The sequence below is a fragment of the Allobosea sp. FG18 genome (assembly GCF_057809495.1).
On record NZ_JBMDKB010000026.1, the window covers coordinates 1 to 56,213 of the forward strand.

The 56,213-nt window shown below is 66.7% G+C and carries 52 protein-coding genes (1 of these 52 running past the window's edge); 26 read left to right on the forward strand and 26 right to left on the reverse strand.

From position 1 onward, the window contains the following. From ACODTJ_RS24170 to ACODTJ_RS24215, 10 genes are all read right to left on the reverse strand, one after another. The coding region (locus ACODTJ_RS24170; protein WP_488850385.1) for a DNA translocase FtsK at positions 1-1,047 on the reverse strand (1,047 nt) is incomplete at its 3' end. Positions 1,048-1,421: 374 nt separating this feature from the next. Then, positions 1,422-1,595 carry a cbb3-type cytochrome oxidase assembly protein CcoS gene (gene ccoS, locus ACODTJ_RS24175; protein WP_454658650.1) on the reverse strand — a complete coding sequence of 58 codons (174 nt, stop codon included), beginning with the start codon at positions 1,593-1,595 and terminating at the stop codon, positions 1,422-1,424. Continuing rightward, positions 1,592-3,790 carry a heavy metal translocating P-type ATPase gene (locus ACODTJ_RS24180; protein WP_488850387.1) on the reverse strand — a complete coding sequence of 733 codons (2,199 nt, stop codon included), beginning with the start codon at positions 3,788-3,790 and terminating at the stop codon, positions 1,592-1,594. The genes ccoS and ACODTJ_RS24180 overlap by 4 nt, the downstream gene beginning before the upstream one ends. 1 nt (position 3,791) lies before the next feature. Beyond that, positions 3,792-4,313, reverse strand: a complete 522-nt coding sequence (locus ACODTJ_RS24185; protein WP_488850389.1) for a FixH family protein — start codon at positions 4,311-4,313, stop codon at positions 3,792-3,794. A gap of 20 nt (positions 4,314-4,333) precedes the next feature. Beyond that, a complete protein-coding gene (gene ccoG, locus ACODTJ_RS24190; protein ID WP_454658653.1) occupies positions 4,334-5,788 on the reverse strand; it encodes a cytochrome c oxidase accessory protein CcoG in 1,455 nt (484 codons plus the stop codon). A gap of 1 nt (position 5,789) precedes the next feature. Further along, positions 5,790-6,677: a cytochrome-c oxidase, cbb3-type subunit III gene (gene ccoP, locus ACODTJ_RS24195; protein WP_454658654.1), complete on the reverse strand. Its 888-nt coding sequence runs from the start codon at positions 6,675-6,677 to the stop codon at positions 5,790-5,792. A gap of 2 nt (positions 6,678-6,679) precedes the next feature. Continuing rightward, on the reverse strand, positions 6,680-6,835 hold the full coding sequence (locus ACODTJ_RS24200) for a cbb3-type cytochrome oxidase subunit 3 (protein WP_055728507.1): 156 nt from the start codon (positions 6,833-6,835) through the stop codon (positions 6,680-6,682). Between the two features lie 11 nt (positions 6,836-6,846). Further along, positions 6,847-7,611, reverse strand: a complete 765-nt coding sequence (gene ccoO, locus ACODTJ_RS24205; RefSeq protein ID WP_454658655.1) for a cytochrome-c oxidase, cbb3-type subunit II — start codon at positions 7,609-7,611, stop codon at positions 6,847-6,849. A 12-nt stretch (positions 7,612-7,623) separates the two neighbouring features. Further along, complete coding sequence (ccoN, locus tag ACODTJ_RS24210) at positions 7,624-9,246, reverse strand: cytochrome-c oxidase, cbb3-type subunit I (RefSeq protein ID WP_454659064.1); 1,623 nt, start codon at positions 9,244-9,246, stop codon at positions 7,624-7,626. Between the two features lie 173 nt (positions 9,247-9,419). Next, positions 9,420-10,076, reverse strand: a complete 657-nt coding sequence (locus ACODTJ_RS24215; RefSeq protein ID WP_454658656.1) for a helix-turn-helix domain-containing protein — start codon at positions 10,074-10,076, stop codon at positions 9,420-9,422. A 215-nt stretch (positions 10,077-10,291) separates the two neighbouring features. Between ACODTJ_RS24215 and ACODTJ_RS24220 the strand changes: the two genes are divergently transcribed. Then, positions 10,292-10,765 (forward strand): hypothetical protein, encoded by a 474-nt coding sequence (locus tag ACODTJ_RS24220; protein WP_454658657.1) that lies wholly within the window; start codon positions 10,292-10,294, stop codon positions 10,763-10,765. A 28-nt stretch (positions 10,766-10,793) separates the two neighbouring features. On the opposite strand, the gene ACODTJ_RS24225 is transcribed toward ACODTJ_RS24220, so the two are convergent. The 6 genes from ACODTJ_RS24225 to ACODTJ_RS24250 all read right to left on the reverse strand — a co-directional run bounded on the left by ACODTJ_RS24225 (position 10,794) and on the right by ACODTJ_RS24250 (position 16,907). Next, a complete protein-coding gene (locus ACODTJ_RS24225) occupies positions 10,794-11,513 on the reverse strand; it encodes a ribonuclease activity regulator RraA (RefSeq protein WP_454658658.1) in 720 nt (239 codons plus the stop codon). Between the two features lie 132 nt (positions 11,514-11,645). Further along, on the reverse strand, positions 11,646-12,563 hold the full coding sequence (locus ACODTJ_RS24230) for a dihydrodipicolinate synthase family protein (RefSeq protein ID WP_454658659.1): 918 nt from the start codon (positions 12,561-12,563) through the stop codon (positions 11,646-11,648). 33 nt (positions 12,564-12,596) lie between these two features. Next, on the reverse strand, positions 12,597-14,108 hold the full coding sequence (locus tag ACODTJ_RS24235) for a tripartite tricarboxylate transporter permease (RefSeq protein ID WP_454658660.1): 1,512 nt from the start codon (positions 14,106-14,108) through the stop codon (positions 12,597-12,599). A gap of 18 nt (positions 14,109-14,126) precedes the next feature. Beyond that, positions 14,127-14,615 carry a tripartite tricarboxylate transporter TctB family protein gene (locus ACODTJ_RS24240; protein WP_454658661.1) on the reverse strand — a complete coding sequence of 163 codons (489 nt, stop codon included), beginning with the start codon at positions 14,613-14,615 and terminating at the stop codon, positions 14,127-14,129. A 192-nt stretch (positions 14,616-14,807) separates the two neighbouring features. Further along, a complete protein-coding gene (locus ACODTJ_RS24245; RefSeq protein ID WP_454658662.1) occupies positions 14,808-15,803 on the reverse strand; it encodes a Bug family tripartite tricarboxylate transporter substrate binding protein in 996 nt (331 codons plus the stop codon). Positions 15,804-15,872: 69 nt separating this feature from the next. Beyond that, entirely contained in the window at positions 15,873-16,907 is a 1,035-nt protein-coding gene (locus ACODTJ_RS24250) for a 4-hydroxythreonine-4-phosphate dehydrogenase PdxA (protein WP_454658663.1), read from the reverse strand. Between the two features lie 151 nt (positions 16,908-17,058). Here ACODTJ_RS24250 and ACODTJ_RS24255 point away from each other — a divergent pair, with 151 nt between their 5' ends. From ACODTJ_RS24255 to ACODTJ_RS24295, 9 genes are all read left to right on the forward strand, one after another. Beyond that, entirely contained in the window at positions 17,059-18,465 is a 1,407-nt protein-coding gene (locus ACODTJ_RS24255; RefSeq protein ID WP_454658664.1) for an SAF domain-containing protein, read from the forward strand. Between the two features lie 52 nt (positions 18,466-18,517). Beyond that, positions 18,518-19,183: a GntR family transcriptional regulator gene (locus ACODTJ_RS24260; protein ID WP_454658665.1), complete on the forward strand. Its 666-nt coding sequence runs from the start codon at positions 18,518-18,520 to the stop codon at positions 19,181-19,183. Between the two features lie 283 nt (positions 19,184-19,466). Then, positions 19,467-21,059, forward strand: a complete 1,593-nt coding sequence (locus ACODTJ_RS24265) for an ABC transporter substrate-binding protein (RefSeq protein ID WP_454658666.1) — start codon at positions 19,467-19,469, stop codon at positions 21,057-21,059. A 153-nt stretch (positions 21,060-21,212) separates the two neighbouring features. Beyond that, positions 21,213-22,829, forward strand: coding sequence for an ABC transporter substrate-binding protein (locus ACODTJ_RS24270; protein WP_488850397.1), 1,617 nt, complete (start codon positions 21,213-21,215; stop codon positions 22,827-22,829). Between the two features lie 97 nt (positions 22,830-22,926). Continuing rightward, positions 22,927-23,751, forward strand: coding sequence for a M55 family metallopeptidase (locus tag ACODTJ_RS24275; RefSeq protein WP_454658668.1), 825 nt, complete (start codon positions 22,927-22,929; stop codon positions 23,749-23,751). A 63-nt stretch (positions 23,752-23,814) separates the two neighbouring features. Continuing rightward, positions 23,815-24,825, forward strand: coding sequence for an ABC transporter permease subunit (locus tag ACODTJ_RS24280; RefSeq protein ID WP_454658669.1), 1,011 nt, complete (start codon positions 23,815-23,817; stop codon positions 24,823-24,825). 40 nt (positions 24,826-24,865) lie between these two features. Beyond that, positions 24,866-25,774 (forward strand): ABC transporter permease subunit, encoded by a 909-nt coding sequence (locus tag ACODTJ_RS24285; RefSeq protein WP_454658670.1) that lies wholly within the window; start codon positions 24,866-24,868, stop codon positions 25,772-25,774. A 4-nt stretch (positions 25,775-25,778) separates the two neighbouring features. Further along, complete coding sequence (locus ACODTJ_RS24290; RefSeq protein WP_454658671.1) at positions 25,779-26,801, forward strand: ABC transporter ATP-binding protein; 1,023 nt, start codon at positions 25,779-25,781, stop codon at positions 26,799-26,801. Beyond that, complete coding sequence (locus tag ACODTJ_RS24295) at positions 26,798-27,778, forward strand: peptide ABC transporter ATP-binding protein (RefSeq protein ID WP_454658672.1); 981 nt, start codon at positions 26,798-26,800, stop codon at positions 27,776-27,778. Before ACODTJ_RS24290 ends, ACODTJ_RS24295 begins: the two co-directional genes overlap by 4 nt. A 63-nt stretch (positions 27,779-27,841) precedes the next feature. On the opposite strand, the gene ACODTJ_RS24300 is transcribed toward ACODTJ_RS24295, so the two are convergent. Continuing rightward, complete coding sequence (locus tag ACODTJ_RS24300; protein WP_454658673.1) at positions 27,842-28,594, reverse strand: glycerophosphodiester phosphodiesterase family protein; 753 nt, start codon at positions 28,592-28,594, stop codon at positions 27,842-27,844. 121 nt (positions 28,595-28,715) lie between these two features. On the opposite strand from ACODTJ_RS24300, the gene ACODTJ_RS24305 reads away from it, so the two are divergent. Genes ACODTJ_RS24305 through ACODTJ_RS24335 form a run of 7 tightly spaced genes read left to right on the forward strand, consistent with a single transcriptional unit; the run spans position 28,716 to position 35,608 of the window. Beyond that, entirely contained in the window at positions 28,716-29,555 is an 840-nt protein-coding gene (locus ACODTJ_RS24305; protein ID WP_454658674.1) for a MurR/RpiR family transcriptional regulator, read from the forward strand. Positions 29,556-29,614: 59 nt separating this feature from the next. Beyond that, positions 29,615-31,222 (forward strand): ABC transporter substrate-binding protein, encoded by a 1,608-nt coding sequence (locus tag ACODTJ_RS24310; RefSeq protein ID WP_488850401.1) that lies wholly within the window; start codon positions 29,615-29,617, stop codon positions 31,220-31,222. Then, positions 31,219-32,082 (forward strand): ATP-binding cassette domain-containing protein, encoded by an 864-nt coding sequence (locus ACODTJ_RS24315; protein WP_488850403.1) that lies wholly within the window; start codon positions 31,219-31,221, stop codon positions 32,080-32,082. Before ACODTJ_RS24310 ends, ACODTJ_RS24315 begins: the two co-directional genes overlap by 4 nt. Then, positions 32,079-33,071, forward strand: a complete 993-nt coding sequence (locus ACODTJ_RS24320; protein WP_454658677.1) for an ABC transporter ATP-binding protein — start codon at positions 32,079-32,081, stop codon at positions 33,069-33,071. The genes ACODTJ_RS24315 and ACODTJ_RS24320 overlap by 4 nt, the downstream gene beginning before the upstream one ends. Further along, positions 33,068-33,793: a glycerophosphodiester phosphodiesterase gene (locus tag ACODTJ_RS24325; RefSeq protein WP_454658678.1), complete on the forward strand. Its 726-nt coding sequence runs from the start codon at positions 33,068-33,070 to the stop codon at positions 33,791-33,793. The genes ACODTJ_RS24320 and ACODTJ_RS24325 overlap by 4 nt, the downstream gene beginning before the upstream one ends. Next, a complete protein-coding gene (locus ACODTJ_RS24330) occupies positions 33,793-34,725 on the forward strand; it encodes an ABC transporter permease (RefSeq protein ID WP_454658679.1) in 933 nt (310 codons plus the stop codon). The genes ACODTJ_RS24325 and ACODTJ_RS24330 overlap by 1 nt, the downstream gene beginning before the upstream one ends. Before the next feature lies 1 nt (position 34,726). Then, positions 34,727-35,608, forward strand: a complete 882-nt coding sequence (locus ACODTJ_RS24335) for an ABC transporter permease (protein WP_454658680.1) — start codon at positions 34,727-34,729, stop codon at positions 35,606-35,608. 10 nt (positions 35,609-35,618) lie between these two features. On the opposite strand, the gene ACODTJ_RS24340 is transcribed toward ACODTJ_RS24335, so the two are convergent. Then, positions 35,619-36,371 carry an AraC family ligand binding domain-containing protein gene (locus ACODTJ_RS24340; RefSeq protein ID WP_454658681.1) on the reverse strand — a complete coding sequence of 251 codons (753 nt, stop codon included), beginning with the start codon at positions 36,369-36,371 and terminating at the stop codon, positions 35,619-35,621. A 93-nt stretch (positions 36,372-36,464) separates the two neighbouring features. Between ACODTJ_RS24340 and ACODTJ_RS24345 the strand changes: the two genes are divergently transcribed. Further along, positions 36,465-37,664, forward strand: coding sequence for an MFS transporter (locus tag ACODTJ_RS24345; protein ID WP_454658682.1), 1,200 nt, complete (start codon positions 36,465-36,467; stop codon positions 37,662-37,664). Positions 37,665-37,693: 29 nt separating this feature from the next. Here ACODTJ_RS24345 and ACODTJ_RS24350 read toward each other — a convergent pair whose 3' ends face one another. Then, on the reverse strand, positions 37,694-38,860 hold the full coding sequence (locus tag ACODTJ_RS24350; RefSeq protein WP_454658683.1) for an AGE family epimerase/isomerase: 1,167 nt from the start codon (positions 38,858-38,860) through the stop codon (positions 37,694-37,696). 125 nt (positions 38,861-38,985) lie between these two features. Next, entirely contained in the window at positions 38,986-39,447 is a 462-nt protein-coding gene (locus ACODTJ_RS24355) for an Lrp/AsnC family transcriptional regulator (protein WP_454658684.1), read from the reverse strand. Positions 39,448-39,575: 128 nt separating this feature from the next. Between ACODTJ_RS24355 and ACODTJ_RS24360 the strand changes: the two genes are divergently transcribed. From ACODTJ_RS24360 to ACODTJ_RS24395, 8 genes are all read left to right on the forward strand, one after another. Further along, complete coding sequence (locus ACODTJ_RS24360) at positions 39,576-40,733, forward strand: trans-sulfuration enzyme family protein (RefSeq protein ID WP_454658685.1); 1,158 nt, start codon at positions 39,576-39,578, stop codon at positions 40,731-40,733. 10 nt (positions 40,734-40,743) lie between these two features. Then, positions 40,744-41,631 (forward strand): DMT family transporter, encoded by an 888-nt coding sequence (locus tag ACODTJ_RS24365; RefSeq protein WP_454658686.1) that lies wholly within the window; start codon positions 40,744-40,746, stop codon positions 41,629-41,631. Between the two features lie 252 nt (positions 41,632-41,883). Further along, positions 41,884-43,056 (forward strand): ABC transporter substrate-binding protein, encoded by a 1,173-nt coding sequence (locus ACODTJ_RS24370; protein ID WP_454658687.1) that lies wholly within the window; start codon positions 41,884-41,886, stop codon positions 43,054-43,056. A 185-nt stretch (positions 43,057-43,241) separates the two neighbouring features. Beyond that, positions 43,242-44,168, forward strand: coding sequence for a branched-chain amino acid ABC transporter permease (locus ACODTJ_RS24375; RefSeq protein ID WP_454658688.1), 927 nt, complete (start codon positions 43,242-43,244; stop codon positions 44,166-44,168). A gap of 2 nt (positions 44,169-44,170) precedes the next feature. Beyond that, positions 44,171-45,166, forward strand: coding sequence for a branched-chain amino acid ABC transporter permease (locus ACODTJ_RS24380; protein WP_454658689.1), 996 nt, complete (start codon positions 44,171-44,173; stop codon positions 45,164-45,166). Next, positions 45,159-45,908: an ABC transporter ATP-binding protein gene (locus tag ACODTJ_RS24385; protein WP_454658690.1), complete on the forward strand. Its 750-nt coding sequence runs from the start codon at positions 45,159-45,161 to the stop codon at positions 45,906-45,908. The genes ACODTJ_RS24380 and ACODTJ_RS24385 overlap by 8 nt, the downstream gene beginning before the upstream one ends. 165 nt (positions 45,909-46,073) lie before the next feature. Beyond that, on the forward strand, positions 46,074-46,772 hold the full coding sequence (locus ACODTJ_RS24390) for an ABC transporter ATP-binding protein (protein ID WP_454658691.1): 699 nt from the start codon (positions 46,074-46,076) through the stop codon (positions 46,770-46,772). A 56-nt stretch (positions 46,773-46,828) separates the two neighbouring features. Beyond that, positions 46,829-47,287, forward strand: coding sequence for a cupin domain-containing protein (locus ACODTJ_RS24395; protein WP_454658692.1), 459 nt, complete (start codon positions 46,829-46,831; stop codon positions 47,285-47,287). A 206-nt stretch (positions 47,288-47,493) separates the two neighbouring features. Here ACODTJ_RS24395 and ACODTJ_RS24400 read toward each other — a convergent pair whose 3' ends face one another. The 6 genes from ACODTJ_RS24400 to ACODTJ_RS24425 form a co-directional block, all read right to left on the reverse strand. After that, a complete protein-coding gene (locus ACODTJ_RS24400) occupies positions 47,494-48,738 on the reverse strand; it encodes a flavin-dependent oxidoreductase (protein ID WP_454658693.1) in 1,245 nt (414 codons plus the stop codon). Between the two features lie 444 nt (positions 48,739-49,182). Next, the gene (locus ACODTJ_RS24405; protein WP_454658694.1) at positions 49,183-50,307 is read right to left on the reverse strand and encodes an acetate/propionate family kinase; all 1,125 of its coding nucleotides are present in this window, start codon (positions 50,305-50,307) and stop codon (positions 49,183-49,185) included. Continuing rightward, a complete protein-coding gene (locus tag ACODTJ_RS24410; protein ID WP_454658695.1) occupies positions 50,304-51,251 on the reverse strand; it encodes a bifunctional enoyl-CoA hydratase/phosphate acetyltransferase in 948 nt (315 codons plus the stop codon). Before ACODTJ_RS24410 ends, ACODTJ_RS24405 begins: the two co-directional genes overlap by 4 nt. 224 nt (positions 51,252-51,475) lie before the next feature. Further along, positions 51,476-52,609 (reverse strand): ABC transporter permease, encoded by a 1,134-nt coding sequence (locus ACODTJ_RS24415; RefSeq protein WP_454658696.1) that lies wholly within the window; start codon positions 52,607-52,609, stop codon positions 51,476-51,478. Position 52,610: 1 nt separating this feature from the next. Beyond that, positions 52,611-55,343, reverse strand: a complete 2,733-nt coding sequence (gene rbbA / locus ACODTJ_RS24420; protein ID WP_488850411.1) for a ribosome-associated ATPase/putative transporter RbbA — start codon at positions 55,341-55,343, stop codon at positions 52,611-52,613. Beyond that, a protein-coding gene (locus tag ACODTJ_RS24425) for an HlyD family secretion protein (protein WP_454658698.1) crosses the window boundary here: on the reverse strand, positions 55,340-56,213 show its 3' portion. It continues 131 nt past the right edge of the window; the window shows 874 of its 1,005 coding nt (coding positions 132-1,005); the start codon falls outside the window, past its right edge — the gene reads right to left on this strand; its stop codon occupies positions 55,340-55,342. Before ACODTJ_RS24425 ends, rbbA begins: the two co-directional genes overlap by 4 nt.

Consider the following 56,213-nt stretch of genomic DNA (forward strand, 5'->3'; position numbering starts at 1 on the left):
CGACACAGCACTCATCGAACGTGCGATGTCGTCCGCGAGAGAGATCACCCGGGAGCTCTTGATGCCGGGAGCGGGCTCCAGTTCGTACAAGGTGACGACCGGGCCCGGACAGGCCTGGACGATCTCGCCGCGGATGTTGAAATCCTCCAGCACGCCTTCGAGCAGGCCGGCATTCTGCTGGAGCATCTCGACCGGCATGGTCTCGGCCTGCGCCTGCGGCGGCTCGGCCAGGAACTCGATCGGCGGGAGCTGGAAGCCAGCATCCTGCACCACCGGCAGCTCCACGAGACGCAGCTTTGCCCTGAACGGGGTGACCTTGGCCGATTCGACTGCTACCGGCTCGGGACGAACGGTTTCAGGCTTGGCGGGCTCGGGCTGAACCGGCTTGGACAAAACAGGCTTCGGCTCGACGGCAGGCCGCATGCTGCGGGCCAGTCGAACGCCCGGCTTTGTCGCCATCACGGGCTCGTCCGCGATCGGGGCCTCGTCCTCAACCACAGGCGCTTCGGCCGCCGCCTGCCAGGACGGCGTCGCGGTCTGGAAGCTCACCTGATAGCTCTGCCCCCAGCCGAAGCCGGACCACGCAGGCGCCATGATCGGAGCGACGACCGCGAGCGGCGCGGCTTCGCGCATGGCGGCGGGCGGCTTTTCGTCGAAGGCCATGACCGAAGCATGAACCATCGCGTCCGTCGCCATCATCGCGGGAGCGGCGGCATCGAATGCGAAATCGGCGTCGTCGCGCTCGGCCTCGGGCACGCATTCCCAGAAGGCGTGATCCGAAATGAAATCGAGCGGCGTCGCGACATCCTGCTCCGGGAAGGCGTGGACCTCCGGAGAGGCCTCGAAATCCATCTCGGCAGGCTGCATCTCATCGACGAAGGCATTCTCGCCCGCGTCGAAAGTCAATTCGACATCGGCCGGCTCGTCCATGACGGGTTCGGGCGTCGGCTCGGTGCCGGGAGCGCCCCAGACCTGCCGGATCAGATGATCCGGCGTGCGCCAGAAACGGACGCGGCTCTCGCCCGACGCAGGAGCATTCGGGGACATGCTGATGTCGAATCGCTGCCCGAGAACCGGGGAGGCGGAGAGCTCTCGCTCGGCCTGCGCCAGCTTGCGCTGAGCGTCGGCAGCGCGCGAGGGACGGACATAGGTCGGCCAGAGATTGGATGACGCTGTTTCAGTCCGAAACGGCTCAGCGGCAGAGGCGTGGGGTGTTGCGGTCTGCTGTGGTTGAGCGAGGCGATTATCCTCGGAAACAACGGCGTTCGCGCGGCGGAGGCGATCCAGTTTTTGCATGGGCTTAGGCGAACACTACGCTTCGTTAACCTGAGACCCAGTGCTAGCCCGGCAGGGTTAAGAGACCGTTCCGGCGGTCTCCTTTTCGGTGTCCGAAGGTGGCGCGCCTAGCCCCTCCGCGGCCGTCAACGCGCCTGTGTTTCCGGGGACGGCGCTGCAGCGTCATCGTCCTGCAGTACGCGCCAGGCCGCGCCTTCCAGATCGGCGAACTGGCCTGATCGCATGCACCAGAAGAAGGCACCCAGGCCCAGCAGGCCGAGCCCGAGCGCGAGAGGAAACAGGATGACGATGATGTTCATGCCTCTGCCTCCGGCAATGCCTTGCGGCCGCGCGCGCGCAGGGCGTTGAGGGTCACGACCAGCGACGAGCCCGACATGGCGACGGCAGCGACCAGCGGCGTCGCCAGCCCGGCGATCGCGATCGGCACCGCGACCGCGTTGTAGAGCACGGCGAACCACAGGTTCTGCAGCATCAGCCCGCGCGCCTTGCGGGCAATTTCGAGCGCTGCGGAGACCGGCGCCAAGCTGTCGCCGAGGAAGACGATATCGGCGGCAGCCTGCGCCAGATGCGTGGCACTGACCGGCGATACCGAGACATGCGCGCCAGCGAGCGCCGGCGCATCGTTGAGCCCGTCGCCGACCATCAGAACCTTGCGACCCTTGGCCGCCATGGCGTCGAGCAGGTTCAGCTTGTCGGCCGGGAGCAGGCCCGCCTGCACATGCGCGATGCCGAGCGCGGCCGCGATCGGCGCCACCGCTTCCGGCCGGTCGCCGGAGAGGATCGCGATTTCGAGCCCCGCCGCGCGCAGGGCATCGATCGTCGCGCGCGCATCCGGACGCAGGCTCTGCCCGAGCGCCAGCACGGTACGATAGGAGCCGTGACGATAAGCGATCAGCGAGGCGCCGGGATGCTGCTCCTTGACCGAGACGGCCTCGGCTGCGGCATCGCAGAAGGCGAGGCTGCCGAGCCTCTGCTCGCCATCGCCCTCGCCGACCGACAGGCCCTGTCCGCGCTCCTCGCGAACATCCATTCGGGGAGAGGTGGCGCCGAGAGCGCGCGCCAAAGCCTGCGCCAGCGGATGGGTGCTGGCCATGGCAAGCGCGCCGATCTCCGCCCGGCGCTCGGCCGGCAGTGCTTCGGGGTTGAGGATATCGGGCTCCGGCAGGGTCAGCGTCCCCGTCTTGTCGAAGACGGCGATATCGGCCTCGGCGAGGCGCTCCAGCGCATCGCCCTCCTTGAGCATGATCTTGCGCCTGAACAGGGCGGAAGCGGCGACGACCTGCACGGCGGGGATCGCGAGGCCGAGCGCGCAAGGGCAGGTGATGATCAGCACGGTGGCGGCGATCAGCAGCGCCTCGGGCCAGGGCATGCCCCAGGCAAGCCAGCCGAGGAAGGTCGCGGCCGCCAGGGTATGGACCACGGGCGCGTAGAGCCGCGCTGCGCGGTCCGACAAGTGGACATAGCGTGAGCGGCTGCCGACGGCCTGGCTCATCAGCCGGTCGATCTCGTCGAGCAGCGTGCCCTGGCCTGCGGCCTCGACGCGGATGGTCAGGGCGCCGGTGAGGTTCAGCGTGCCGGCATGGACGCGCTCGCCCTGACCGATCGCAGCCGGCGCGGTCTCGCCGGTAACGAGGCTCTGGTCCAGTTCGGAACGGCCGGTCTCGACGATCCCGTCGACCGAGACGCGCTCGCCCGGGCGGACGAGGACACGGTCGCCGGGCTGGATCGCGGCGATCGGCGTGATCGTCCAGCTGCCATAGTCAGCGAGCCTCGTCGCGGTCTCGGCCTTGAGCGCGGCGAGATTGCCAGCGAGGTCGCGGGTGCGGCGGCGCATGAGCTGGTCGAGATAGCGCCCGATCAGCAGGAAGAAGAGCAGCATCACCACGCCGTCGAAATAGGCGTGACGGCCATGGGTCCAGGTTTCGGCGACCGACATGACGAGCGCCAGCACGACGCCGATGGTGATCGGCACGTCCATGTTGACGGCGCCGGCCCGGAGCGCCCGCAGCGCGCTCTCGAAGAAGGGCCGGCCGGCATAGGCGGCCGTCGGCAGGGCGATCAGCGCCGAGAGCCAGTGGAAGAAGTCGCGCGTCGTCGGGTCGATGTCGCCGCTATTGCCGGCCCAGACCGCGACCGAAAGCAGCATGACGTTCATCGAGGCGAAGCCGGCGACGCCGAGGCGACGCATCAGGCTGCGTTCCTCGGCGACAGCGCCGTCCTCCTGCCGCTCGGCCACGAAGGGATAGGCCTTGAAGCCGAGCGCGCCGAGCTTGTCGACGACAGCTTCCGGCCGCAAAAGCGCCTCGCGCCATTCGACCGAGACGCGCTTCAGCGCGAGGTTGACGCGGGCGCCGAGGATGGCGGGCTCGCGACCGAGCCCGCTCTCGATCGCCTGCATGCAGCCGGCGCAGCGGATGCCGTCGACCGCCAGCTCCATGCTGGCGATGCCGCCGTCGCGGTGGCGCACGAAGACGGAGAGATCCTGCGCCGCCATCTCATTTCTCCGGCAGGGTGATGCGGCTGCGCGAGACGAAGACGACCTCATCGCCACGCTTCGCCTGCAGTTCGAATATCCAGGAGCCGGCTTCGATCTGATCGAAACTCGCCTCGTAGCGGCCGGGCTGGCGCTCGTTCAGTGTGACGTCGTGATCGCGCGCCGAGGTAGCAGGGTGGCGCAGCCGCGCCGTGGCCGTGAAGCCGGAGAGCGGCTGGCCGAGGCTGTCCGCCATGGTCACGCCGAGCGTGGCACCACCGCCTTGGCGGGCGAGCGTGGCCGCCGCCTTCCAGCCGCGGGCATCGCGCGCATGCTGGCGGGCGATCTCCTCGTTGAAATGCTGGCTGGTCTCGTAGGTGCTCTTGGTCTCGACGCCCGGCATGGTGCGCAGCGCCAGCGTCAGGATCGTCGCATTGACCGAGATGATGACGCCGAAGAACAGCACCAGCATCGCGGCGACCATCCAGCCGGTCAATTCGAAGGGGCGGCGCGGGCGCGGGGCGGCAGGGGTGTCGCAGGACATCAGGAAAACTCCGCAGCAGCTCATGGTTTGGCTCCGGGCGCCATGAAGTGGTCGGCCGCGCGCACGGTCTCCCCGGCGAAGAGATCGGAGGCGGTGATGGTGATCGCCTGCGACGCTTCCAGCGGCACGCCGGCCGGCACGGTGACGAGCACGCGCACCTCGCGGGAGGAATCGGGATCGACGGTCACGACCGGCCTGACATCGGCGGTGGGCGCTACGCCGACGGCCTCGATGCGGATGCCCGGCAGGCCATCGACAATCAGCGCGAAGGGGCGAACCTCGGGACGCTTGTTGAGCAGGCGGACCGCATAGGCGTTGCGGATCGAGCCGTCGCTCAAGGTCACGAAGAGCGGTGCGCGCTCGTGCAGCACCGAGATATCGGCGGTGCGGCGCGTCGCGAGCTGCCAGAGCATGGCGCCGCCGACCACGACGATGAGTGCCGCATAGATCGCCGTGCGCGCCCGGAACGGGCGGTAGATCGCCTTTAGGCCGGCCATCCGCCGTTTGACGTTGGTCTCGGTGTCATAGGCGATCAATCGCTTCGGACGGTCGACCTTGGCCATCACGGTGTCGCAGGCGTCGATGCAGAGCCCGCACTGGATGCAGTCGAGCTGGGCGCCGTCGCGGATATCGATGCCGACCGGGCAGACGGCGACGCATTGGTGGCAGTCGATGCAGTCACCGGCCGGCGCGCCCTGTGCCTTGAGCTTCAGAGCATGCTTGACCGAGACGCGCGGCTCGCCGCGGTCGTAGCGATAGGTGACGTTGAGCGCCTCGTCGTCGGTCAGCGCCGCCTGGATGCGCGGCCAGGGGCACATGAACTTGCAGACCTGCTCGCGCATGATGCCGGCGAGCGAATAGGTCGTGAAGGTCAGGATCGCGATCCAGACATAGGCCGAGAGCGGCGCGGTGAATGTCGCGAGCTCCCGCACCAGCGTCGGCGCATCGGCGAAGTAGAGCACCCAGGCGCCGCCGGTCCACCAGGCGATGACGATCCAGACCGCGTGCTTGGCCACCTTGCGCCAGAGCTTGTCGAAGCTCCAGGGCGCGTCATCCAGGCGCATGCGTTCGCGCCGGTCGCCCTCGAAGACACGCTCGACGGCGAGGAAGAGGTCGGTCCAGACCGTCTGCGGGCAGAGATAGCCGCACCAGACCCGACCGGCGAGCGCGTTCATCAGGAAGAGCGCGAAGGCGGCCAGGATCAGCAGGCCGGTGAAGTAATAGACCTCCTGCGGCCAGATCTCGATGAAGAAGAAATAGAACCGGCCATTGGCGATGTCGGCCAGAACGGCCTGGTTCGGCAAGTGCGGGCCGCGGTCCCAGCGCAGGAACGGCAGCAGGTAGTAGATGCCGAGGCACAGGAAGAGGATGAGCCACTTCGCGCGCCGGTACGGGCCCGACACGCTCTGCGGATAGACCTTCCGCGACGCCGCGAAGAGCGGCAGGTCGTCGGAATCGGTCCCGGCCGTGCTCACGCTACTGCCCTCCCCCCAGCGAGTGGACGTAGACGGTCAGCGCCTTGATCGTCGTCGCGTCGAGGCGACCGCCCCAGGCCGGCATCACGCCGTTGCGGCTGTTGGAGATGGTCTCGGTCAGCGAGGCCATGTCCATGCCGTAAAGGCTGATCGCATCGACAAGATTCGGCGCGCCCATCTCCACGTTGCCCTTGCCGGCCTCGCCATGACAGGAGGCGCAGTTGTCGGCGAAGAGCTTACGCCCGAGCGCGAGATTGGCCTTGGGCTCGGTCGGAAGACCCGCGAGCTCGCGGACATGGTTGGCGACCGCATTGATCTCGTCGCGCTTGAGCAGGCCGTCGCGGCCGAAGGCCGGCATCTGGCTGACCCGCGTCTCGTCATTGCCGGCGGCGCGGATGCCGTGGAGGATGGTCTGCTGGATCGCCTCGAGCGAGCCGCCCCAGAGCCAGTCGTCGTCATTGAGGTTCGGATAGCCCTTGGCTCCGGCCCCGCCGACGCCATGACAGGCGGCGCAATTGTCGCCGAAGGCAGCCTTGCCCTGCGCCATCGCGATCTGGAACAAGGTCGGATCGGCCTTGATCTGGGCAGGTGTCGCGTCCGCCATACCCGCGGCCTGGACCGCGCGCTGTGCCTTCAGCTGCGCCATGTCCGCGCTGATGTCGGCGCGACTGGCATAGCCGATCACGCCCTTTGTGGTGTCGGTCAGGAGCGGCCAGGCGGGATAGACGACCCAGTAGCCGATCGACCAGAGGATGCTGGCGTAGAAGATGCCGAGCCACCAGCGCGGCAGCGGCGTGTTGAGCTCGCGGATGCCGTCCCATTCATGGCCGGTCGTGGCGATGCCGGTATGCGGGTCGATATGCGGGGCGTCGTGGTTCTTCTGGTCCATGATCAGTCCTCGCGCAGCGGATTGAGCGCGGCTTGCTCGAAGCGGGCGCGGTTCTTCGGCCAGAATGCGTAGACGCAGACGCCGAGGAAGACGGCGACGAAGTAGAGAAGGCCGACGGACTGGGCGAAGCCGGCAAGCCAGTGATAGGTCGTTTGCATGGCAGCCTCGCTCAGCGGATGTTGGCCTTGTCGTCGTAGAGCTTGAAGTCGACGAGCGTGCCGAGCGCCTGGAGATAGGCGATCATGGCGTCGGCCTCGGTGATGCGCTGCGGGTCGCCGTCGAAATCGCGCGACTGCGCCTTGGGGTAGCGCTTCTCCAGATCGGACTGACCGGGATGGTCCGGCGTCGCCTGCGCCTTCAGGTCGCTTTCGGCTCTGGCGATCATCTCGTCGCCGTAGGGCACGCCACCGGCGCGGTTGGCGCGCAATTCGTCGGCGATGTCGCTGTATTTCAGCTCGGTCTTCGCCAGGAAGGGATAGCCCGGCATGATCGATTGCGGCACGACCGCGCGCGGCTCGGCCAGATGCGCCCGCTGCCACTCGTCGGAATACTTGCCGCCGACGCGGGCGAGGTCCGGCCCGGTACGCTTGGAGCCCCACTGGAAGGGCTTGTCGTACATGCTCTCAGCTGCGAGCGAGTAATGCCCGTAGCGCTCGACTTCGTCGCGCAGCGGCCGGATCATCTGGCTGTGGCAGTTATAGCAACCCTCGCGGACATAGATCGCGCGGCCGGCGAGTTCGAGCGGCGTGTAGGGCCGCATGCCCTGCACGGTCTCGATCGTGTTCTTCAGGTAGAACAGCGGCGCGATCTCCACGAGGCCGCCGACCGAGATCACCAGCAGCACGCCGATGACCAGGATGATCGAGTTGGTCTCGAAGATCTTGTGCTTGGCCCAGAGCGACTTGCGCGCGGGCTTGTGTTCGATGCTCGTCATTCCGGAAACTCCTCAGACGGCCATGGCCAGCGGCGCCGGTGCATCGTCGGCACGCGGCATCTCGGCCGCGCTCTCGGAGCGCACGGTCATCCAGAGGTTGAAGGCCATGATCAGCGCGCCGATCAGGAACAGGGCGCCGCCCAGTGCGCGGATCACGTAGAAGGGATGCATCGCCGCGACGGTCTCGATGAAGGAATATTCGAGGAAGCCGAGCGAGGTGTAGGCGCGCCACATCAGACCCTGGAGGATGCCGGAGACCCACATCGCGCAGATGTAGAAGACGATGCCGAGCGTCGAGATCCAGAAGTGCCAGCTCACCAGCTTGAGCGAGTAGAGCCCCTTGCGGTTCCAGAGCCAGGGCACGAGGCAGTAGATCGCGCCGAAGGAGATATAGGCGACCCAGCCGAGCGCGCCGGAATGGACATGGCCGATGGTCCAGTCGGTGTAGTGCGACAGGCCGTTGACCGCCTTGATCGACATCAGCGGACCTTCGAAGGTCGACATGCCGTAGAAGGCGAGCGAGACGACCATCATCCGCAGGACCGGATCAGTGCGCAGCCGGTCCCAGGCGCCGGACAGGGTCATGATGCCGTTGATCATGCCGCCCCAAGAGGGCATCCACAGCATGATCGAGAAGGTCATGCCCAGCGTCTGCGCCCAGTCGGGCAAAGCGGTGTAGTGGAGATGGTGGGGGCCGGCCCAGATATAGATGAAGATCAGCGCCCAGAAATGGATGATCGAGAGCCGGTAGCTGTAGATCGGCCGCTCCGCGCGCTTGGGCACGAAGTAGTACATGATCGCAAGGAAGCCGGCGGTGAGGAAGAAGCCGACCGCGTTATGGCCGTACCACCACTGGAACATCGCGTCCTGCACGCCCGACCAGAGGCCGTAGGAGCGCGGCGACAGGAGCGAGACCGGCACGGCGACGTTGTTGCCGATATGCAGGACCGCGATGGTCAGGATGAAGCCGAGATAGAACCAGTTCGCCACATAGATATGCGGCTCCCGGCGCTTCATCACCGTACCCAGGAAGACCAGGAGATAGACGACCCAGACGATGGTCAGCCAGAGATCGGCATACCATTCCGGCTCGGCGTATTCCTTGCCCTGGGTGATGCCCAGCAGGTAGCCGGTGCCGGCGATGACAATGAAGAAATTGTAGCCGAGCACGACGAACCAGGGCGACAGGACGCCCGCGAGCCGCGCGCGACAGGTGCGCTGCACGACGTAGAAGGACGTGCCGATCAGCACGTTGCCGCCGAAGGCGAAGATCACCGCCGAGGTATGCAGCGGCCGCATCCGGCCGAAATTGATCCAGGGCAGATCGAAGTTCAGCGCCGGGAAGGCGAGCTGCGAGGCGATGAGCAGGCCGACCGTGAAGCCTGCGATGCCCCAGACCATTGCAGCCACGGTCGCGAATTTGACCGGGCCGAAATTGTAGTTGGGCTTGCCGTCGATCTCCTGCGGCTCGGCCGGCGCGGTTCCGTCGAAGCACCGATTGGCGATCAGGACGATGCTGGCGACGGAGGCCACGACACCGAGCATGGCGTGGAAGGCGTAGCCGGAGCTCTCGGTCAGCGCCGCGATCACGATCAGCGGCAGCACGCAGGCCGCCGCGATCAGCATCCCGATCATTTCGCCGACAGTTGCCTGCCTGACAGGGCTTGCCGTTGCCGTCACATCCGACTCCCGCTTCGTCTCCGGCGCATGAGCGCGCCCTTCGCGGAAGGCTTAGCGAGAGGGAGAAGGCAGGGCGTTGATTCAGGTCAAGGGCGGCGCCGCGCGGGGTGCGGCGCGGCAGCGCAGGCTCAGGCCGCGACGGCGCTCATCCGCTCGGCATTCATCACGCGCACGCCGCCGGGAACGATCAGGATCGTCTTGTCCTTGGCGAGACGGGTGAAGGTGCGGCTGACGGTCTCGATGGTCAGGCCGAGGAAATCGGCGATATCCTGCCGGGTCATCGGCAAGGGCACCGTGACCGAGGGCTTGCCGAGCCGGGCCCAGCGCTGCTGCATGCCGAGCAGGAAGCAGATCAGCTTCTCCTCGGCCGTCCGCCGACCCAGCAGCATCATCTGCTCATGGGCGAGCGTCAGCTCGTGAGTGGCGAACTCGTGCAGACGCTTCAGCAGATGCGGCTTGGCATCGACCAGCGCCGTATAGGCGCCGCGCGAGAAGGCGCAGACCGCGACCTCGCCGATGGCATCGGCCGAGAAGCCGTAGGCATCGCGCATGGCAAGCCCAAGGAAATCGCCCGGCAACGCGAAGCCCACCACCTGACGACGGCCATCGGACAAGAGCTTGTAGAGACGCACGACGCCAGCCGTGACATTGTAGACCGAATGCGCCTCGCGCCCTTGCGTGAACAGCGTCTCGCCCGAGGCGAAACGTGTGGGATGCGCGAGCGATTCCAGCAGCGCCAGTTCGTCATCCGTCAGAGACGCGCAGACGCTGACCAGACGCACCATGCAGCTACGGCAGCCGCCATCGCTACAGGTTGAGGCACTGCAGCCCGTGGGGTGACAGTTCACGATCGCACCTTCCAAGTCATCGGCGGACCATACCGCATGGATTCAAGCCAACAAAGCGCGCTTCCAGTCGCAGGCAGCTGATTTGATCCAGATCAATGCGCCTTCACTAGCCGCGCAATCACGGTGCGTCTTCCCAATTCCGGAGAGTGTTCGTGACTGGCGATGATATCTTCGAGGTCGCGCGCATCGCGCCGGCCGGCGCCGACACGGTCTTCAACCTCGTCGCCATGCTGCATCCGGAGGTGACGCCGGAGGGCTGGGCCGAATTCGTGCGCGACAATTCACAGGACGGCGCCAGGCCACGCGGCGTCTTCGCGCTGCGCGATGCGCGCGCCATGCCGCATGCCGTCTTCACCTTCCGCGTCGCGCAGACGATCTCCGGAAGCGCAGCATTGGAGATATCGGAGCTCGCGATGCTCCGGCTGCCGGGCACCTATCTGGTGAATGCGCTGCTGCGCTTCGCCAACCAGCTTGCGGTCGAGCTCGACCTGCCCCGGATCGCGATCTCGCTGGAGCGCTCCGCCGCCTGGCCGCAGGACCATGACGCGCTCCAGCGTTCGGGCTTCCAGGTCGACCGGATGATGGTGCTGGGCCGGGCACAACTGGCGCCGACGCCCCCCAATTGACCTACCTCAAACCGGACACCGGTCCGGATCAGCGGCCGTTGGCCTTCCGCCAGGCCGCGAAATCGACCTTGGTCTGCTCCTCCGTCGCCGGGTAGAGGCCGAGGATCGAGCGGCCCTTCAGCACTTCCTCGGTGACGAAATCCTCGAAGGCGGTCATCTCGACGGCCTCAGTCGCAACCTCGTCGGCGAGATGGGCGGGGATGACGATGACGCCCTCGGCATCGCCGACCACGACATCGCCCGGAAACACCGCGACATCGCCGCAACCGATCGGCACGTTGATGTCGATCGCCTGGTGCAGGGTCAGGTTGGTCGGGGAAGACGGCCGGTTGTGATAGGTCGGGAAAGGCAATCCCGCGATCTCGTAGGAGTCGCGGAAGCCGCCATCGGTGACGACACCGGCGACGCCGCGCTTCATCAGGCGCGAAACGAGGATGCCGCCGGCCGAGGCGGCGCGCGGGTCCTTGCGGCTGTCGATCACCATCACGGCGCCGGGCGGGCAGTCCTCGACCGCCTTGCGCTGCGGATGGGCCCGGTCCTGAAAGACGGAGAGCTGGTTCAGGTCCTCGCGCGCCGGGATGTAGCGGAGCGTGAAGGCCTCGCCGACCATGGTGCCGGCACCGGGATTGAGCGGGCGGACATCCTGGATGAACTGGTTGCGCAGGCCGCGCTTGAACAGGGCGGTGCAGAGCGTGGCGACGGAGACCGTGCGCAGCTTCTCGCGGGTTTCCGGCTTCAGACTGGGCATGCGTTCACCTTCCGACGTCCGTGGCTCCCGCCGACCGGCAGGCGGCGGAGAAGTTCCCGCGATCCGACCCGTTTTGTAAAGGCTGTGCGGGGCGCGAAATGCGCAACCCGCTCTTGCCTGGCGAATATTCGCCTATTTGCCCCAGCGCAGCGCCAGCGGATCGAGCTCGCGCGCCAGCTCGATCAGGCCCTCGCGGGTCTTCGGATGCAGCGGCGTCAAGGGATGGCGCACGGCCTCCGACCGGATCACGCCGCCTTCCTTCATCACCGCCTTGGCCGAGCGCAGGCCGCATTGGCGGTTCTCGTAATTGATGATCGGCAGGACCCGGGCATAGAGCGCCGCCGCCTGCTTGCGGTCGCCGGCGGCGTGAGCAGCGAGGATCGGCTTGATCATGTCGGGGATCATCGCCGAGGTCATGGTGCCGGTCGCGCCCGCGTCGAGATCGGCCATCAGCGTGATCGCCTCCTCGCCGTCGAAGGGGCCGACGACCGCATCGCCGCCGGCCTCGATCAGCGCGCGCAGCTTGTTCGCCGTGCCGGGCACCTCGATCTTGAAATAGCGGACGAGCGGCACCTCCTTCGCCAGCCGGATCATGAAGGGCACGGTCATGGTCACGCCCGAGAGCGGCGCGTCCTGCAGAATGACGGGCAAGCCGCAGGCGTCCGCAACAGCCTTGAAATGCTCGATCATGCCTTGCTCGTCGGCCTTGAGCAGCGCGCCGTGATAGGGCGGCATCATCATCAGCATCTTGGCGCCGGCATCGGCCGCCGCCTTGGCGCGGGCAGCCGCGATACGCGTCGAGAAATGCGAGGTGGTGACGATGACCGGCACCCGGCCCGCGACCTGCTCCAAAGAGAGGCGCATCACCTGCTCGCGCTCCTCATCGGTGAGCAGGAACTGCTCCGAGAAATTGGCGAGGATGCAGATGCCGTCGACACCCTGGTCGACCATCAGGTCCATGACGCGCTTGTTGCCCTCGACATCGAGGTCGCCATTCTCGTGGAAGATGGTCGGCGCGATCGGCAGGATGCCCTTGTAGGATTCGGTCATGGCGTCATCTCGTCGGTGCGGACAGGAAGGGATTCAGACGGCGCTAGCAGCCTTCGTGCCGCGCAAGCGGCGCGCGATCGAACCAAGGACCGGCATGACCAGCAGCGCGAGGCCGATCGTCATCAGCGTCGAGACCAGCGGGTTCGACCAGAAGATCGAGAGCGAGCCCTGGCTGAAGATCATCGACTGGCGGAAGGCGTCCTCGGCCTTGTCGCCGATCACCATGGCGAGCACGAGCGGCGCGATCGGGTAGTCGAGCTTCTTGAAGAGATAGCCGACGAGGCCGAAGATCAGGGCGAGCCAGATGTCGAACTCCTTGCTCGCGGCGGTGAAGGCGCCGATGAAGCAGATCACCACGATGATCGGCCCGATGATCGAGAAGGGAATGCGCAGGATCGAGGCGAAGAGCGGCACCGTCGCCAGCACGACCACGACCGCGACGAGATTGCCGAGATACATCGAGGCGATCAGGCCCCAGACGAAATCCGGCCGGTCGGTAAAGAGCGTCGGGCCGGGATTGAGGCCCCAGATCATCAGGCCGCCCATCATCACCGCAGCCGTCGCCGAGCCGGGAATGCCGAGCGCGAGCATCGGCAGCATGGCAGCGGAGCCGGCTGCGTGGTCGGCGGTCTCGGGCGCGATCACGCCCTCGGGTTCGCCCTTGCCGAACTTGGCGGGGTGACGCGAGGAGCGCTTGGCCATGGCATAGCTCATGAAGGAGGCCGCCGTCGGCCCGCCCGGCGTGATGCCCATCCAGATGCCAATCAGCGAGGAGCGCAGCAGGGCGAGCCAATAGCGCGGCAGCTTGGCGGCAGTGCGCAACACATCGCCGACGCGGACCTTGGCGGCGACGCCCTCGAATTTCAGCCCCTCCTCCATCGTCAGCAGCAATTCGCCGATGCCGAACAGGCCGATGACGGCGATCAGGAAGCTGACGCCGGCGAGCAGCACGTCGAACTCGAAGGTCAGGCGGACATTGCCGGAGACCGAATCCATGCCGATCGTCGCGAGCGCGAAGCCGATCGCCATCGAGACGACGGTCTTGAAGGGCGAGGCGCCACCGAGCCCGATGAAGCTCGCGAAGGTCATGAAATAGACGGCGAAATATTCAGGCGAGGAGAAGCGCAGCGCGAATTTCGCGACCCAGCCGGAGAGCAGCGTGATCAGGATGACGCCGGCGAGCGCGCCGAAGCCGGCCGAGAGGAAGGCGAAGGAGAGCGCCTCGGTCGCCTTGCCCTGCTTGGCCATCGGGTGGCCGTCGAAGGTGGTCGCGACCGATGAGGGCTCGCCGGGGATGTTGAACAGGATCGAGGTGGTCGAGCCGCCGAAGAGCGCGCCCCAGTAAAGCGAGGTCAGCAGGATGATCGCCGAGACCGGGTCCATCGAGAAGGTCAGCGGCAGCAAGAGCGAGACGCCGTTCGGCGCGCCGAGCCCCGGCAGGACGCCGACGAGCACGCCGAGGAGGACGCCCGCCATCATCAGCAGGACATGGTGCGTGGTGAGCGCGACCGAGAAGCCGTGCATCAGGTTGGCGATGTTGTCCATGCTGATATCCCCGCCGTCTCAGAGGCCGATGAGCGGCTCGATCGGGCCCTTGAGCAGGCCGATCTGGAAGAATTTCTCGAGCGCGAAATAGAAGAACGCCGCCGTCACGAAGGCGGTGGCGAGGCTCTGCAGCCAGCCATACCGCCCCTGGAAGCGCATCGCGAAGACGAGATAGAGGATCGTCGCGACATACATGCCGAGCGTCGCGCTCACCACGACGAAGGCGACGAGCGGCAGCAGGAAGGACAGCACCCGCTTGCCGCGCTCGGCGTCGAGGAACGCCTCGGCGAGCACGGCCTTTCCGGAGATGCGTTGACCGAGCGTCACAGCGATCGTGCCGAGGCTCGCCAGCGCGATCAGCGCGCCCGCGTAGAAGGGAAAGGCGCCGGGCTGCGGACCGGACGTATCCCAGCCGATGCCGAATTCGAGCGAGCCCTTCACGATGACGAGCCCGAAGACGAGCGTCAGGATCGCGGTCCCGATCTCGGCCCAGAAGCGGGTGACCATGCAGTGGGTTCCTCCTTGCGGGAGCGGCGGGAAGGCACGGCTGAAAGAAGAAGCGGGTCATCCCGGACGGAGCGAAGCGGAGATCCGGGATCCATGCCTGAGCGTACCCGGTCGAGGTTCCGGCATGGATCCCGGGTCAAGCCCGGGATGACCGCGTGTTTACGAGGTAAATCGGCGTGCGCCGATCCCACCTTACTTCGCGACCCAGCCTTCGTTCTCGAAGACCTTCTTGTTCGCCGCCTCGTCCTTGGCGACGAAATCAGCGAGCTCCTTGCCCTTCATGAACTTGGCGGTCTGGGCAGTGCGCGTCACGAATTCCAGCCATTCCGGGGTCTTGGAGACCTTCTCGAGCAGGCCGGCGTAATAGGTCACGGCATCAGCCGGGACGTCGGCCGGCAGCCAGACGGTACGCGGCATCTGGAAGGTCTCCAGCGGCAGGCCGGCTTCCTTGCAGGTCGGGATATCGCCCCAGCCCTTGCCCTCGAAGACGGGCTCGCCCTTGGCGAGGCGGGCCGGCGAGAAGACGCAGAGCGGCTTCACCTGCCCGGCCTTCCACTGGCCGATATTCTCGTTGGGGTTGTTGGTGTTGGAGTCGATATGGCCGCCGGCGAGCTGCACCGCCGCGGCGCTGCCGCCCTGGAACGGCACGTAGATCCACTTCACGCCGGTGGCGTCCTGGATCATCGAGGTCAGCGTCTGATCAGTGTCCTTCGACTGGCTGCCGCCCATCTTGAAGCCCATCGGCTTGGCCTTGACCGCCTCGAGATAGCTCTTGGCGTCGGCATAGGGCGCATCGCCCTTGACCCAGAGCAGGAACTCGTCGAGCGCCAGCGCTGCGACCGGGGTCAGATCCGAGACCTTGTAGCCGAGCTTGGCGACGTAAGGCAGCAGATAGGCGTTGTTGGTGCCGAAAATGACGCGGTTCGGATCGCCCTTGGCGCCCTTGCCATAGACATAGCCTTCGGCGCCGGAGCCGCCGCCCTTGTTCACCACCACGATCGGCTGCTCGGTGAACTTGTGCTTGGTGATGATCGACTGAATGATGCGGGCGAAATTGTCGGTGCCGCCGCCGGCGCCCGAGGTCACGACGAACTCGATCGGCTTGGTCGGCTCCCAGGCCTGTGCAGCACCGATGCCGCCAAGCGTGAGCGCGCCGGCGAATACAGCCGAAATGGCAATAGTCTTCATGGTTTCTCTCCCTGGGTTCTGATTGCGCGAGGCCGCTCTTGCCGGCGGCTTTGTCAAAAACGTTGAATGTCAGGCGGCGGCGCGGGTCTTGCCCTTTCCGTCCCGGGCCATCTTGATGGCGAGCGCGAGCGCGGCCCGCGTCGCGCCGAGATTGGCGATGCCCTTGCCGGCGATCTCATAAGCCGTGCCATGGGCCGGCGTGCAGATCGGGAAGGGGAAGCCGCCGATCAGGGTGACGCCACGGTCGAAGCCGATCAGCTTCATCGCGATCTGACCCTGGTCATGATACATCGTCAGCACGGCGTCGAAATCGCCATTCTTCGCCCGCAGGAAGACGGTATCCGACGGGAACGGCCCTTCGACCGTGAAGCCCTTGGCCTTGGCCGCCTTCACCGCCGGCTCGATCGTCTCGATCTCGTCGCGGCCGAAATTGCCGCCGTCGCCGGCATGGGGATTGATGCCCGCGACCGCGATGCGCGGCGGGTTGAAGCCGGCGGCGCGCAGATTGGCATCGGCCAGCGTCAGCGCCCGCAGGATGCGCTCCTGCGTGATGTTCTGCGCCACTTCCGACAGCGGGATGTGCGAGGTGACGCGGGCGTTCCAGAGCTTGTCGAGGATATTGAACTCGCTCGCCGCGCCCTCGAAGCCGATCGCGTCGCGCACGAACCGAATCTCGTCGTCATAACCGGGATAGGCGAAGCGCATCGCCGCCTTGTTGAAGGGCGTGAAGAACACCGCATCGGCCTTGCCTGACGCCGCGAATTGCAGCGCGCGGCGAAAATTCTCGGTCGCAGCCTTGCCGCCGGCCAGCGTCGCCGTGCCGCGCTTGAGATCGGCGGGGTCGTGGTTGGCGAGATCGACGAAGACGGGCCGGTCACCGAGCGGCAGCGCGTCGCCGCCCTTCACGACCTGGACCTGCGGATCGACGCCACCGTCCTTGATGCCGAGATCGAGCAGGCGCTTGTCGCCGAAGACGACATAGCGGGCCGCGCCACGCAGATCGGCCTCCGATAGGATGCGGGCCGTCAGTTCGGGGCTGATGCCGGAGGGATCGCCCATCGCCACGGCAATCACCGGCAAGGCGTCATTCTTCCGCTCATTCATGGCCGCCGCTCCGCTGCCTGTCCGCTCTTCTGGCCCTTTGGCTAACACAGGCAGCTCAATGGCTCAAGTATGCTGTATGCAGCATATCAAAACCGATGTACTCATTCGGCAGGCGCGAGCTGCGGATCGGGCTGCGCCGGAGGAGAGCCGAATGAATTTTCATGCGCATTACGCCGGGATCGCGGAGCCGGTCGAAACCTGCCTCGTCGGCAGCGGCAGCTTTGGGCGCAGCTATCTCGCGCAGTCGCGCCGGACGCGGCTGGTCAATGCGCGCATAGCAGTCGACGTCACGGCCGAAGCCGCCGGCAAGGCTTTCGCTGCGGCTGGTTTCGAGCCTCACGAGATCGCGCTGTGCTCGACCGGGGCCGAGGCAAAGGCCGCGTGGAATGCCGGGCGCTGCATCGCCGCGGCAAGCCTCGATGTCGTGATGGAACTGCCCTTCGTGCTACTCGTCGAGGCCACCGGGAGCCCGGAAGCCGCGACGCGGCACAGCCTCGCCGCAATCGATGCGAGCCGCCATGTCGCGCTGGTCTCGAAGGAAGCCGACAGCGTCGTCGGTCCGGGGCTGGCACGGCTCGCGCGCGACAAGGGCGTCGTGGTGACGCCAGTGGATGGGGATCAGCCGAGCCTGCTGATCGCGCTCGCGAGCTGGGCCGAGGTCATCGGCCTCGAGATCATCGCGGCCGGCAAGTCGAGCGAATACGATTTCGTGCTGGATGCCGCGACCGGCAACGTCACCTGCAATGGCGTGACCCGTTCGCTGCCGGCGCTGCGCGAGCACTGGCTACCGGGCTCACGCTCCATCGTCGCCAACGCGGCCGAGCGCGCGCGCATCCTCGGCGAGGCTTTCCCCTTGAGGGCCGTGCCCGATCTCTGCGAGATGACGCTCGTCGCCAATGCCCTGGATTTCTCGGCCGATGCCGCCGGCTTCCATGCGCCCCCGGCCCGCGTGCCCGAATTGGCCGATCTCTTTGCCGAGCGCAGCGAAGGCGGATTGATGGGCGGCACGCGCCGGATCGACGTGTTCCACCATCTGCGGCTCGCGGAGGAGGCCAGCTTCGCCGGCGGCGTCTTCATCGTCGTGCGCTGCGACAATGACGAGACCTGGGAGATGCTGGCCGGCAAGGGCCATGTCGTCAGCCGCAGCGGCAAAACTGCCGCGCTCTACCTGCCGCGCCACCTGCTAGGCGTCGAGGTCGCGACCTCGATCCTCGACGCGGCCGGGCTCGGCCGCTCCGGCTATGGCGACGACTACCGACCAAGGCAGGACCTCGTCGCGGTCGCGCAGCGCGACCTCGCCGCCGGGGCGGTGCTCACGATGGGCGGGCACCATCACAGCATCGAGAATGTCGGCGCGGAGGTGAGGCCCGCGGCGGCGCTCGCGACCGAGCGCCCTGCCCCGTTCTATCTGGTCGCCAACCGGACGCTCGTCCGTCCGGTCAGGGCCGGCGAGGCGATCCGCCTCGGCGATGTCGAGATCGCCGCCGATTCCGGCCTGCTGGCGATGCGCCGGCGGCAGGATGCGCTCTTCGCGGCCGACAACGGCGCGTCCGTTTGACAGCGCGGAATCCGCATGCCGTAACGGAGAGGCCGGGAACACGGGAGCAACGATGAGCGAGACGGCGGCCGACTATATCCCGATCACGCGCCGCACCCTCCATGACGAGGTGCTGGAGCGCGTGCGCGACATGATCATCGAAGGGCGGCTCGAACCGGGCCAGCGCATCAACGAGGGCCAGGTCGGCGCCCAGCTCGGCGTCTCGCGGACACCGCTGCGCGAGGCCATCAAGACGCTCGCCAGCGAGGGGCTCGTCGAGATCCTGCCGGCCAAGGGCGCGATCGTCCGGAAGTTCACGGCGCGCGATCTCGCCGATATCCTCGAGGTCATCAAGAGCCTGGAGCAGCTCGGCGGCCGGATCGCCTGCGCACAAGCCAGCGACGCCACGATCGCGGCGATCCACAAGCTGCATGAGGACATGCTCGCACTCTATGCGACGCGCGAGCGGCTCGACTATTTCAAGCTGAACCAGGCGATCCACAGCGCCATCGTCGCGGCATCCGGCAATGCGGTGCTGGCCGAGATGCACACCACCCTGCAGGCCCGGATCAAGCGCCTGCGCTTCGTCGGCAATGAAGGCCCGGAGAAATGGGCAGGCGCGGTCGCCGAACACGAGGACATGATGGCAGCCCTGCTGAAGCGCGACGGCGACGCCCTCGCCGAGGCGATCGGCCGCCATATGGACACGACGCTGGTGCGGGTCCGCGAGGTGCTCTGAGCGCCCGTCCGGGAACCGCGGGCCCTGCTGGAGCCCATAGACTTTCGAACAAGCTCACGGCGGCCGGCAAAAGCCCCCTCGCTCCAGCCGGAAGCCGTTCCCGCACGACCGTTTACCCTCTCCCCGGAGCTGGCCTTCGCGCCCTCCGAGACAGCTATCCGCGCCCCCGTTCTTTTAATAAGCTGTAGACAAGGCGGCCCGGGGACTTTCGCCCCAGGAGCTTCCGATACAACGGGGCCGTTCACCGCCCGGACAGGGCGGAGAGGCGTTCAAGGAGACATCCATGAAGAAAATTCTTTTGGCGACGCTGTCGGCCTCCGCGCTGATGGCGGCGCAGCCGCTGATGGCCAAGACCCTGGTCTATTGCTCGGAGGGCAGCCCCGAGAACTTCGCGCCGAGCGTCAACACCACCGGCACGTCCTTCGATGCGAACACCCAGATCTATGACACGATCGTCCAGTTCGAGCGGGGCGGCACCAAGGTCCAGCCGGCGCTCGCCGAGAAATGGGACGTCTCTGCCGATGGCCTGACCTACACCTTCCACCTGCGCAAGAACGTCAAGTGGCAGTCCAACAAGAACTTCAAGCCGACCCGCAACTTCAACGCCGACGACATCATCTTTATGATCGAGCGGCAGTGGAAGGAAAGCCACCCGTTCTTCAAGGTGACCAGCTCGAACCACTCCTATTTCAACGACATGGCCATGCCCAAGCTGTTGAAATCGGTCGAGAAGGTCGATGACTACACCGTGAAGATCACGCTGAACCAGCCGGAAGCGCCGTTCCTCGCCGACCTCGCGATGCAGTATGCCAGCGTGCAGTCGAAGGAATATGCCGATGCGATGCTGAAGGCGGGCACGCCGGAGAAGCTCGATCAGGACCCGGTCGGCACCGGCCCGTTCTATCTGGTGCAGTACCAGAAGGACGCGATCATCCGCTACAAGGCCAATCCCGATTACTGGGCCGGCAAGGCCAAGATCGACGACCTGATCTTCGCGATCACGCCGGACGCCTCGGTGCGCTGGGCCAAGCTCCAGAAGGGCGAATGCCATGTCATGCCCTACCCGAACCCGGCCGATCTCGAGGCGATCCGCAAGGACGCCAATGTCGAGATCCTGGAGCAGCCCGGCCTGAACATCGGCTATCTCGCCTACAACACCACCAAGAAGCCCTTCGACGACGTCAAGGTGCGCCGCGCCGTCAACAAGGCGATCAACAAGAAGGCGATCATCGACGCGGTTTATCTCTCCAGCGGCGTCGCGGCGACGAACCCGATCCCGCCGACGATGTGGTCCTATAACGAGACGATCAAGGACGACCCCTTCGATCCGGAAGCGGCCAAGAAGGAGCTGGCCGAGGCCGGCTATCCGAACGGCCTCGAGATCGACCTCTGGGCCATGCCGGTGCAGCGCCCCTACAACCCGAACGCCAAGCGCATCGCCGAGCTGATGCAGGCGGACCTAGCCAAGGTCGGCGTCAAGGCCGAGATCAAGAGCTTCGAATGGGGCGAGTACCGCAAGCGCATGCAGGCGGGCGAGCATCAGACGGGCATGCTCGGCTGGACCGGCGACAACGGCGACCCGGACAACTTCCTGCACACGCTGCTGGGTTGCGACTCGGCCAAGACGAATGGCTCGAACGTCGCCAAGTTCTGCTACCAGCCCTTCGAGGAGCTGGTGGCGAAGGCGAAGACGGTAACCGACCAGGCCGAGCGCGAGAAGCTCTACCGGCAGGCGCAGGTGATCTTCAAGGAGCAGTCGCCGTGGTTCACCATCGCGCATGCCGTGCAGCTCAAGCCGGTCCGCAAGGAGGTGAAGGACTTCAAGCTCTCGCCGTTCGGCCGCCACACCTTCTACGGCGTCGACATCGGCAAGTGAGCCGAATTGCCGGCCGCGCCACGCCCTGGCGCGGCTGATGCATGCCAGACGACGCGGCCCCCGGCGGGGCCGCGTTCCGGGAAGCGGAGACGATGGGGCACGACGCCCCGCGCCCGATCCGCCCTCCCTGCTTCTGCCGAAAGAACCCCGCCCATGTCCGTTCGTGCCCGCTCCCTTGCGCTTACGTTGGGGCTCAGCGCCCTATTGCTGCCCGCCATCGCCAGCTCCCAGGCGCTCGTCGTCTGCTCCGAAGCCAGTCCCGACTTTCTGAATCCGCAGTTCAGCGGCCAGAACACCGCCTATGACGTCGCCGCGCAGATCTATGAGCGGCTGACGGCGACGGAACGCGGCGGCTCGGAGATCATCCCGAGCCTCGCCGAGTCCTGGACGATCTCCGAGGACGCGCTGACCTACACCTTCAAGCTGCGCAAGGGCGTGAAATGGCACGCCAGCAAGAACTTCACTCCGACGCGTGATTTCAACGCCGACGATGTGATCTTCTCGTTCGGACGGATGTTCGACGAGAGCAACCCGTTCTACAAGGTCGGTAGCGGCAATTTCAGCTTCTTCGCCGAGATCGTGAAGCCGAGCTTCAAGGCGCTCGAGAAGGTCGACGACTACACAGTCAAGTTGACCCTGAGCAAGCCGAACGCGCCGCTGCTCTCGGCGCTCTCGGTCGAGCCGATGTCGATCCTTTCGGCCGAATATGCCGCGGCCATGCTCAAGGCCGGCACGCCCGAGCAGATCGACTTTGTGCCGATCGGCACCGGGCCGTTCTCGCTGCTCTCCTACCAGAAGGACGCCGTGATCCGCTTCAAGGCGGTGCCGGACCACTGGACCAAGGCCATCGGCAACCGCGACCGCATGGCGCTCGTCAACGACCTGATCTTCGTGATCACGCCCGACGCCGCGGTACGCTTCGCCAAGGTGCGCTCGGGCGAATGCCAGATCGCGCGCTACCCCAATCCCGGCGACCTGCCGGCGATGAAGGCGGAAGCCTCGATCAACCTGCTGCAAGGCACCATCGCCGATGAGAGCTTCCTCGCCTTCAACCAGCAGAAGAAGCCCTTCGGCGACAAGCGGGTGCGCGAGGCCCTGGCCTATGCGACCAACATCCCCGCCATCATCGATGCCGTCTATCAGGGCACCGGCAAGCCCACCGCCGCGGCGGTGCCGCCCTCGCTCTGGTCGCATGACGCCGACCTGAAGCCGCGGCCGTACGACCCCGAGAAGGCCAAGGCCCTGCTCAAGGAAGCCGGCCTCGCGGACGGCTTCGAGACGACGCTCTGGGCCATCCCGGTGGTGCGCGCTTATATGCCGAACGGCCGGCGCGCGGCCGAGCTGATCCAGGCCGACTGGGCCAAGATCGGCGTCAAGGCGACGATCCAGACCTTCGAATGGGGCGAATATCTCAAGCGCGGCCGGGCCGGCGACCACGAGGTCGGCATGTTCGGCTACACCTGGGACTATCCCGATCCGAGCCAGATCCTGCTGACGGGCTGGACCTGCGAGGGTGTGAAGAGCGGCGCCAACCGCGCCCGCTGGTGCAACCAGGAAGCCTCGGACGCGCTCGCCAAGGCCAGCACGATCACCGACCAGGGCGAGCGCGCCAAGCTCTACAAGCGCTTCCAGGAACTGTTCCACCAGGATGTCGCGGGCCTGCTCTTCGCCAATGCGCAGGCCTTCACGCCGGTGCGCAAGGACGTGAAGGACTACAAGATCCACTTCTTCGGCGGACAGCCCTTCTTCGGCGTCTCCATCGCCAAGTAATCCTCCCACGCTCTCACCGCGGCAGCCTCTCGCTGCCGCGGTCGATTGCCTGCGCGGTCATGCTGGCCGCACAGGGCCTCCCCGGAGTTCCCTCACCATGCGCATCTATATTTCAGCTGACATCGAAGGCATCGCCGGCGTGGTCACCCGCGACCAGACCCTGGTGGAGGGCTTCGAATACCAGGCAGCGCGCGTCTGGATGACCGACAGCGTCACCGCCGCCGCTCGCGCCGCCTATGACAGCGGCGCCAGCGAGGTCGTCATCGCCGACAGCCATGGCCGGGCGCAGAACCTGCTGCTGGAGCGGCTGCCACGGGACGTCCAGCTCGTGCGCGCCCATCCGCGGCCGCTCTCGATGATGCAGGGCGTCGAGCACGGCGCCTATGACGGCGCGCTCTTCATCGGCTACCACACGGGCTCGACCAATCCCGAAGGTGTGCTGGCCCATACCTTCCGCGGCGCCACGCTACGGGAAGTGCGGGTCAACGGCGTTGCCGTACCGGAGGCCGGCATCAACGCCGCCATCGCCGGGCATTTCGACGTGCCGGTCCTGCTCGTCAGCGGCGACGACGCCACGATCGCCGAGACCAAGGGCTTCCTGCCCGATATCGAGGGCGTGACGGTGAAATGGGCACATAGCCGCCAATCCGCGCGCACGCTGATGCCGGAAGCCTCCTACGAGCTGATCGCGGACGGCGTGAAACGCGCCATCGCGCGGCGGGCTTCGATCAAGCCCTACCGGATCGCCGGGCCGATCACGCTCGAGGTCGGTTTCCTGTTCCGCCAGCCGGTCGAATATCTCGTGATGCTGAAACTCGTGGAGCGGGTGGATGCCTTCACGATCCGCTATGTCGCGGACGATATCCTTGATCTCCAGCGCTTTTTGGTGTTTGCGCTGGGCTACAGCTCGACATTGCAATAAATCCAAACGACCTGCCGGCGTGCGACGAACGCTTTCACGCCGGCCAAAAACATCGGCAGAACCATGCTGCGCTTCATCTTCACCCGGCTGAGCCTGGTCATCCCGACCTTCATCGGCATCACGCTGCTGGCCTTCTTCCTCGTGCGCCTCGTCCCCGGCGATCCGATCGAGACCATGGCCGGCGAACGCGGCATCGACGCCGCCCGCCATGCCCAGCTCCTGACCGAATACGGCCTCGACCGACCGCTGCTCGTCCAGTACGGCAAATATATCGAGCGCGTCGTGCAAGGCGATCTCGGCAAGTCGATCGTCACACGAGAGAACGTCCTGACCGAGTTCGGCCAGCTCTTCCCGGCGACGATCGAGCTCGCGCTCTGCGCCATCCTGATCGCGCTGCTCGTCGGCCTTCCGGCCGGCATCATCGCCGCGGTGAAGCGAAACTCGATCTTCGACCATGGCGTGATGGGCATCTCGCTCACCGGCTATTCGATGCCGATCTTCTGGTGGGGTCTGCTGCTGATCCTGCTGTTCTCGGTGCAGCTCGGCATCACGCCGGTCTCGGGCCGGATCGCGGTGCAGTATTTCATCGAGCCGGTCACCGGCTTCCTCACCATCGACAGCCTTCTGGCCGGGAACATCGACGCCTTCTGGTCGGCGCTGTCGCATCTCGTCCTGCCTGCGATCGTGCTCGGCACCGTGCCGCTCGCGGTCATCGCCCGGATGACCCGCTCGGCGATGCTGGAAGTGCTGGGCGAGGACTACATCCGCACCGCCCGCGCCAAGGGCATGGCGCCGATCCGAGTCGTCGCGCTGCATGCCCTTCGCAACGCGCTGATCCCGATCGTCACCGTCATCGGCCTGCAGGTCGGCGCGCTCTTCACCGGCGCGATCCTGACCGAGACGATCTTCTCCTGGCCCGGCGTCGGCAAATGGCTGATCGAGGCGATCAGCCGGCGCGACTATCCGGTCCTGCAGGGCGGCACATTGCTGCTCGGCGTCGTGGTGATGAGCGTCAACCTCTTCGTCGACCTGCTCTACGGCCTGATCAACCCGCGCATCAGGCACGCGAAATGACCCGCCAATCTCCCCTTCGCTCCCATCGGAGCCTCGCCGCATGAGCACCGAAACCCTGCAAGCCCCGACCGCCGTGCCGAGCGTCGCACCGCCCCATCCGCTGCGCGAGTTCTGGACCTATTTCAGCGCCAATCGCGGCGCCGTCGCCGGCCTCGTCGTCATCGTCCTCGTGCTGCTCTGCGCGCTGTTCGCGCCGTGGATCGCGCCGCATGACCCGAACCTGACCAACAACACGGTCTTCCTGAAGCCGCCGTTCTGGCAGGAAGGCGGCTCGCTCTCCTATCCGCTCGGCACCGATGCGATCGGCCGCGACATCCTCTCGCGCCTGCTCTATGGCGCCCGGCTCTCGCTGGTAATCGGCATCGCCGTCGTCGCGCTCGCCATCGTCGTCGGCATCGTGCTCGGGCTGATCGCCGGCTATTTCAAGGGCCTCGCCGATATCGCGATCATGCGCCTGATGGACATCCTGATGACGATGCCGAGCCTTCTGCTCGCCATCGTCATCGTCGCTATCCTCGGCCCCGGCCTGATGAACGCGATGCTTGCGGTGGCCATCGTGGTGCTGCCGCACTATGTCCGCATCACCCGCGCCGCCGTCATCGCCGAGGCGAGCAAGGACTATGTCGTCGCCGCCCAGGTCTCGGGCGCGCAGACGATCCGCCTGATGTTCTCCGAGATCCTCCCGAACTGCGCCGCGCCGCTGATTGTGCAGGCGACGCTCGGCGTCTCCACCGCGATCCTCGATGCCGCCGCGCTCGGCTTCCTCGGGTTGGGCGCCCAGCCTCCGACACCGGAATGGGGCACGATGCTCGCCGATGCGCGCGAATTCGTGCTGCGCGCCTGGTGGGTCGTCACCTTCCCGGGCCTCGCCATCCTCATCACCGTGCTCGCCTTCAACCTTCTCGGTGACGGCCTGCGCGATGCGCTCGACCCCAAGCTGAAGCGCTGATCCCATGCCCCTTCTCGAAATCGAAAACCTCAGCGTCGAATTCCCGACCTCCCAGGGAACACTGCGCGCCGTCGACCGCATCGACCTCACCCTCGACGAGGGCGAGGTTCTCGGCGTCGTCGGCGAATCCGGCTCCGGCAAGAGCGTGACCATGCTCGCGCTGATGGGTCTGGTCGGCTATCCCGGCCGCGTCCGCGCCGACAAGCTGCGCTTCGACGGCCGCGACCTCCTGACCATGTCCGCGCGCGAGCGCCGCCAGCTCACCGGCAAGGACGTGGCGATGATCTTCCAGGAGCCGAGCACCAGCCTGAACCCTTGCTTCACCATCGGCTTCCAGTTGGCCGAGACCCTCAGGAAGCACGAGGGCATGGACCGCAAGGCCGCGAAGCACCGGGCGATCGAGCTTTTGGAGCAGGTCGGTATCCCGGCCGCCGAGAGCCGCCTCAAGGCTTTCCCGCACCAGCTCTCCGGCGGCATGAACCAGCGCGTGATGATCGCGATGGCGATCGCCTGCAATCCACGCCTGCTGATCGCCGACGAGCCGACCACCGCGCTCGACGTCACCATCCAGGCGCAGATCCTCGAATTGCTGATGTCGCTCCAGCGCGAGCGCAACATGGCGCTCGTCCTGATCACCCACAACATGGGCGTCGTCGCCGAGACCGCGCAGCGCATCATGGTGATGTATGCCGGGCAGATCATGGAGGAGCGCAAGGTCGACGCGCTCTTCGCCAACCCGCAGCATCCCTACTCCCAAGCCCTGCTCGCGGCCCTGCCGGAGCGCAGCGAGCATGCGACGCGGCTGGCGACCATTCCCGGCATGGTGCCCGGCCTGAACGACCGGCCAAAGGGCTGCCTGTTCAGCCCGCGTTGCGCCTATGCGACCGAGCACTCGCGCAATATCCAGCCTGAGCTGCGCAACTGGGCGGACGGGCGCGTGCGCTGTCACTACCCGCTCGGCGATCCCCAGCGCGATGCCGCGCGCGCCCGCGACGAAGCCGGCCAGGCGAAGGAGGCCGCGCGATGACCAACCCCGTGATCGAAGCGCGCGAGCTGACGCAGATCTACCCGGTCAAGCAGGGTCTCTTCCGCGCCCCGGCGCAGTTGCAGGCGGTGAACAAGGTCTCCTTCGCGGTCGAGGCCGGGCGCACGCTCGCCGTTGTCGGCGAGTCCGGCTGCGGAAAGTCGACGCTCGCCCGAATGGCGACGCTGATCGAGACGCCGACGTCGGGCGCCCTGACGCTGGACGGGCTCGATGCCGTCTCGCCGCCGGCAAGCGAGCGCAGACGGCTGCGCCGCACGGTGCAGTTCGTCTTCCAGAACCCCTATGGATCGCTCAACCCGCGCAAGAAGGTCGGGACGATCCTGGAGGAACCGCTCAAGATCAACACCGACCTTTCGCCTGCCGAGCGCACCGAGAAGGCGCGCGCGATGATGGCCAAGGTCGGCCTGCGCCCCGAGCATTACGCCCGCTATCCGCACATGTTCTCGGGCGGGCAGCGCCAACGCATCGCGATCGCGCGTGCGCTGATCCTCTCGCCCAAGGTCGTGGTGGCGGACGAGCCGGTCTCGGCCTTGGACATCTCGATCCAGGCGCAGGTGCTGAACCTGCTGGCGGACCTGCAGGACGAGCTGAAGCTCGCCTATCTCTTCATCTCGCATGACCTCAGCGTCGTCCGCCACATCGCCCATGACGTGATGGTGATGTATCTCGGCAATGCCATCGAGCACGGGCCGAAGGAGCGCATCTACGCGCGGCCGCTCCACCCCTATACCCAGGCGCTGCTCGCCTCGACGCCGCGTGTCGATGCCGGCAAGCGCGAGCGCATCATCCTGCGCGGCGAACTGCCCTCCCCGCTCAACCCGCCGAAGGGCTGCGTGTTCTCGACCCGCTGCCCGCATGTGACCGATCGCTGCCGCGTCGAGCGCCCGGAGAAGCGCGAGATCGACGGCCGGAAAGTCGCCTGCCACTACGCCGAGGATTTTCTCGCCAAGGCGGCCTGACCTGTTGGAAACACGGCTTGAGCCAGGCGGAGCCCGGAACCGTATTCCAGGATTCACCTGAGCTCAGACCGAAGCGCCGATCGCGCGGCGGACGGCAATGGCGATATCCGGCCGGTCGGTCGTGAAGGCGGTGACGCCATCCGCGAAGGCCTTCCGGATCGCCGGCTCGTCATGGGCGCCGTAATAGCCCAGCTTCACAGCCTCGCTGCGGCAGATCTCGCCATCGCCATCGCGAGCCTGCGCGATGCGGATCGCAATCTCCGGTACGCCGGCCGCGCTCACCTCACGGCATAACCCGCGCAGGTCTCGCATGGGCACAGCCAGCAGCTTGTCGGCGATGAGCCAGATCGTCGGCACCGTCGGCGCAAGGCGCAGGAGTTCCGTCAGCGTCGGCAGATCGAAGGAGGTGAAGGTCGTGCGGTCGAGCAGGCGCCGTTCCTGCAATCGCGCCACGACCTGCGCCTCGATACCGGGATAGCGCGCGCCATCTTGCCGCGTCTTCAGCTCGATGCGCAGCCTGATGCCGCTCGGCTCAAGGATGTCCAGAACCTCGTCGAAACTCGGGATGGTCTCGCCATCGGCCCCGATCAGCTTCACGGCCTGCAGCGCGGCCCAGTCCATATCGCCGACCGCGCCTTCGCCTGACGCCGTCCGGCCGAGCAGGGAATCGTGATGAACCACCAGCACGCCGTCGCGGCTGCGATGGATATCGAATTCGATGAAATCCACGGGGAGAACCGCGGAATTGCGGAAGGCGAGGCGGCTGTTCTCGGGCCAGATTTTGGCGCCGCCGCGATGCGAGGCGATGTCCGTCATATCTCTGTAACCAAAGGGGGAGATGTCTGCTTATGCAACATAAATTGCGGATAGACGAGCCTGCAATTTAACTTGCAGATCGCCGCAATACTCCATTACCTTGCCTGCCATGGGAGAGACGATGAACCTGACGGAGATCATCGCGGCGCGCCGGGACGAGCTGACAGAGTCAGACCGTCGGCTGGTCGAGGTTCTCCTGGCCAATCGCACGGCGGGCAGCTTCCTGCCGTCGCACAAGGTCGCCGAGCAGGCTGGCGTGCACGCCTCGACCGCCGGCCGCCTCGCCCGCAAGCTCGGCTTCGCCTCCTATCGCGAGATGCGCGGCGCCTTGCAGGATACCGTCGTCGCCGACCTCGACGCGTCCGTCCGGGTGCGACGCCGGCTCGACCGGGTGCAGGGCCATTCCTTGCTGGGCTCCGTCGTCGAGGGCGAAATCCGCGCGCTCGGCGCGCTTGTCAGCCAAATCTCGGATGCCGAGATCGTCGCTGCGGCCGACATGCTGCGGCAGGCCGGGCGCATCCTCGTCGCCGGTGAGGGTCATGCCAGTAGCCTCGCCGATCTGTTCGTGCGACGCCTCGTCCGCTCCGGCTATCGCGCAACGGTCGTCGCCCATGCCGACTGGCAGGCGGCCGACCAGTTGCTCGGCCTGGCCGCTGGCGATGTCGTGATCGCGCTGATCTTCCGCCACGAAAGCCCGGCGATGACGCGCATCGTCGCCTGCGCCCGCGAGATCGGAGCGAAGACGCTCCTGATCACCGACCGGCGCACCGGCGTCCCGGCTTGCGACCTTCAGCTCGTCGCCGCCCGAGGCGAGCAGGGCGAATTCCATTCGCTGACCGTGCCGATGGCGATCTGCAACACGCTGATCCTGGAGCTGTCGCGCACCGATGACGGCCGCTCGCTGGAAACGCTGGCGAAGGTCGAGACCCTGCAACGCCTGTTTCGCGGCAAGCCCGGCTAGGGCCGCCGCAAAGACGGGCGACGGAACACCCAACGATTCCTGTCCGATGGGAGGATGACATGACCAATTCGACCACCCGCAAAACGCCATACGCCATCGCGCTCGCCGCAGGCCTTGCGATCGCAGCCGGCTCCAGCGCCATCGCGCAGGAGCGTCCTGCTCTTACTGTCGCCGTCAACGAGCTGGCGCGCTCGCTCGACCCCGGCGAGCATACCGGCAATGTCGATACCCGCATCTACTACTCGATCTTCGATACGCTGATCCGGCGCGACTTCGCCAAGCCGAAAGCCGATGGCGGCGCCAATCTCGTTCCCGGCCTCGCCGAGAGCTGGTCCTGGACGACGCCGACCACCTTCGACCTGAAGCTGCGCCGCGGCGTCGTCTGCCATGACGGCAGCCCGTTCGACGCCAATGACGTGCTGGCGACCTTCTCGCCCGACCGGCTCTGGGGGCCGAAGGCTTATTACCCGGAAGGCCGCGTCTATTTCGGCAATTTCACCAATGTCGAGAAGCTCGACGACTTCAGCGTGCGGATCACCGTGGCGCAGCATGACCCGATCATGGAGCACCGCCTGTCGAGCTACATGTCCTTCACGATCTGCGACGAGCCCTGGAACGCCTTCCGCAAGGAGGGCGTCGATTCCAAGGTCTGGATGGACCAGGCCGCCAAGGCGCTACGCTGGAAGCCGGTCGGAACCGGTCCCTACAGCTTCGTCGACTACCAGAAGAACGACCGGATCACGCTCGCGGCCTTTGACCGCTATTTCGGCGGCCAGCCTGCGGCCAAGTCCATCACCTTCCGCTCGGTACCCGAGGTCGCGGCGCGCGTCGCCGGTCTCGTGGCGGGTGATTTCGACATCGCCGTCGAATTGCCGCCGGACCAGTGGGATGGCTTGAAGCGCTACAACGACGTCTCGGTGGAGACCGAACCGCTGGAGAACAGCCATGTCCTCCAGTTCAACACCAGCGATCCCGTGCTCTCCGACAAGAAGCTGCGCCACGCGATGAGCCTGTCGATCGACCGCAAGGCGCTGATCGACGCGCTCTGGAAGGGCCAGACCTATACACCCAATGGCCACCAGCTCCCGAGCTTCGGGCCGATCTATGTCAAGGAGAACAAGGGCTACGCCTATGATCCGGCGCTCGCCAAGAAGCTGCTCGCGGAGAGCAGCTACAAGGGCCAGGAGATCTCCTACCGGCTGATCCCGAACTACTACCTCTACAATGTCGAGGCGGCGCAGGTGATCCAGGAGATGTGGCGTGCCGTCGGCATCAATGCCCGCATCGATTTCGTCGACAGCTTCAAGGAGGTGCGCAAGCCGGGCGCCCAGGTCTTCGCCTGGTCGAACACCTATCGCGTGCCCGATCCCTCCGGCGCGATCCTGACGCTCTGGGGCCCCGCGAGCGAGAACCAGAAGACCTGGAAGCTCTATGGCGCGAGCGCGGCCTTCAACGAGGCCGCCAAGGAACTGACCGACGAGACCGACGAGGCCAAGCGCCGGGCGGCCTTCGCCAAGCTGCTCGTTGCCTTCGAAGACGATATGCCGATGACGATGCTCTACAACCCCGTCACCGGCTATGGCGTGAAGAAGGGCATCAACTGGACGCCCTATAGCCAGTACTACATGGACTTCCGCCCCTCGAACTTCTCGCTGGCCGCGAAGTGACGGGGAGCGGGCGCAGGACCGGGCCTGAGGGGAGCGGCGATGCGCTGCTCTCCGTCGAGGGCCTGACCGTCGGCTTCCGCACCGCGAAGGGTTATGCCGACATCCTGCACGCGGTCTCCTTCGCGGTGCGGCCGGGCACGACGACCTGCATCGTCGGCGAGAGCGGCAGCGGCAAGAGCGTTTCCTGCCAAGCGGTGCTCGGCCTCCTGCCCGCGAACGGGCGCCGGGCGGCCGGTCGCGTCCTGTTCGAAGGGCGCGACCTCGCCGCCGCCAGCGAGGCCGAACTCGAAACGGTACGCGGCCGCGGCATCGGCATGGTGTTCCAGGACCCGCTGGGCTCGCTCAACCCACTGCATACGGTGGGCACGCAATTGCGCGAGACCTTGCGTCTGCACACCACGCTCTCCGAGCCGCAGCGGCAGGCCCGCGCGCTGGAACTCCTGCGTCTGGTCGGTATTCCCGAACCCGAGCAGCGCCTGGCATCCTACGTCCACCAGTTCTCCGGCGGCATGGCGCAGCGCGTGATGATCGCGATGGCGCTGGCCTGCGAGCCGCGCCTGCTGATCGCCGACGAGCCGACCACCGCCCTCGACGTCACCATCCAGGCGCAGATCCTCGACCTCCTGAATCAGCTCAAGGCCGAGCTCGGCATGGCGATCCTGTTCGTCACCCATGATCTCGGCGTCGTCGCGGAGATGGCGGATGATGTCGTGGTGATGCGCCATGGCCGCGTCGTCGAGGCCGGCCCGGCCGAGCGCCTCCTGAACGCGCCGGAAGCGCCCTACACTCAGGAGCTCCTCGCCGCGATGCCGCGCCTCGATGTCGCCGCACCGATCTATCGCGAGCGGGCCGTATCATGAGCGCCGCGACCGCCCCCCTGCTGCGCGTCTCGGGCTTACGCCGGCATTTCGGCGGCGGCCGTTCCTTCCTGCGGACGCAACGGACCATCCGCGCCGTCGAGGATGTCTCGCTGACCTTGCGGATCGGCGAGACGCTCGGCCTCGTCGGCGAATCCGGCTGCGGGAAATCCACCACCGGCCGCATGATCGTCGGGCTGGAACGGCCGAGCGGTGGCGAGATCCTGTTCAAGGGCCGCGATCTCACGAACCTGACGCCGAAGGACTGGCAACGGCAGCGCCGCGATATCCAGATGATCTTCCAGAACCCGCAATCGGCGCTCGATCCGCGGCTCAGCATCGGCCGGCAGATCCGCGAGCCGCTCGACCTGCACGAGATCGGCGAGCGCAGCGGGCGCGATGCGGAAGTCCTGCGCCTGATGCAGGCGGTGGCGCTCGCGCCGGAGATGGCCGACCGCTTCCCACATCAGATAAGCGGCGGGCAGGCGCAGCGGGTCGTGATCGCGCGGGCGCTGGCAATGAAACCCAGCCTGATCGTCTGCGACGAGCCGGTCTCGGCGCTCGACGTCTCCGTGCAGGCGACGGTGACGGAGCTTTTGCAGGAGCTGCAGCAGCGCTTCGACATCGCCTATCTCTTCATCTCGCACGACCTGCGCGTGGTGAAGAAGCTCTCGCATCGCATCGCCGTGATGTATCTCGGCCAGATCGTCGAGGAAGGCCCGACCGACCCGGTCTACCGCCAGCCGATGCACCCCTATACGATGGCGCTGCTCGCCGCGATCCCGGACCTCTCGGCCTCGCGCGGAGCCCGGCCCGTGCGCCTCGCGGGCGATCCACCCTCACCGGCCAATCCGCCCGCCGGCTGCCATTTCCACACGCGCTGCCCTTATGCCCGCCCGCGCTGCTCGGCCGAGATGCCCGCCCTGCGCACGTTCGGCGAGGGCCGCAGCGTCCGCTGCCATTTTGCTGGTGAACTGGGAGTTGCGTCATGACCCGGCCGCTCGTCATCGCCCATCGCGGCCATTCCGCCGGCTATCCCGAGAACACGCTGGAAGCCTATCGCGCTGCGATCGCGTCCGGCGCCGACCTCGTCGAGACCGATGCGCGGCTCAGCGTCGATGGCGTCGTCATCGCCTCGCATGATCCCGATCTCACCCGGATCGCCGGCCGCGACGCCGCGATCGCGAAGACGTCTCATGAAGACCTCGAGGCCATCGCCCGCTCCGGTGGCGTGCAGCTCACGACGCTGGCCGAGGCACTCGCCGCGATCTGCCCGCACCGCCAGGCGCTGATCGACATCAAGACCGGGAATCTCGCCATCATCGACGCTGTGCTTAGCGTGATCAAGGAACTCGGCGTGCTCGACCGGGTCTGGATCGGCGCGCGGGAGGTGCTTCAGGTCGCGCATGCCACCCTCACGGTGCCGGGCATCCGCATGCTCGCCTTCCTGCCCGACAAGGCCAATCCGGATCACTACGCCGCCGCAGGTGCAAGTGCGTTCCGCATCTGGGAGGGGAACCTCGACGGCCCGGTGGCAGCGCGATTGCTGGGTCGCGTGCCCGTCTGGGTCACGGCCGGCGGCAACGGCACCGGTCGCATCGTCGGCGATGTCGATCGCGACGGCCTCGGCGCCATCCTCGCGCATACGCCGCAGGCGGTGTTGCTCAACGATCCCGACCTGTTGACGGGCTTGCAGAGCCGCAAGGCCTCGTGATGCCCGGCAGGCTTTTCCTGACGAAGCTCGCGCGCGGTCTGCTGACCGTGTGGCTGATCGTGACGCTCACCTTCGTCGCGCTCAACCTCTCGGGCGATCCGATCGAGGCGCTGGTCGGCGATCAGGCTCCCGCCGAAGTCATCGCGCATTACCGTGAGAAATTCGGGCTCGACCGGCCGCTCTGGCAGCAATACGCCTCCTATGTCGCCGGGATCGCGCAGGGCGATTTCGGGCTCTCGCTCTCCGACCAGCGGCCTGCCATCGAACTCATCGCCGCGGCTTTGCCGCGCACGCTCAGGCTCGGGCTCACCGCCTTCATTCTCGGCCTTCTGCTCGGCGTCGGGCTTGGCATCGTCGCGGCGCTCAACCGCAATCGGCCGATCGACCGCTTCGTCATGAGCTTCGCGGTGCTCGGCTTCAGCCTGCCGAATTTCTTCCTCGGCATCCTCCTGATCCTGCTGTTCTCGCTGCACTGGCGCCTGCTGCCGAGTTCCGGCGACCAGACGATCTGGCATCTCATCCTGCCGGCGATCACGCTGGGCACGCATTTCGCCGGCACCTTCGCCCGCTTCACCCGCTCGGCCATGCTCGAGGTCCTGAACAAGCAATATGTCGTCGCCGCCCGGGCCAAGGGCGTGCCCCGGCCGCGCCGCGTGCTCTGGCATGCCCTGCCCAATGCGGCGATCCCGATCATCACGATCATCGGCCTCAAGCTCGGCGATCTCGTCGCCGGCTCGATCATCGTCGAGACCGTCTTCGCGGTGCCGGGCGTCGGGCGGCTCTTGGTCAACGCCGTGACCTCCCGCGATTTCGCGCTGGTGCAGGCGATCCTGATCATGACCTCGATCACGATGGTGCTGGCCAATCTCGCCGTCGACGCGATCTACGCGCTGATCGATCCGCGCATGCGCGCCGCCCGCTCGGAGAGCTGAGATGGCGCTCACGACACTCTTCCGCCGGAAGGACGACGCGCCGGTGCAGGCCGAGGCGCGCTATCCCGCGCTCGTGGTCATGGCCCTCGTCCTGCTCGGCCTGATCCTCGTGATCTTCCTCTTCGCCGACTGGCTGGCGCCTTACGACTACCGCACGCAATCACTGCTGAAGCGCCTGAAACCGCCGAGCTTTCTCGGCGGCCTGCCGGAGCATCTGCTGGGGACCGACGAGCTCGGGCGCGATGTCCTCAGCCGCCTGATCTACGCGATCCGCTTCAGCGTGCTCGTTGCGCTCGGCGGGACGCTGATCGGCGCCTTGATCGGCACGACGCTCGGCTTCATCGCCGCCCATTTCCGCGGGCTCACCGAGGAGGCGATCATGATGCTGGCGGACGTGCAGGCCTCGCTGCCCTTCATGATGATCGCGCTGGCGCTGATCGCCCTGTTCGGCGGCGGCTTCTTCCTCTTCGTTGCGATCATGGGCTTCTATGGCTGGGAGGTGTTCGCGCGGCTGACGCGCGGCGTCGTCATCGCCGCCAATACGCAGGGCTATGCGACGGCCGTGACGGCGCTGGGCGCGCCGGCCCGACATGTCTATCTCCGCCATGTCCTGCCGAACATCCTGAGCGTGCTGATCGTCCAGTTCACGCTGAACTTCCCGCAGGTGATCCTGCTGGAGACCTCGCTCAGCTTCCTCGGGCTCGGCATCCGCCCGCCCCTGACCAGCCTCGGCCAGATGCTGGGCGCCGGCCGCGCCTATCTGACCAGTGCCTGGTGGATCGCGGTCCTGCCGGGCATGGCGATCTTCCTGACGACGATGTCGATCTCGATCGTCGGCGACTGGATTCGCGACCGGCTCGACCCGACACTGCAATCGCGCTGACCTGCCCCCGTCAGGACAGGTCAGTCCGGCCGAGGACGCGTCGCGCTGCCGTTCGCAGCGCACGTTGATCCTGATAGCCGACCGCCCTGACGATCTGGTGCGGTGATGCGCCGTCACTCGCCATTGTCATGGCCCTGAGCACGCGCAGGCGCGAGCGCCAGTCACCGAAGCTCATCCCGGTCTCGGCCCGGAAGCCGCGCGTCAGTGTGCGCCGGCTCGCACCGGCATGCTCGGCCCAACCGTCGAGATCGATATCCAGCGCGGGATCCTTGAGCAGCGCATCACAGATCCGCCGCAGGCGTGGATCGCGCGGCAAAGGCAGCGTCAGCGCGGTTTCAGGCGCCCGCGCGATCTCGTCGAGGATCAGCGCCGCGAGATGGCCGCCACGCCCGGCCTCGTCATAAAGCAGCGGCTCGGCCGAGAGCGCCTCCAGCGTTGCCGCGAGCAAGGCCGAGACCTCGAGCACGCGGCACCCTGTCGGCAGGACGCTGACCGCCGCGGGCGCGATATAGGCCGAGCACATCGAGACCGCGCCGTGCATCCTGACTTCGTGGGAGAGACGCGGCGGAATCCAGAGCGCGTGCCGAGCCGGCAGCACCCAGGTGCCGTCCTCGGCCCGCACCAGGGTCAGGCCGGCGGTGGCATAGAGCAGTTGCGCACGGGGGTGGCTGTGCCAGCCCGTGCTCGCGCCGGCCTCGTAGCTCTTCGGCATCACGGCGACGGCCCGCGGCACCGTCTGATAGGCTTCGCTCTCGCTGCGCATCGCCTGCACTCTCTGGCCCGATCGCGTCGAATAACGACCCGACAGGCCTAGCGGGTCAAGCTAGGATCGGCCATCATCGCGACGAGATTGCCCATGAGCCCCGAGACGCTGTCGAAGCGCACCCTTCTGTTCGTCAACGCGGCCCATGCGCTCGATCATTTCGTGCTGCTGATCTACCCGACCGCCGTGATCGCCATCGCGGCGCAGACGAACCTCAGCTACGCAGAGCTGATCGGCCTCGCCACCGGCGCCTTCGTCGCCTTCGGACTGTGCTCGCTGCCGATGGGCTGGCTCTCGGACCGGTTCGGCCGGCGCAACATGCTCGCCGTGTTCTTCATCGGCTATGGCTTGTCCTGCCTCGGCGTCGCCAGCGCGGATCGTCCCGCCGCCTTCGCCGGCTGGTTGCTCGTGCTCGGCGTCGCCTCGGCGATCTATCACCCGGTCGGCTCGACCATGCTGGTCAGCCATGCCCGCCAGCTCGGACGCGATCTCGGCGTCAACGCCGTCTGGGGCAATCTCGGCGCCGCTTCGGCCGCTGGCGTCACCGCGCTCATCGCCGCGAATTTCGGCTGGCGCTTCGCCTTCATCCTGCCGGGCCTCGTCTGCCTCGTTCTCGGCGCCGCCTTCATCGCGCTCGTGCCCGGCGACGGAAACCCGTCCGCCAACCGCGCCGGCAAGGCCGAGCTTATTCCGGTCAACCGGCCGGTCGCGCTGCTCGTCGTCTTCGCCGTCGCGATCATCGCGGGCGGCATGACCTTCAACATCACCACGATCGCGCTCCCGAAGGTCATCGACGAACGGCTCGGCCTCGATCTGCCTCTGGCACTGATCGGCTCGCTGGCGACGCTGGTCTTCGTCTTCGGCGCGGCCACGCAATGGCTGATGGGCCGGCTGGTCGACCGCTTCACGCTGCCCACCCTGTTCGTCGGGCTCGCGCTGTTCCAGCCGCTCGGGCTCGCGCTCGCGGCGACGACGTCCGGCGCGCCACTGCTGATCGGCCTCGTCATGACCATGGCCGCGATCTACGGGCAGGTCGTCGTCAACGACGCGATGGTCGCCCGCTACGTGCCGGCGCAGCACCGCGCCAAGGCCTTCAGCGTGCGCTATTTCCTCGGTTTCACGGTGAGCGGCTTCGTGGTGCCGATGCTCGCCGTGCTGCATGCGCAGGGCGGGTTCGGGTTGGTGCTGGCCGGCGCCACGGTGTTCGGCCTGATCGTCTGGTGCGCCGCGCTGGCGTTCTTCTTCCTGGCGCAGGCCGCGCCGGCGGCGAAAACCGCTGCCGCGGAGCCGTAAGCTTCAGGCCGGGGACGCGGACAGCCTCGTCAGCCCACGCGGACGCGCTCCCATTCCGCGAGGGCGAGCAGGAGATGGTAGAGCACCCGCACCGGGATGACCGTCTGCCTGGGCGTTCCGTCCTTTGCGAGCTGGTTGAACCAAAGCCCCGTCTCGGGCGCGACGAACCAGCGGAACAGGCTGGCGAGATGCTTGTCGAGACGCGCGGCCGCATCGGCATCGCCCAGAAACTCGATCCTGGCGAGGAAGGCCTTGATCGCCTCGGTCTGAGGCCAGAGCAGCTTGGTCGGCGCCGTGACATTGCCGCTGCGATCGACCATGTCGAAGGCGGCGAGCGGGCCTGCCTGGCCATCGTCGAAGCCGTGCCGGATCGCGAAGCCGTAGAGCCGCTCCGCCAGATCGCGCGCTTCGGTGTCGCCCGTCAGGCGCCAGTGATGCAGTAGCAGCCAGGTCCATTCGAGGTGATGGCCGGGCTCACAGACCAGGCCGGCCGCGCCGGGAGCCTGTTTCCAGTCGTCGGTGAAATACTCGCCGAGCGTATCGGTCTCGGCATCGACCAGATGCTGGCGCGCGAGCCGAACGATGGCATTGGCATGGTCGAGCCAGCGTTGCTCACCGGTCGCCTCCGCCAGTGCGTGAAAGGCTTCAAGCAGATGCATATGGGGGTTCTGCCGCCGCGGCAGCGTTCCCAGCGTATCCTCGGCGAAACCGCCCTGCGGATGCGCCATCTCGCCTTCGATGAAGCCGATCACCTCGTTCGCGATCGCGAGCGCCTGATCGTCCCGCGTCGCGCGATAATACCAGGCCATAGCAAAGAGGACGAAGGCGAGGTCGTAGAGATCGGTCCGGGCATCCACCGGTGTGCCGTCCTCGTGGACGGAATGAAGGAAGCGTCCGCGACCGCCCTCCCGACAGGTGTCGCGCAGGAAGGCGAAGCCGTGGCGGGCAGCCGCGAGCGCATCTCCCTGGGGATCGAGCAGATGGGCATGGCTGAAGACATAGGTCAGCCGGGCGCTGACGAGCGTCGTCCTGACCGGGCCGGGTTCGCGATCCGGATCGGCCGGATCGAAGAGTTCGACGAAACCCGCGTGACCGGGCCGGACCGCACGGCTGATCCAGCCGGGGACAAGGGTTTCCCTGAGCCACCCCTTCGAAGGCAAGCCGGCGGCGGTTTCCAGGGCTTCTTCACGCTTCATCAGACGATATCCTCGAAGAGGAAGGCTGGACCGAGAGCAACGCTTCCCGGCATTCGCGGCGCCACCATAGCTTCGAGCGGATAGCCACAGCCGAGGCCGGCGTCCACATCGCCCGGCGCAGAGCGCTATGGCGCGCCCCGGCCGACGACTTCCCGCATGGCGATAAAGCTATGGTACTCCGCGACGTTCGGATCGTCATGGAAGACTTCGCGGGTGAAGGCGGCGTAGGCGGCCATGCTCTCGACCTGCAGGTGGAGCACGAAATCGGCGCCGCCCGTCACATAAGAGGCCTGCTTGACCTCGGGCCGGGCCTGAAGCTTGCGGGCGAAATCGCCATAGGTACGCGAGCCCTGAATGATCGAGACGGTGACATGCACCGTCACCGGCACGCCCATGACTTCCGGGCTGACGATCGAGACATCGGCCGTGATGACCTTTTCGGCGCGCAGGCGCCGGAGCCGCCGCAGCACGGCGCTCTGGGACAGGCCGACGCGTTCGGCCAGTACCCGCGCGGGCGTCTGATTATCGGCCTGCACCTCTCTCAGCAGGGCGTAATCGAACTTGTCGAGATCGACTGCTTTAGCCATCAAGCACTCTACGATTGGCGAATTTGATCACTCGATAGCAAAAATGGGCGACTATCGCCAAGCGCTTGCCGGCATGATCTGGTCAACGCGCCGAACTCGTCGGCAGCCATGAATCGGGGAAGCAGACCATGAACGCGGCGAAGTGGACCAAGAGAAGCCTTGCCGCGCAGGCCATGGGCAAGATCGACTCGACCACCAAGGGCGTCGTGCCGCCGATCCATATCTCGACGACCTATATCCGCGACGAGGATAACGGCTATTCGACCGGCTTCATCTATGGCCGGCCGGACAACGAGACGGTGCATGAGGCGCAGGCCGTGCTCGCCATGCTCGAGGAGGCCAAGGCCGGCGCGCTGCTGTTCGGCTCGGGGATGGCAGCCGCCACCGCCGTGTTCCAGGCGCTCTCGCCCGGCGACCATGTCGTCGCTTCCAAGGTGATGTACTGGGCGCTCAGGGCCTGGCTGCTCACCGAGGCGACGCGCTGGGGCATCAAGGTCGATTTCGTCGAGACCGACGACCTCGCCGCGCTGAAGACGGCGGTGAAGCCGGGCGCGACCAAGCTCGTCTGGATCGAGACGCCGTCGAACCCGCTCTGGACGATCACCGACATTGCCGGTGCTGCGGAGATTGCCCATGCAGCCGGCGCCAAGCTCGCCGTCGATTCGACCTGCGCCTCGCCGGTCCATACCCGCCCGCTGACGCTCGGCGCCGATATCGTCATGCATGCCGCGACGAAGGTTCTGAACGGCCATTCCGACGTGGTCGCGGGGGCGCTCTGCGCTCGCGAGGACGACGAGTTCTGGAACCGCATCAAGACGGTGCGCAAGGGCCAGGGCGGCATCCTCGGCCCGTTCGAGGCCTATCTCCTGATGCGCGGCATGCGTACCTTGCACGTCCGGCAGGAGCGGCAGGCCGCGTCTGCAATGGCGCTGGCGCAGCGACTCTCGGCGCATCCGCTGGTGGCCCGCGTGCTCTATCCCGGCCTGCCGCAGCATCCCGGCCACGACATCGCGGCGCGGCAGATGGAGAACGGCTTCGGCTTCATGCTGTCGGTGCAGGTGACCGGCGGCGAGGCGGCGGCCATTGCCACGGCAGCTCATGTCGAACTGTACAAGAGGGCGACCTCGCTCGGCGGCGTCGAGAGCCTGATCGAGCATCGCGCCTCGATCGAGGGCGCCGGCTCGCCCTGCCCGACCGACCTGCTGCGTCTCTCGACCGGCATCGAGGATATCGACGACCTCTATGCCGATCTCGACCAGGCGCTGAAGGCCGGACATCGCGCGTAAGGCTTTTGCCATGACCGTGACAGGCTCCGCCCCCATGCCGGCCAGTCAGACGGTCGGCAAACTCCTCCTCATGGTCACGGCCCTGGGTTGGGGCCTCAACTGGTCCGTGCTGAAATTCGTCCTGCAGGACTGGCCGCCGCTCTTCGCGCGGGGGACGGCCGGCCTCATCGGCGCGCTGTGCCTCGCCCTGCTCGCAATCGCTCGCGGCGACAGCCTTGCCGTGCCAAGGGAAGCCCGTGCGCCTCTCGTCGTGGCGGCTGCGATCAACGTCTTCGCCTGGATGGGTTTCACCGCGCTGGCGCTGAATTGGCTCAAGGTCTCCGAGGGCGCCTTGATCGCCTATTCCATGCCGATCTGGGCGATGATGCTCGCCTGGCCCTTGCTCGGAGCCCGCCCGACACGGCGCAGCCTGGTGGCGCTGGGCCTGAGCGTCACCGGTATGGTCGTTCTGATGGGCGGGCCTGACTTCTCGGCGGCCAAGCTTCCCGGCGTGCTGTTCGCCTTTGCGGCGGCCGTTCTGTTCGCCCTCGGCACGGTCAAGGCGAGGAAGCCCCTCGCCATGCCGGGTCCGGCCGTCGCCGCTTGGCAGGTCGGCCTCGGCTGCCTGCCGATGGTGGGATTGAGCCTCATGCTGGAGCAGCCGCATATCGCATCGCTGTCGATGCAGGGAGCCATGGGGTTGGCCTACATGGCCATCGGCCCGATGGCGCTCTGCTATCTCACCTGGTTCGGCGCGCTCAGGCGCCTGCCGACAGCGGTTGCCGCAACCAGCATGCTGATCGTGCCCGTGGTGGGAACGCTGACCGCCGTGCCTCTGCTGGGCGAAACGCTGGGGGCTCGGGAATTGCTCGCGATCGTGCTGACCATCGGCGGTGTCGCCCTCGCTCTTCGGCAATAATCCTCGCCGCAGGGCCTCACCCGGCAGGGGTAGGTCGCAGCCGCCGCCCTGCCCGCGCCGGCGGGCGATACCTTGCCGACACGCCATTTGTGCGGGCAGCGAGCGCCACCGATGCCGCCGCCTTGGAGAGCCCGGGAAATTTCCTTAAACTGCGTCTTGCAGATATTTTAAGCTTGAAACATTATGGTCTGCGCGAGCCAAAGAAATCCAAGGGAACGGGGCCGCGCTTCAACTTCGCCCGGGAGAGCATCGATGACGGCATTCAGGTTCGGTCTGGCACTCGGTTGCGGCGCGCTGGCGCTGTCCATCGCGTCCGCACAGGCACAGGAGCCGATCAAGATCGGCGTGGTCAGCGTGCTGACCGGCCCGGCCGCCTCGCTGGGGCAGCAGGTCCGCGACGGCTTCCAGCTCGCGGTCGACAAGAACGGCGGCAAGCTCGGCGGCGTGCCGGTCAAGATCACGGTGATCGACGACGAGCTGAAGCCCGATGTCGCGGTCGAGCGTGTGCGCTCGTTCGTCGAGAGCGAGAAGCCGGCCTTCGTCGTCGGCCCGGTCTTCTCCAACATCCTCGGCGCGATCGCCAAGCCGGTGCTCGATTCCGGCGCCTTCCTGATCAGCCCGAATGCCGGCCCCTCGACCATGGCCGGCAAGGCCTGCAACAAGAACTTCTTCGTCACCTCCTACCAGAACGACCAGGTGCACGAGGTCCTCGGCAAATACGCGCAGGACCAGAACTACAAGAAGGCCTATATCATCGCGCCGAACTATCAGGCGGGTAAGGACTCGCTCGCCGGCTTCAAGCGCTACTTCAAGGGCGAGATCGTCGACGAGGTCTATGCGCCGCTGAACGCGATGGATTTCTCGGCCGACCTCGCCAAGATCGCCTCGTCCAAGCCCGATGTCGTCTTCGCCTTCCTGCCCGGCGGGCTCGGCGTCAATTTCGTCAAGCAGTGGTCGCAGGCCGGCCTGCAGGGCAAGATCCCGTTCCTCTCCGCCTTCACGGTCGATGAATCGACCCTGCCGGCGCAGCAGGACGCCGCGGTCGGCCTCTATGGCGGCATGACCTGGGCGCCCAACATGGACAACGCGCAGACGAAGGACTTCGTCAAAGCCTATGAGGCCGCTTACAAGATCGTGCCCGGCTCCTATGCCCAGCAGTCCTATGACGCGGCCATGCTGATCGATTCCGCCGTGAAGGCGGCGGGCGGCACCGGCAACCCCGACAAGCTGCGCGAAGCGATCAAGAAGGCCGATTTCACCTCGCTGCGCGGCAAGTTCAAGTTCAACACCAACGGCTACCCGATCCAGGACTTCTACCTCGTCAAGGTCGCCAAGCGCGCCGACGGCAAGTTCCAGACCGAGATCGCCCAGAAGGTGTTTTCGGACTACGCCGACCCGCACGCCAAGGATTGCGCGCTGAAGTAAGGGTGCCTCGGCACTACATCCGCCGCCGTCATCCCGGACAAGCCGCGAAGCGGCGCTGATCCGGGATCCATCGAAGGGCAAGCCCCAACAGGAGTGCGCCCTATGATGGATTCCGGGCCTTCGCTTCGCTACGCCCGGAATGACGGTCGAGCCTGATCGCGACGGCAGAGCGAGCCACCGATCCCATGACCCTCAGCCTCCTGATCGTCCAGCTCCTGAACGGGCTCCAGTTCGGCGTCCTGCTGTTCCTGGTCGCGGCCGGGCTGACGCTGGTCTTCGGCGTGATGGATTTCATCAACCTAGCCCACGGCGTCCAGTACATGCTGGGCGCCTATCTCGCCGTCACCTTCGTCAGCCTGACCGGCTCGTTCCTGCTGGGGCTGGTGCTCGCGCTCGCCGCCGCGCTGCTGCTGGGGCTCGCCCTCGAATTCCTGGTCTTCCGGCATCTCTATGAACGCGACCATCTCGATCAGGTGCTGGCGACCTTCGGGCTGATCCTGCTGCTCAACCAGGCGGTCAAGATGATCTGGGGCGCCGCGCCGCTCTCGGTGCCGGTGCCGGAATTCCTCTCCGGCAATGTCCGGCTGATGGACGGCATCCTCTACCCCGTCTACCGCTTCGCCCTGATCGCAGCGGGGCTCGGCGTCGGCGCGCTGCTCTGGTTCGTCGTCGAGAAGACCCGCACCGGCATGCTGCTCCGGGCCGGCGCCTCGAACGCGCCGATGGTCTCGGCGCTGGGTGTCGATATCCGCAAGCTGTTCATGATCGTCTTCGCCTTCGGCACCATGCTCGCCGGTTTCGCCGGAGCCATGGCGGCGCCGATCCTCTCGGTCGAGCCCGGCATGGGCGACACGGTGCTGATCCTCGCCTTCGTCGTCATCGTCGTCGGCGGCATCGGCTCGATCCGCGGCGCCTTCGTCGGGGCGCTGATCGTCGGGCTCGTCGATACGCTCGGCCGGTCCTTCATGAACGACCTGCTTCGCCTGTTCATGGCGCCGGCCTCGGCGCGCGCGACGGGCGCAGCGCTCTCCTCGATGCTGATCTATCTGGTCATGGCGGCGGTTCTGTTCGTCCGGCCGGAGGGTCTGCTCCCCGCCAAGGGGCGCTCGTGAGCATGGCGAGCGCTCCTCCGAATTCCGCCGCAGCCGCGGCGAGGCCTCCGGCGCCGACAGTGCGCCGGCTCGCGCCACTCATCATCTTCGCCTTGCTGGCCCTGTTGCCGCTCGCCTCCATGCTCGGCCTGCCCGGACATTGGCTGACGCTGGTGACGCGGGCGATGATCTTCGCGATCGCGGCGCTCTCGCTCGACCTCGTCCTCGGTATCGGCGGCCTCGTCTCCTTCGGCCATGCCGCCTTCATCGGCATCGGCGCCTATGGCACAGGTATCCTGATCAGCGAGGGCCAGACCGAGATTCTGGTGGCACTGCCGATCATCCTCTTCGCCTGCGCCATCTTCGCGGCGGTCACCGGCTATGTCTCGCTGCGGACGCGCGGCGTCGCCTTCATCATGATCACGCTGGCCTTCGGGCAGATGGCTTTCTACTTCGCGCAGGCGCTCTCGGCCTATGGCGGCGATGACGGCCTGACCCTCTACGAAAAGAGCACGCTCTTCGGACGCGAGATCTTCGCCAACCGGACCGGCTTCTACTATGCCGCGCTCGGCACGCTCGCGGTGTGCTACTGGCTGGCGCGACGGCTCGTCGCCTCGCGCTTCGGCCGTGTGCTACGGGCGGCGCGGGAGAATGCCGTGCGCGTCACCGTCACCGGCTATGACGTCAACCGTGTCCGGCTCGGCGCCTATGTGGTCAGCGGCATGATGGCGGGCCTGTCGGGCTTCCTCCTCGCTAACCAAACCGATTTCGTCAGTCCGGCCTATATGTCCTGGTCGCGTTCCGGTGAGCTGATCTTCATGGTCGTGCTCGGCGGCGTCGGCTCGCTCTATGGCGCGATCCTCGGCGCCCTCGCCTTCCTGATCACCGAGGACGTGCTCTCGTCACTGACACAGAACTGGAAGGTCATCTTCGGGCCGTTGATCGTGCTCTTCGTGCTGTTCACCCATGGCGGCATCGCCGGCCTCGCCCACAAGCTGAGAGGGCGCCGCGATGGTTGAGCCGGCGCTCGCACTCAAAGGCCTCGCCAAGTCATTCGGCGCGCTCAAGGTCACCAATGGGGTCGACCTCACCATCGCGCCGGGCGAACTGCACGCGCTGATCGGTCCCAACGGCGCCGGCAAGACCACGCTCGTCCACCAGATCTCCGGGACGCTCAAGCCGGATTCCGGAGCGATCCTGTTCGGCGGGCAGGACATCACCCGCCTGCCGCCGCAGGCGCGGGCACGGGCCGGGCTCGCGCGCACCTTCCAGATCACCTCGACCATCGCCTCGCTCTCGGCGCTGGAGAATGTCGCTCTCGGCGTGCAGGCACATAGCGCCCATCCGCTCTCGCTGTTCCGTGACGCCGCGAGCGACGCGGCGCTCAACGCGCCCGCCTGGGAGGCGCTGGAGGCGGTCGGCCTGACCGAGCGCGCCCATGCGCCGGCCGGCAGCCTCTCGCATGGCGAGAAGCGCGCGCTGGAAATCGCGATGGCGCTGACCCTGCAGCCCAAGCTCATCCTGCTCGACGAGCCCCTGGCCGGCGTCGGCCACGAGGAGGGCGAGCGCCTGATCGCGCTGCTGAACAGCCTCAAAGGCCGCTTCGCCATGCTCCTGGTCGAGCACGACATGAGCGCAGTCTTCGCGCTGGCCGATCGTGTCACCGTGCTGGTCTATGGCGGCGTCATCGCTTCGGGCGCGCCGGCTGCGGTCCGGGCCGATCCGGCGGTACGGCAGGCCTATCTCGGCGAGGAGGGATGAGATGGCGGCTCGTTGCATCACCCTTGTCATTCCGGGGCTTCGCGCAGCGAAGAACCCGGAACCCACGACCGGGCGGGCCCTTCCCATTGCCGCAGAAGCGTCGAACCCAGTCGTGGGTTCCGGGTTCGCTGCGCGCCCCGGAATGACAAAGGCGGAGCGCTCGTCATGCTGAGCGTCGAAGGGCTCGATGCCGGCTATGGCGAGGCGCAGATCCTGTTCGGGGTCGACCTCACTGTGGGCGAAGGCGAGGTCGTGACCCTGCTCGGCCGCAATGGCATGGGCAAGACCACGACGGTGCGCTCGATCATGGGCCTGCTGCCGGCAAAGGCGGGGAAGATCGCCTTCGGCGGGCGCGATCTCACCGGCGCCGCGCCCTTCCGCATCGCGCAGGCCGGGATCGGCCTCGTGCCGGAGGGCCGCCAGATCTTCCCGACGCTCTCGGTCGAGGAGAACCTGATCGCCACCGCGGCGGACCGCTCCGGCAAGAAGCGCTGGGACCTCGAACGGATCTACGCCTTCTTCCCGCGCCTCAAGGAAAGGCGGGAGAATCGCGGCAACCAGCTCTCCGGCGGCGAGCAGCAGATGCTGGCGATCGGGCGGGCGCTGATGACCAATCCGAAACTGATCATCCTCGACGAGGCGACGGAGGGGCTCGCCCCCCTGATCCGCGAGGAGATCTGGAACTGCCTGACGGCCCTGAAGGCGGAGGGCGAATCGATCCTCGTCATCGACAAGAATGTCGACGCATTGGTCCGGATCGCCGACCGCCATGTCGTGCTGGAGAAAGGACGCGTCGTCTGGCGCGGTTCCAGCACAGACCTGCGCAGCGACAGCGCCGTGAAGGACCGCTTCCTCCACTTCTAGCAGATCACACCACCGCCATCCGGCCCGCGCGCCGGCAGATGAGGAGAGCCAAGACGATGAATCCGCTGACAGCCGGCGTGACGCGCGCCAATGAGGGCCTGGAAGGTATCTCCTGGAGCATCCTCGGCCAGACCTATGTGCCGAAGACGCTGACGGAGGAGAGCTTCTCCTGGCACGCGACCCTCCCCCCCGGAACCTTCGTGCCGCCGCATATCCACACGACGCAGGACGAGTTCATCTACATGCTGGAGGGCCGGCTCGACCTGCTGCTCGACGGCAAGGAGAGCTTCGCCACCGCCGGCGACCTGATCAAGCTGCCGCGCAACATCCCGCACGGCCTGTTCAACAAGGGCGACGTGACGGTGAAGTGCCTGTTCTGGGTCTCGCCGACCGCCCGCCTCTACGACCTGTTCTGGGGCCTGCACTCCATGGCCGAGCAGAAGCCGGCCGATGTCGTCGCGCTCTCGGCCAAGCACGAGGTCGATTTCCTGCCGCCCCCGCCTGATGCGGGTTGAGGGCAAGGCGCTCCAACGCTTGCTTGCGGAACCAAGCCGTCATGCTCGCCCTTGTGGCGAGCATCCATGTCTTGAACACAGCACTGGATCGACGAAGACGTGGATGGTCGGGACAAGCCCGACCATGACGGGACTGCAGCGGTCTTGTCCGCGGATTCTGAGGCCACCGCTTTGCGGCGCTCCGAAATGACGGCGCCGCTGGTGCGTTATTTCCGCCCCGCCAACTGCTCGGCCGAGAAGCCCGCCTTGCCGGCATAGCCCTTGACGATCTGCTCGCGCGACGCGTGGTCCAGCACCTTCTCGACATCGTCGAAGCCCTGCGGGGCCAGCGCCTCGACAGCATCGATGACCCGCTCCGGCCCGCCGACACGGTTCATCGCCACGACCTCTGCCGTCGCCGGCAGGCGCTGCGCCTCATAGGCCGCCAGCGCCTGGCGCGGATGCTCGGCTTTCGCCAGCCCGTCGGCGAGGCAGCGTGCGTCGAGGATCGCCTGCGAGGCACCGTTCGAGCCGACCGGGTACATCGGATGGGCGGCATCGCCAAGCAGCGTGACGCGGCCATGGGTCCAGCGCGGCAGCGGGTCGCGGTCGCACATCGGGTATTCCCAAAAGGTCCCGGTAGCCTGGATCAGCGCCAGGATATCGACGCCCGGCACGCTGAAGCGCCGCGCGAAAGGCAGGACGTCCTCGAGCCGGCCGGCTTTCGACCAGGCCTCCTTCGGCGGCGGCCTTTCGGGGTCACCGGTGCGGATATTGACGACCCAATTGGTGAGGCGCGTCTGCGGCGTCGCACCCTGTCCGATCGGATAGAGCACCAGCTTGCCGGCCATGCCGCCAGCGATGATCATACTCTCGCCATCGAGGAAGGCGGGCCAGTCGCAGGCGCCGCGCCACATCTGCACGCCCTGCCAGCGCGGCGATCCCTGGTTCGGGAAGTAGTGAGCACGGACGGCCGAGTGAATGCCGTCGGCGCCGATCAGAATATCGCCGCGCGTGGTCTCGCCGGCCCCGCCGAAGCGGGTATCGCTGAAATGCGCGGTGACACCGCCCTCGTCCTGGATGAAGCCCTGCAGCCGGCGGCCGGTGCGGATCGCATCCTGACCCAGCCGCTCAGCCACCGCATCGCGAATGACGCACTGGAGCCGGCCGCGATGGATCGAGAATTGCGGCACCGGCGCGCCCGCATGCAGGCCGCGCGGCTCGCTCCACACCGTCTGCCCGAAGCGATTCATGTAGTGCAGTTCACGCGTGCGGATGCCGGCCTCGTCGAGCGCGGGCAAAAGGCCGAGCTCGGCCAATTCGCGAATGGCATGCGGCAAGGTATTGATGCCGACGCCGACCTCGCGGATCTCGCCGGACTGCTCGTAGACGGTCGCGCCGATGCCACGGGCATGGAGCATCAAGGCCAGCGTCAACCCGCCGATACCGCCGCCGACAATGATGACCCGCATGACGTCGCCCCTCAGCGATCTGAATATTTTAAGTTTGAAATATCTCGACTCGCCTTGTCAATCGCACTTGTGTGATGAGGGCCGGCGCTCAGGTTGACCTGCCTCCAGCACGGTCGGCAATCGGCGGGAAACGGAGATTTCGGTGGGCTTTGCAACGCTTTGACATTTGATCGCCGAAGCCGGCAACCGCCATCACCTCGGATGGGGCTCCGCAGGGACAATTCGGTCGGCCGGGCGGTTCCCATGATCCCATTCAGCGGCTCAGGGTTATCTCACGGATAGATCGGCGGCGCGCGCACAGTCCTGCCAACGACTTTCTCGGTGGGAACGAGTTCGATTCCTTCCACACACGGAATAGAACCGAGTTTCATAGACACCATCGGGCTGCATCTCGTGCTGTCGTTCGAACCAGCCCATACAGCAGCGCAGCGACGGACCTGACCGCTATCGCGCCTGTTCCTCCGCGGCGAGGCATGCGAGCGCCTGCAGCGCCATAACGCGCTCTTCGTTCGCCTTGATCACGATGACCTCGAATGTCCCGAGAAAGCGCAGGCGTTCGGCGATCGCATCGCGTATGGGAGCCGCGTGCTCGCCGATGCCGCCTGTGAAGACGAGCGCGTCGATCCCACCGATGGCGGCGGCCATGGATGCCGTGAACTGCGCAACCTTGAGCGCGAAATGGTCGAGCGCGAAGCGGGCGCGCGGGTCGTCGCTTTTCAGCAGCGTCTCGACATCGTTGGAGAGGCCCGACAATCCCAGCAGGCCCGAGCGTTCATAGAGCGCATCCGAGACCTCCTGCGCGTTCATGCCCAGGCTCTGGAACATGTAGAGCACGGCCCCTGCATCGAGTGCGCCGCAGCGCGTGCCCATCGGCAGGCCATCGAGCGCCGTCATTCCCATGGTCGTGTCGATGCTGCGCCCGCCCTGGATGGCGCAGAGGCTCGCGCCGTTGCCGAGATGGGCCGCGACGACACGGCCGGCATGAAGATGCGGATGCTGCTCGGCCAGCACCATCTCCAGCCATTGATAGGACAGGCCATGGAAGCCATAGCGACGGATGCCCTTGTCGCGCAGCCCCTGCTCGAGTGCGAAATGATGGGTGAGAGGGTCGTGCCGGGCGTGGAAGGCGGTGTCGAAACAGGCGATGTTCGGCACGTCGCCCATCAGGCGCCGGGCAGCGGTCACCGCGGCCAGATTGTGGGGCTGGTGCAGTGGCGCGAGCGGCGAAAGCGCCTCCAGCGCCGCGAAAACCTCGGGCGTGACCACGACCGGATCGACAAAGCGTTCGCCGCCATGGACGATGCGATGAACGACCGCCTTCATCCGCCAGGCATCGTCGTGGCGGTCGACGAAGGCGAGGACGGCCGCAAGAGCCGTGTCATGGTCGCAGGCCGGCGGCAGCGCGATACGCTCCCGGGTGCCGTCCGCGAGGCTCGCGTCCATGATGGGTTCCGGCTCGCCAAGGCGCACGGCCTTGCCGCGCGCGAGAACGTCGAGATCGCCGACGCGAAAGACCTGGAACTTGAGGCTGGACGAGCCGGCGTTGAGGACGAGGACGGTGTCGATCACTTGATCCGTCCCGTGCGGCGCGCTTCCGCCAGGAGAACGGCCAGCGCACAGGAGAGCAGGCGCGCGCGCAGATTGTCGGCGCGGCTCGTCAGGATGATCGGCACGCGTGCGCCGAGCACGATTCCCGCAGCATCGGCGCCGCTCAGGAAGGTCAATTGCTTCGCCAGCATGTTGCCGGCCTCGATCTCCGGCACGAGCAGGATATCGGCATGGCCGGCTACGGCCGAGGTGATGCCTTTCTCCTTCGCCGCCGCGGCGCTGATCGCATTGTCGAAGGCAAGCGGTCCGTCGACGATGGCGCCGGTGATCTGGCCGCGATCGGCCATCTTGGAAAGAGCAGCGGCGTCGAGCGTTGCCGCCATATGAGGATTGACGGTTTCGACGGCGGCCAGCACCGCGACCTTCGGCAATTCGTCGATGCCGTTCAGCACGACATGCCAGAGATTGACGGCGTTCTGGACGATATCGGCCTTCGTCATGAGATCGGGGGCGATGTTGACCGCAGCGTCGGTGATGATGAAGGGCTTGGGATAGCTCTCGATATGCATCACGAAGGCGTGCGAGATGCGCCGCTCGGTCCGCAATCCGGAATCGGCCCGGACGACCGCGCCCAGAAGCTCGTCGGAATGGAGCGAACCTTTCATCAGCGCGTCGAGTTCGCCCGCGGCGGCCAGCGAGACGGCCTTCGCCGCGGCTTCGTGGCTGTGCTCGGTATCGACGATCTCCCAGAGAGAGATGTCGATGCCGGCCTCCTCTGCGGCAGCGCGAATGCGGCCGGCCGGGCCGATCAGGACAGGCGCGATCAGCTGCTCGCTGACGGCATCGGCCACCGCCTCGATCACATTGGCCTTGACGGGGTGCACCACCCCGGTCCGCACGGCCGGAAGAGCCTCGCAACGGCCGAGCGCGAGCCGAAAATACTCGGAGGAGGTCAGCGTCGTCATGGCGTCTCTCTAGCTTTGCGCGACGAGCCAGCGGGCGATGCCGGGCCAGAACCAGGGCAGGCTGAGTTCCGCGGGGCGGTCAGCATCGGCCTTCGGAGTGGGGTTCGTCTTCTCGCGGGCGGTCATGTCGAGCGGAGCCTCCTCCCGTCAGGTCGGAACACTAGGAAGCCGACAGGGCGATGACAATCGACCGGGCCGCTTCCGCTCCCGCGGCAAAACCGCCCTCACGCGAAGATCACTTTCCGGAATCGGGCGAGCGCGAAGGCGAAATAGGCTGCGCCGATCGCGATGATCTTGGCGATCTCGGGCCAGACCACGTCGAGGCCGGCGCCGCGGTAGAGCACGCCCTGCGAGAAGGCGACGAAATGCGGCGTCGGCGAAAATATCCGCATGATCCATTGCAGCCAGAGCGGCATGCTCTCCATCGGCGTCGTCGCACCCGAGAGTAGTTGCGTCACGACGAAGACGGGGATCGCGAGCAGGCCGAACTGGCCCATCGTCGTCGCCAGCGTGCCGAGCAGGATGCCGAGCGCGGCGACGGAAAAGGCATAGATGGCCGTGCCCAGCACGAAGAGCAGGAGCGAGCCGGCGATCGGCACGCCGAGCGTCCATTCGACGACGAGCACCAGCGAGGCCACCGCTGCAACGAGGATGACCAGGGCGTTCGCCACCATCTTCGCGAGCATGATCTCGACCGGTGTGACCGGCATCACCAGGAGATGCTCGACCGTGCCCTGCTCGCGCTCCCGGATCAGAGCCGCGCCGGTCAGGATGATCGTCAGCAGGGTGACGTTGTTGAGCACCTGCATCACCGAGCTGAACCAGCCGGAGTCGAGATTGGGGTTGAAACGCGCCCGCACAACGAGATTGATCGGCAACGCCGTCGCGGTCTCGCGCCCGGCCTGCCGGTTCGCGATCTCCTGCGCGATGATCTGCTGGATATAGACCGCGCCATTGCCGGCCTGGGTCATCGCGGTGGCGTCGATATTGAGCTGCAGCGCCGTCTGCCGTCGGGCCAACAGGTCCGCCTGAAACTTGGGCGGGATCTCGAGCACGAAGACGAGCCGGCCGGAATTCATCTCGGCATCGATCTCCGAGGCGGCGATGCGCTTCGAGACCTTGAACAGGGGCGGACCGAAGGCACCGAGCAGCGAGCGCGAGAACTCCGACTGGTCCTCGTCGACGATCCCGATGGTGAGGTCGCGCGCCTCCAGCTTCACGCCGGTCGCGACCGTGTAGACGGCGATGCTGAAGGTATAGACCACCAGCACCAGCATGATCGGATCGGCACGCAGGCTGCGCAGCTCCTTCACGACGAGGCGCAGGATGTTCTGGAGGTGGATGACGAGCGCGGCCATCTCAAGCCTCCTGCTTGCGTAGCGCCAACTGCGCGACGACGAGGAAGAGCAGGAAGAAGAAGCCCAGCATCACCAGATTGGGCCAGAGTTCGGCCGCCCCCAGCCCCTTGGTGAAGACGCCGACGCTGACCGGCTGGTACCAGGCCGGCGGCAGGCTCATGCCGATGATCCGGCCGCCACCCGAGAGCGAAGCGACCGGCACCATCAGGCCGGAGAAATTGACCGCCGGGATGATCGACAGGATCGCGGTCGCGAAGACGGCCGAGACCTGCGTGCGTGTGAAGCTGGAAATGAGCTGGCCGAAGCCGGTCGTGGCCGAGACATAGAGCAGGGTCGCCAGCACCAGCACCCAGGCCGGGCCCTTGATCGGAACCGCGAAGACGGTGAGCGCGATCAGCGCCAGCATGACGAAGCTCGCCATCGCGACCGCGATATAGGGCAATTGCTTGCCGAACAGGAATTCGAAGCGGCTGATCGGCGTCGAGCGGAAATTGGCGATCGAGCCGGTCTCCTTCTCGCGGACGACGCCGATCGCCGACATGATGGCCGGGATCAGGATCAGCATCAGCATGATCACGCTCGGCACCATCGCATTGGCGCTCTTGAAGTCCTGATTGTAGCGGAAGCGGGTCTCGATCGTGACGGGCGCCGGCGCGTGGCTCGATGCCGCCTGCGCTGCCGCAAACCCCTGCGCATATTGTGTCGCCAGGCCCGTGACATAGCCGCGCGTGGTCTCGGCCCGGAACGGCATGGCACCGTCGAGCCAGACCGAGAGTTCAGGCACGCGCCCTGCCATCAGGTCGCGGCCGAAGGAGGGCGGGATCTCGATCGCAAGCTGGATCTCGCCGCTTCGCAGGCGCTGGTCGAGTTCGGCGGCGGAGCGGATCGGCGCCTGCTCGTCGAAATAACGCGAGCTGGAGAAGGCCTCGACCAATTGCCGGCTCTCCATCGAGTTGTCCTGGTCGAAGGCCGCGAATTTCAGGTTCTCGACGTCGAAGGAAATGCCGAAGCCGAAGGCCAACATCAGCAGGAGCGGCCCGAGGAAAGAGAAGCTCAACCGGATCGGATCGCGCAGCAGCTCCATGGTTTCGCGGCGGGTGCAAGCCCAAAGCCGACGCGGATCGAAGCGGCGGGCCGGGGGCGCCGGCCGGGTTGCGGCCGCAGGCACCACAGCCGCCTCCGGAGGTGTCTCCTCGATGCCCGCGGCCTCCTTGAGATAGGCGATGAAGGCCTCTTCGAGCGTATCGACGCCCCGTTTTTCCACCAGCTCCGGCGGGGTGCCGACCGCCAGAACCTTGCCGGCATGCATGAAGGAGATGCGATCGCAGCGCTCCGCCTCGTTCATGAAATGCGTCGACAGGAAGATCGTCACGCCGTCGTCGCGCGAGAGATCGATCAGCGTGCGCCAGAAGGCGTCGCGCGCGATCGGATCGACGCCCGAGGTCGGCTCGTCGAGGATCAGCATGGCCGGCTTGTGCAGGACGGCGACGGCGAGCTGCAGGCGCTGGCGGATGCCCAGCGGCAGGCTCTCGGGCCGCTCATCGGCGACATCAGCCAGATCGAAGCGGGTCAGCAGCTCCGCGATCCGGCCGGGAATCTCGGCCGGCGGCAGATGGTAGAGCTCGGCGTGCAGCAGCAGGTTCTGGCGGACCGTCAGCTCGCTATAGAGCGAAAATGCCTGCGACATGTAGCCGACATTGCGGCGCGTCTCCATGTCGTCGGCGGCAAGCGGCTGGCCGAACAGCCTGGCCGTGCCCTCGGTCGCCGGCAGCAGGCCGGTCAGCATCTTCATCGTCGTCGACTTGCCGCAGCCATTCGAGCCGAGGAAGCCGAAGATCTCGCCACGACCGATGCGGAAGCTGACATGGTCGACGGCAACGAAATCGCCGAAGCTGCGGGTCAGACCCTCCGCCTCGATCGCGGGCGTCGCATCGTCGCTCACGACGCGCGGCCGCAGCACGACCTCCCGGTGCTGCGCGCGCTTGGCTTCCGGCAGCAGCGCGACGAAGGCGCCTTCCAGCGTGGATTGCCCGGCCTTTTCGCGGAGTTCGGCGGGCGTGCCGGTGGCGATCGCCTTGCCGTCATCCATCGCCACGAGCCAGTCGAAGCGCTCGGCCTCCTCCATATAGGCGGTGGCGACAATGACGCTCATGCCCGGGCGGCGGGCGCGGATCGTGTCGATCAGGTTCCAGAACTGGCCGCGCGAGAGCGGATCGACGCCCGTCGTCGGCTCGTCGAGGACGAGCAGATCGGGATCATGGATCAGCGCACAGCAGAGCGAGAGCTTCTGCTTCATGCCGCCGGACAACTTCGCGGCAGGTCTGGCCTCGAAGGGATCGAGACCCGTCGCCTTGAGCAGTTCGTCGATGCGGCTGCGGCGCTCGGCCGCGTCCTGCCCGAAGAGCCGGGCGTGGAAGTCGATATTCTCGAAGACCGAGAGCGTCGGATAGAGATTGCGGCCGAGCCCCTGCGGCATATAGGCGATGCGCCCGCGTCGCGCCTCGCGCTCGGCCTTGATGCCGAGATCGCCGCCAAGCGCATGGACGCTGCCCTGCTGGATGACCCGCACTCCGGCGACAAGCGCAAGCAAGGTCGATTTGCCGACGCCGTCCGGACCGATCACCCCGATCATACGGCCGGCGGGGATGTCGAGGGTCAGCGCGTCGAGGGCGATCACCTTGCCGTAGCGGTGCGTGACCCCCGCGAGGCTGGCGGCGGGGCCGGCCTCCGTCATGGCAGCTTCACGGCGAGCGAGTCAGGCCATTTCGCGCTCGGAGAGGTGCGGACGAAACCGAGGCCGCGCACGCCCGTCTTCACCTGCCGATGATATTTCGCGAGCAGGTTGCGATCGACCTGCAGCTTGGCGCGGAAGACCAGCTTCTCGCGCTCCTCGGCGGTCTCGACCGCCTTCGGCGTGAACTGTGCATCGGCCGCGACGAAGCTCACCGTCGCCGGGATGACATATTGCGGAACGGGATCGAGGATGATGCGCGCCTCGTCGCCCAGCGCGAGCTGCCCCGCCTGCGCGGCCGGCAGATAGATCGTCATGTAGACGTCCGAGAGGTCGAGGATCGTGACGACGCGCGTGCCGGCCGCGACCACTTCGCCGGTCCGGGCAAGCTGATACTGGACACGCCCGCTGCGCGGCGCGAGCAGCACGAGATCGACCAGGATCGCCTTGATCTGCTCGGCATCGGCCTCGGAGGCGTGGATCGCGAACTGGGCCTGATCGCGCTGCGCCTGGGCGGCTCGCAGCGCCGCATCGGCCGCATCGGCCTTGGCCGAGCGCTGGTCGTCGACCTGCTTGCTGAGATAGCCCTTTGCGACCAGTTCCTTGCCCCGCTCGGCATCGGTGCGGGCGAGGATCTGGTCGCTCTTGCGCTGGGCGATCAACGCCTCGGCCTCCGCGAGGGCCTGACGAGCGCGCAGCACCTGCGCCTGCGCGGACCGCAATTGCGCTTCGTATTCCGGCGATGCGATGCGGGCGATGACCTGCCCGGCCGTGACCTCGTCCCCTTCCTTCACCGTGACTTCCGCCAGACGGCCGGCATATTTCGAGGACACGTCGACCTGCGTCGCCTCGATCCGGCCGTTGGTCTTGACG

Bases quoted from the DNA above. Each gene is read 5' to 3' on its own strand.
- ACODTJ_RS24260 (WP_454658665.1), top strand. From the start codon at position 18,518: ATGAGCGAGACGGCGGCCGACTATATCCCGATCACGCGCCGCACCCTC.
- ACODTJ_RS24385 (WP_454658690.1), top strand. From the start codon at position 45,159: ATGGTTGAGCCGGCGCTCGCACTCAAAGGCCTCGCCAAGTCATTCGGC.
- rbbA (WP_488850411.1), bottom strand. From the start codon at position 55,343: ATGACGGAGGCCGGCCCCGCCGCCAGCCTCGCGGGGGTCACGCACCGC.
- ACODTJ_RS24275 (WP_454658668.1), top strand. From the start codon at position 22,927: ATGCGCATCTATATTTCAGCTGACATCGAAGGCATCGCCGGCGTGGTC.
- ACODTJ_RS24235 (WP_454658660.1), bottom strand. From the start codon at position 14,108: ATGGACAACATCGCCAACCTGATGCACGGCTTCTCGGTCGCGCTCACC.
- ACODTJ_RS24350 (WP_454658683.1), bottom strand. From the start codon at position 38,860: ATGAAGCGTGAAGAAGCCCTGGAAACCGCCGCCGGCTTGCCTTCGAAG.
- ACODTJ_RS24320 (WP_454658677.1), top strand. From the start codon at position 32,079: ATGAGCGCCGCGACCGCCCCCCTGCTGCGCGTCTCGGGCTTACGCCGG.
- ACODTJ_RS24380 (WP_454658689.1), top strand. From the start codon at position 44,171: ATGGCGAGCGCTCCTCCGAATTCCGCCGCAGCCGCGGCGAGGCCTCCG.
- ccoO (WP_454658655.1), bottom strand. From the start codon at position 7,611: ATGACGAGCATCGAACACAAGCCCGCGCGCAAGTCGCTCTGGGCCAAG.
- ACODTJ_RS24355 (WP_454658684.1), bottom strand. From the start codon at position 39,447: ATGGCTAAAGCAGTCGATCTCGACAAGTTCGATTACGCCCTGCTGAGA.
- ACODTJ_RS24200 (WP_055728507.1), bottom strand. From the start codon at position 6,835: ATGCAAACGACCTATCACTGGCTTGCCGGCTTCGCCCAGTCCGTCGGC.
- ACODTJ_RS24250 (WP_454658663.1), bottom strand. From the start codon at position 16,907: ATGAATGAGCGGAAGAATGACGCCTTGCCGGTGATTGCCGTGGCGATG.
- ACODTJ_RS24240 (WP_454658661.1), bottom strand. From the start codon at position 14,615: ATGGTCACCCGCTTCTGGGCCGAGATCGGGACCGCGATCCTGACGCTC.
- ACODTJ_RS24300 (WP_454658673.1), bottom strand. From the start codon at position 28,594: ATGACGGACATCGCCTCGCATCGCGGCGGCGCCAAAATCTGGCCCGAG.
- ACODTJ_RS24415 (WP_454658696.1), bottom strand. From the start codon at position 52,609: ATGGCCGCGCTCGTCATCCACCTCCAGAACATCCTGCGCCTCGTCGTG.
- ACODTJ_RS24325 (WP_454658678.1), top strand. From the start codon at position 33,068: ATGACCCGGCCGCTCGTCATCGCCCATCGCGGCCATTCCGCCGGCTAT.
- ACODTJ_RS24270 (WP_488850397.1), top strand. From the start codon at position 21,213: ATGTCCGTTCGTGCCCGCTCCCTTGCGCTTACGTTGGGGCTCAGCGCC.
- ACODTJ_RS24245 (WP_454658662.1), bottom strand. From the start codon at position 15,803: ATGAAGACTATTGCCATTTCGGCTGTATTCGCCGGCGCGCTCACGCTT.
- ACODTJ_RS24310 (WP_488850401.1), top strand. From the start codon at position 29,615: ATGACCAATTCGACCACCCGCAAAACGCCATACGCCATCGCGCTCGCC.
- ACODTJ_RS24400 (WP_454658693.1), bottom strand. From the start codon at position 48,738: ATGCGGGTCATCATTGTCGGCGGCGGTATCGGCGGGTTGACGCTGGCC.
- ACODTJ_RS24180 (WP_488850387.1), bottom strand. From the start codon at position 3,790: ATGGCGGCGCAGGATCTCTCCGTCTTCGTGCGCCACCGCGACGGCGGC.
- ccoN (WP_454659064.1), bottom strand. From the start codon at position 9,246: ATGATCGGGATGCTGATCGCGGCGGCCTGCGTGCTGCCGCTGATCGTG.
- ACODTJ_RS24395 (WP_454658692.1), top strand. From the start codon at position 46,829: ATGAATCCGCTGACAGCCGGCGTGACGCGCGCCAATGAGGGCCTGGAA.
- ACODTJ_RS24185 (WP_488850389.1), bottom strand. From the start codon at position 4,313: ATGTCCTGCGACACCCCTGCCGCCCCGCGCCCGCGCCGCCCCTTCGAA.
- ACODTJ_RS24375 (WP_454658688.1), top strand. From the start codon at position 43,242: ATGACCCTCAGCCTCCTGATCGTCCAGCTCCTGAACGGGCTCCAGTTC.
- ACODTJ_RS24340 (WP_454658681.1), bottom strand. From the start codon at position 36,371: ATGCGCAGCGAGAGCGAAGCCTATCAGACGGTGCCGCGGGCCGTCGCC.
- ACODTJ_RS24230 (WP_454658659.1), bottom strand. From the start codon at position 12,563: ATGACCGAATCCTACAAGGGCATCCTGCCGATCGCGCCGACCATCTTC.
- ACODTJ_RS24290 (WP_454658671.1), top strand. From the start codon at position 25,779: ATGCCCCTTCTCGAAATCGAAAACCTCAGCGTCGAATTCCCGACCTCC.
- ACODTJ_RS24295 (WP_454658672.1), top strand. From the start codon at position 26,798: ATGACCAACCCCGTGATCGAAGCGCGCGAGCTGACGCAGATCTACCCG.
- ccoP (WP_454658654.1), bottom strand. From the start codon at position 6,677: ATGGACCAGAAGAACCACGACGCCCCGCATATCGACCCGCATACCGGC.
- ACODTJ_RS24225 (WP_454658658.1), bottom strand. From the start codon at position 11,513: ATGCCCAGTCTGAAGCCGGAAACCCGCGAGAAGCTGCGCACGGTCTCC.
- ccoS (WP_454658650.1), bottom strand. From the start codon at position 1,595: ATGAACATCATCGTCATCCTGTTTCCTCTCGCGCTCGGGCTCGGCCTG.
- ACODTJ_RS24410 (WP_454658695.1), bottom strand. From the start codon at position 51,251: ATGACGACGCTGACCTCCTCCGAGTATTTTCGGCTCGCGCTCGGCCGT.
- ACODTJ_RS24330 (WP_454658679.1), top strand. From the start codon at position 33,793: ATGCCCGGCAGGCTTTTCCTGACGAAGCTCGCGCGCGGTCTGCTGACC.
- ACODTJ_RS24285 (WP_454658670.1), top strand. From the start codon at position 24,866: ATGAGCACCGAAACCCTGCAAGCCCCGACCGCCGTGCCGAGCGTCGCA.
- ACODTJ_RS24265 (WP_454658666.1), top strand. From the start codon at position 19,467: ATGAAGAAAATTCTTTTGGCGACGCTGTCGGCCTCCGCGCTGATGGCG.
- ACODTJ_RS24335 (WP_454658680.1), top strand. From the start codon at position 34,727: ATGGCGCTCACGACACTCTTCCGCCGGAAGGACGACGCGCCGGTGCAG.
- ACODTJ_RS24390 (WP_454658691.1), top strand. From the start codon at position 46,074: ATGCTGAGCGTCGAAGGGCTCGATGCCGGCTATGGCGAGGCGCAGATC.
- ACODTJ_RS24360 (WP_454658685.1), top strand. From the start codon at position 39,576: ATGAACGCGGCGAAGTGGACCAAGAGAAGCCTTGCCGCGCAGGCCATG.
- ACODTJ_RS24305 (WP_454658674.1), top strand. From the start codon at position 28,716: ATGAACCTGACGGAGATCATCGCGGCGCGCCGGGACGAGCTGACAGAG.
- ACODTJ_RS24370 (WP_454658687.1), top strand. From the start codon at position 41,884: ATGACGGCATTCAGGTTCGGTCTGGCACTCGGTTGCGGCGCGCTGGCG.
- ACODTJ_RS24255 (WP_454658664.1), top strand. From the start codon at position 17,059: ATGAATTTTCATGCGCATTACGCCGGGATCGCGGAGCCGGTCGAAACC.
- ACODTJ_RS24345 (WP_454658682.1), top strand. From the start codon at position 36,465: ATGAGCCCCGAGACGCTGTCGAAGCGCACCCTTCTGTTCGTCAACGCG.
- ACODTJ_RS24280 (WP_454658669.1), top strand. From the start codon at position 23,815: ATGCTGCGCTTCATCTTCACCCGGCTGAGCCTGGTCATCCCGACCTTC.
- ACODTJ_RS24215 (WP_454658656.1), bottom strand. From the start codon at position 10,076: ATGGTGCGTCTGGTCAGCGTCTGCGCGTCTCTGACGGATGACGAACTG.
- ACODTJ_RS24365 (WP_454658686.1), top strand. From the start codon at position 40,744: ATGACCGTGACAGGCTCCGCCCCCATGCCGGCCAGTCAGACGGTCGGC.